Raw genomic sequence first — 55,932 nt, 5'->3', positions numbered from 1 at the left:
CGGTGGCAAGGTGGCCACAGGCTACGCAGCCAACAGCTCAATCACCGAAACCACCAGCGGCCGCCTGATGTGGACGGGCCGGGCCAGCGAGTCGCCTTCTGACGACCTGAGCGCGCAGGTGGCGGCGCTGGCGAAATCGGTGGTGGCGGGGGCGGGCAGGGCCGGCTTGTTTTAGCGGCACCTGGCGGAAGCGGTGACCGCCATTCCACGGTTTCATGAGATCTCGTAAAAGCTCGCAGGGTGCTAGTAAGCCCAGTATTCATGCGGCTTTGCGAACCATCGTTGATTCTTGACGTCTCGCGCCGAACGACTTGCCCTTCGATACCTGCGCGGAACAGTAGGTCCTCGCCAAGGCCCACGAGTGGAAGAACCCCAAGAGCCAGGCTCAATGGCGAAGCTCGCTCAAAGAGTACGCGACGCCGCGCATCGGAGATCTGCACGTGCGCCTCATAGACACCACCCACGTGCTCAAGATTCTGGAACCCATTTGGCTGAAGAAGGCGGAAACGGCTTCGCGGCCGGATCGAGTCAGTTCTTGATTGGGCCACCACGCGTGGACACCGGGATGCTGCGAACCCTGCCCACTGGGCCGGGCACCTGCAAATGCTGTTACCCACCACCAGCAAGATCAAGAAGGTCAAGCATCATGAATCGGTGCCCTAACGCGAGATAGGCGCGTTCATGACGCGGCTGCGTCATGCCGAGGGCATGCTCGCGCGCTTGTGCGCGTATTGAGTTCGAGCTTGCGCATGCGCATGTCCTCGGTCATGCGTTGGCGCAGCGGTGAGACCTGGGAGACGATGGCTTCATGATCCTGCTCCTGTTGAAGAGCGAGGCGGATGCCTTGCAGCTCAACGTTGGCAGGAACGATGCAGCGAACGTCAACTGATGCCACCGCAGCGGCTACCTCGCGAGCGGTTTAGTCCAAAGACTGGGTGCGGACGGCCAGCGGACGTAGCGCACCTCGATAGCGAGGTGGCCCGCATGTCGCGGATGTTGTCGCGCTTAGCCTCGTCGTTCGATTCCAGTCAAATCAACGAAGAGCCAAAACTATTTGCATAGGGCGATGTCCAGCATTGGATGGGCAACGCGTTAACACCTCTAAGCCCCCTCTGTTTGGAGTTGAACATGCGCCCACGTTTCGCCCCCTTTGCCTCGCGTTTCCTGACGTGTCTTGCATTGGTTCTGCTGGTTTCCTGTGGAGGAGGCGGCAGTTCCGACGCGCCTGGGACCGGCACGCCACCCACTATCCCACCGCCTCCTACAGCGCCGACGGCAAGCTTCACTGCGGCCGCAACAGCACCCACCAACGCACCGATCGCCTTCGATGCGTCGACCTCGAGCTCGTCCGCCGGCGCCTTGCAATACGTCTGGGACTTTGGCGACGGCACGCGAGGCGGTGGCGCCAAGATCGCGCATGCATATGCGGCGGCTGGCACGCGCAGCGTGACGCTGACCGTGGTCGACACAGCAGGCGTGACCGGAACCGCCACGCGCAGCATCACGGTCAGTGCCGCAGCTGCCGCCACCGGCACCGTGGTCGTGCACACCGCCGTGGTCGACCTGAGTGGTGCCGCGCTGTCGGGCGTCACGATTGCGCGCCAGGGCAGCGCCTCGGTGCTCGGCACGACCGATGCCAGCGGCGTTGCCGCCGTCACGCTGGAGCGCGGGATCCCTTTCGCGCTGCGCCTGGCGAAGTCCGGTTACGCCGAACAGGTCATGACGGTGCAACTGCCGGCGGCGGCAAGCATCGACTCGCGCATCAACGCCGTCATGCGGCCGCGCGACGCCGCGCAAATGCTCACCGACGCCCATGTGGGCGGCACCCTGGCGGGTCGCGGTGGCGCGACCATCACGCTGCCGGCCGACGCACTCGTCGATTCGACCGGCGCCCTGGTGACGGGCGCTGTGTCCATCGCCATGACGCCGGTCGACCCAACACTCAAAGGCGGCGGTGGCTTTCCCGGAAGCTTCGACGGCGTCAAGGCCGACGCCTCGATCACGCCGCTCGTGAGCTTCGGCACGGTCGAGTTCGTGCTCGGCAGCGACGAGGCGCGCCTGCAACTCGCGCCGGGCAAGACGGCGACGATCGAGCTGCCGATGTACGCGACACGTAGGCTCGATGGAACGGTGGCCGTGGCAGGCGACTCGATTGCCCTCTGGTCTCTCGACGAAACCACCGGGCTCTGGACCCAGGAAGGCACCGGCACCGTGGTCGACAACGCGACGTCGCCGACCGGGCTCGGCATGCGCGCCGTCGTTTCGCACTTCTCCTGGTGGAACACCGACCTGGGCTTCGACCCGTACGGACCGAAGCCCAAGTGCGTATACGACGACGACATCGGCCTGCCCGAGGCCCGCGACAGCTTCAACAACGCGACCATGTGCAACATGCTCGCTGAAATGGAGCGCACGCTCGGCGGCAATGCCAGTGTCGGTCGCACGCGAGCGCTGGCAGACACCGACCCTGCTGTGATCGCCGGCTACTCCCGGCAAGCGACCGTGCCTATCGCGGGCGGCACCATCATCCTGGTCCCGGCCAACCGCAACGTGGTCCTGAGCGCCACTGCGCTGAACGGAACATGGACGGGCAGCGTGGTGGTCAATGGTCCCATCGGACGCGATGAGGACGTGTTGATCAGGATGCGGCCATTGGCTGTTTCCGGGCCCGTTGCCGAAGCCATCACTTTCCCGGTCGATATCACGCGGAGCATCCAGCCGGCAAGTGCTGCGCAGTTCTCGTTCACGGGTTCTGCCACCCAGACGGCGAGATTCACCATTGGTGCTCCGGGCTCGCAGGTGCTCGTGTCCGGCACCGCCCGCATCCTGCAAGGTTCGACCGTCATCGCCAGCAGGCCGTTCAGCACCGCCAGCAGCGCGATGCTCGTGCTGGCGCCGCCTGCGCCGGGCAACTACATCCTTGAGGTTCAGACGCAGCAATTCGCGGGTGTACGCATCCAGGGTGCCCTGATCGGTGGCGCGCAGGACGAGACGCTGGCCCTTCCATCCGACGTGACACGGCTGCTGCCGGCCTACACCCTTTATCGCGCGAGCTTCGATGTCGCGTCGCCGGCCGGCGCTCATTTCGCTGCGCAAGCAGGCAGCATGGACCTGCGCCTGCTGGCCCCTGACGGCAGCGTCATCTGGTCGAAGGGCCGGGCGACGGGCATCAATCTGATCGACGTCAGCCTGCCGGTGGCGGGCCGGTACACCTTCACGGCGTACGACAGCACCGGTAACGAAAATTCGCTGCGCCTCACCGCCGAGCTGAGCGACTGGGGGCCCGTCTCCGAGGGCGTCATTGCTAACAGCCTGTCGTCCCCGGTGCTGGACCTGGTCGCGGACCGCAACGGCAAGCCGGTGCTCGGGCATGTGACCAACCCCCTCGTTGGCAGCCGGCGCACGCAGGTCCTGCAGCTGCGGCGCTTCACCGGCTCCACCTGGGAAGACCTCGGCGGGCCAATCACGTCGGAGCTTTCATGCGAGCCCCACTCCGCCAGCATTGCATTCGACAGCCACAACACACCGACGATCGTCTACCAGAGCCGCACGGTAGCCGATGACTACCGGGTCACGGCCAGTCGCCTGGTGAACGGCGTCTGGACGGCGATCGGGCCGAATGCCGGGGTGCTTCCCCACGCGTCCATCAGCGGGGCGGGCGGCCTGTGCGTCGACAGGAATCAACCTCGCGTGACCCTCGATACGGCGGATCAGCCTGTCGTTGCCTATCGCGACAACAGCGGCAACCTCTGGGTCCAGCGTTTCAACGGCGTGGCCTGGGGCAGGCTCGCCGCGGCCGCGACCGAGTCGTTCCCGGCCTCCTACAACGTGGCGGATCTGGGCGTCGATCCCAGTGGCACGCTCTGGCTGGCTTACCCAGCCGCCAACGGCGGCACCACGCCCCCGTTGCGCGCAGCCCGCTTTGACGTGGCCAGCGGCACCTGGCAAGCCGCAGGTCCCAACGGGGGTGTCCTGCCCGAGAGCAACACCAATGGCTGGGGCAGCGCGCGCCTCTTGTTCGACGCGGCCGGGCGGCCTGTCATCGCGGGCTCGATCGGCGTGCTGGACAGCACCCGCACCAGCAGCAGCACAGGCACGGCGGTGTATCGATTCGACGGCACCAACTGGGTGTCCACGGGGGGCTACAACCTGCCGAACAGCCTCGTCCAGGGCGGTCCCGTTGTCGGCTTCGCCATGCTCGGCAATGACGCCCTGATGTCGTGGCAGAACCAGACCCGTAACGTGGGTGTGGAGACCATCGTCCAGCGCAACACGGCGGGCGGGTGGTCCGGCTTGGGCAGCACCCCCAAGGGGGCCCTCGCGACGTATGCAGCCCACGGCCTGACGCCGGAACGCGCAGTCTACGATTCGCGATTGCTGGTGGTGAATACCGACGTGTACCTGGCTGCGGCGATCGCAAGCCCGCAAGGCCCGCAGCTCGTGTTGCTGAAGAAGCTGCGGTAAGACAGGTGCCCCAACCCACTGCGAGCGGATGTCCATCTTCGCGCCCTCATCTCGTTCATCCCTTCAGGACAAGCGCGCAGCGTCATGCGCCGTCCCGGCGAGGGAGCGTGATGGACAGTCTTTTCAAGGCCCTGTTGACGGCGATCATGGTATTGCTCGTGATGGAAGTGGCCCGTCTCAGTGGTCGTCGTTGGGCCGGGGTGGCGGCCGCTCTGCCCACGATCACGGCACCGACATTGGCCTGGCTCGTGCACGAACGTGGAGTTGCGTTTGCCGTCAACGCATCGATCGCGAGCGTGAGCGCCTGCGCGATGCTCGCGATGTTCTCGATGGGCTATGCATGCGCCGCGCGACGCATGGGCAAGGCTGGCGCGCTGCTGTGCGGACTGGCGGGTGCGCTGGCACTGGCCTGGCCTGCGTTCGCAGCGAGCAGCCACCTGGCGGACGCGCTGATGCTCGGCCTCGGCTGCAGCGCGCTTGCGCTCATCTGCATTCCCATCGGCACACCGTTGGCAGCCGCGCGGGCACGCCCTCGTCACTCATTGGCCTGGATGGCCCTCGCCGCGGGCAGCCTCACCGCTTTGGCGGCGACGGCCGGCCCGGCACTCGGCCCTTTTGCGACGGGGCTGCTGTCGTCCCTGCCGGTGATCAGCGCGGCCGTCGCAGTGTTCGAGCACGCCCATGGAGGGCACCGTGCGGTGGCAAACTTTCTGCAAGGCTATGCCTGGGGCCTGTTCGGAAAAGTTGCCTTCGGCGCGGTGTTCGTGCTGCTGGCGCCGCGCATCGGGGCAGCCGTGGCGTTGCTGCTGGCCTGTGCATGCGCGGGTTTCATGTCGCTGCTGCCGGTCGGGGGGCTGCTCTTGCGCAAGCTGTCGCACAGCGGTTACCCGCAACGTGGGCTGGAGTGACTGGGTGATGCTGCCTTCGACGGGTCTTCGCTCCCGCCGTATCGGGGGTCGCGCAATTCTCCCGATACCATCTGCCCTCCGCACTGGAAGTTGGATGGGAAGTCGGCATGGGGGAAGTCACACTCTTGATCGAACGCGCACGCGAAGGAGACCGAGCGGCCTTCGACCGCATCTTCGAATTGCTCTATCCAGAACTTCGACAGATCGCGCGCCGGCGCCTGTCGCGCAACGCGCGCGACGGTCTGATCGAGACGACCGCGCTTGTCAACGAGTGCTATCTGAAGTTCGTGCAGCGAGAGAGCCTGACGCCGAACGACCGCTCGCACTTCCTTGCCTACTCGGCGACCGTGATGCGTTCGATCATCGTCGACGCGGCCCGCGTCGCCCAGACCGCCCAACGTGGCGGCGATGCGGAGCAGGTCCCGCTGACGACCGATGTGATCGCGTCGGTACCAGACCCAGCCCACGAAATCCTCGATGTGCACGCCGCGCTAGAAGATCTCGGCCGCATCGATGCGAGGCTGGCCCGCGTAGTGGAGATGCGCTACTTCGGCGGCATGGACGATGCCGAGATCGCCGAGGTGATGGGCATATCCACGCGAACGGTGCGCCGCGACTGGGACAAGGCACGCCTGTTGCTCGCCCAGGCGCTCAGAACCTGATGATGCCGGGCCTGGCCGGAGTCACGGCATGACGCCGCTGTCACCGTTCGCTGCGGAGTGGCCAGCGATCAGCGCGCTGCTTGACGAGGCGCTCAGTCTGCCCGCGTCGGAGCATGCGACCTGGCTCGATGGCCTGATGGGCGCGCGCGCCGCACACCGCGAGGCGCTGCGCTCGTTGCTCGCGCACCAAGCCGGCGTCGAAACCGACGACTTCCTGGGCGAGATGCCCCAACTGGACATCGATGCGGATGACCAGCCACACCAAGGCCTGGCCGAAGGCAGCCTCGTCGGCGCCTACCGGCTGATCGCCGAGATCGGGCGCGGCGGCATGGGCACAGTGTGGCGCGCCGAGCGCTCGGATGGAACGATGAAGCGGCAGATCGCGCTGAAACTGCCGCGCATCGTCTGGGGCGACACGTTCTCGGAGCGGCTGGCGCGCGAGCGCGAGATTCTCGCCACGCTTGAGCACGAGCACATCGCGCGGCTTTACGACGCCGGCGTCGACGCCCACGGCCGGCCCTTCCTTGCGATGGAATACATCGAGGGCGAGCCCATTGACACCTACTGCCGCACGCACGCGCTGTCTCTGCGCGAGCGCCTCGCGCTGCTGCTGCAGGTGATGGCCGCGGTCGCGCATGCCCATGGGCGACTGGTCGTGCACCGCGATCTCAAGCCCGCCAACATCGTCGTCAGCAAGCACGCACGGGTGCATCTGCTCGATTTCGGCATTGCCAAGCTGCTGGAAGGCGACCGCACCCGCCAGACCGCGCTGACGGAGCTGGCGGGTCGCGCTCTGACGCTGGACTACGCGAGCCCCGAGCAGATTCGCGGCGAACCGCTGGGTACGGCCAGCGACATCTACAGCATGGCCGTGGTCGCCTACGAAGTGCTGGCGGGCAGCCGCCCCTATCGACTGAAGCGGGCCAGTGCCGCGGAGCTTGAAGAAGCAATCGCCTCGGTCGCACCGCCACCTGCCAGCGCCGGCGCGACCGATCCGAGCATCGCCCGCCAATTGCGTGGCGATCTCGACGCGATTCTCAACAAGGCGTTGAAGAAGGTTCCGGGCGAGCGTTACCCGACGATGGAGGCCTTCGCGCAAGACCTGCGACGCTACTTGATCGGCGAACCGGTCGAGGCGCGGCCCGACGGATTGGCTTACCGCACTGGCAAGTTCGTTCACCGATATCGGCTGCAGGTGGCGGCCGGCGCGGTGGTGTCCGTTGCACTGGTTGCCGGTACGTCGGTTGCCCTGTGGCAGGCGCGCGAGGCGCGGATCGAGGCCGCCAACGCCAAGGCCGTGCAGGACTTCATCGAGTCGGTCTTCAATGCGAATTCAGGCGACCAGGCTGACCCGATGGCCGCGCGCGCCATCACCGCGCGCGAGCTGCTGGATCGCGGCGCCGATCGCATCGACAAAGAGCTGCCCTCGGCTCCCGAGGCGCAACTGCGCCTCTATGACTTGCTTGCAGACATGTACGGTGAAATGTCGCTCAACGAGCGCAGTCTCGCGCTCAGCCGTCGCGGCCTTGTGCTCGCGACACGCCTGCACGGCAAGGACAGCACGGCGGCGCTGAACACGGCGGCTCGGATCGGGCAGCTCCTGGACGATCTGGGCCGAAGTGACGAAGCCCTCGCCATGTTGTTGGAGGCGGACGCGGTCGCGCGCACCAGGCGCGACGACCGCGATCGCACGCGCATGCGGATCGATACCGACCTGGCGCAAGTCTTTTTGAATCGCGATCTGCCCAAGGCGCTGGAACGGGCCCGCGTCGCGGCGGCCATTGCACGTGCTCAAGATTCCTCGTTGCATGGCATCAGCGCGCTGCACTTGCTGGGCGTGGTGGCCCGAAAGGCGGGCCATTTGCAAGAGGCCCGCCAGGCGCTCGTGGATGCCGTAGCAGGGATCGATCAGCAACCGAACCGAGTGGCAGGCGAGTCGGCCGAGATTCTCGCGGCACTCGGTGAAGTCGAGAATGACCTTGGACAACCCGAACTTGCGGGCACATCGTTTGCGCGCGCGCTTGCCGCCGCTGAGCGGGTAGGCGACCCGGTTTCACAGCGCGTTCCTCGCTACAAGCTGGCCCGATATGAGTACGAGAACGGGCTGTGGCGCGAAGCTTTGCATACAGCCGGTCAGGACTACGACTGGGCCCGTGCGCTCGGGCCCCTACATGAATTTGGGCCCTTGCCTGCCCGTGTCACGCTCCACTACGGTCGCACGCTGGTGGCTTATGAAAATGCCGCTCGCGGGCTGGTGGTGCTCGACGAAGGGCGCGCCTTGATGCCACCGCAGGCAAAAAATTGGGAAGCGCCCTATTGGGCTGCGCGCGCCCACGCACTGATCTCGCTGCAACGACTGAAAGAGGCGGGCGCCGATGTTGAACGTGCCATGTCGGCGCTCGCCGTAACCAGCGACAGGAACACCACCGAGATGGTACAGGCGACCCGCCGCCGCTACTGGGTGTCGGTGGGCAAGGCAGAGGAAGCGTTGCAGGATTTTTCTGCCCACCCGCCGATAGCCGGCGAGACGACCACGACCTACACCGCCCTGCGTCGCCAGGCCGAGGAGGCGACGCTACGGCTTGCCGCAGGCCAGAACACTGCTGCGCGCACGACGGCCGCCGCCGCGCTGGCAACGATAGACCGGCTGCCCGAACGCCGCTTTGTCCGCGACGTGGAGGCTCGGATGACGGCAGTGATGGGCCAAGCACTGCTACACGAGGGTCGGGTCGCCGAAGCGCTCCCCGTGCTGCAAAACGCCCTGGCGCTGCACCTCGCCCAATACGACCCAGTACACAGCCCGGCGACTGCGAAGGTTCGCCTCGCGCTGGCCGAGGCCCAGCGCCGAGCCGGCCGTTGACGACACCCGACCCGCTCGCCGAACCATGAAGGCCAAACTTCGATTCGCAAGGGGGCGTGTCACAAACTCGGCTCTGATCTCGTTCTCGATGGGGTAGCCACTGCTTCGAACGGGCGCAGCAGGGTGTCTTGTTCCCTACTCAAGGAGTTCACGAATGCGAGTTTCCCTTCTTCATCTCATGACGGTCGCCGGCATGGTCGCGCTCGTTTCGCCGGCAGCGGCCGCCCCGGCAAACGATATCGAGCGAGGCAAATATCTCATCGTGACCTCCCACTGCAACAACTGCCACACCGCCGGTTTTGCTGCAAGCCAAGGTTCAGTGCCGGAGAGCCGATGGCTCATGGGCAACCCGGTGGGTTGGAAGGGCAAAGACGGGACCGCCTACGCGCCGAACCTTCGACTCATGTTCCGTGACATGTCTGAAGACGGGTGGCTGGTGATGGCGCGTCAAAGCCGCGCTCGGGCGCCGATGCCCTGGTGGTCCGTGCGCGACACGAACGATGATGACCTTCGCATGATCTATCGCTACGTCAGATCACTGTCCCCGCTGGGAACCCCAGCGCCGGAGTTTCTTCCCGCGGATCAACCGCCTCGGCCGCCGTACAACCAACTGCCCGATTTGAGCGTCCCCCACTAGGATTTCAGCTCACCGGACACACCGCGCGCCTCGCTGCAATCGTGGCTTCGTCGCGCCATTCCCAGCGAACCCGATGTGACCGCCCGTGCGCAGTTGAGGGGGCGATTCGCGATCAAGCATGTCCTAAACACAAGGCCGATCTCGTCATGGATAAGGTGACCCCTGCTTCGAGCATGTGGGTGCACGGTGGTTTGTCCAGGCCCAAGGAGTTCGCGAATGCCAATTTCCCATCTTCCTTTGAACGCATTGCGGCGTCTCGCCGTGATGCGAGATCGGCCGAGATCGGGGTCAATTTCCCAGGCAGGTTTCGCAACAGGCACCTCTCGCCGGATAGCCCGCGTCATTTCGTTGTGTGCCTGTCTGGTTGCGCCACTCGCTGCCTGCCATGGCGACAAGGGAATTGACCGCGTGCCGCCAGCGGATCATGTCGAGGCCATGCGACCGATACAACCGTTCGACGAGCAGTTTGTCGTCACCCCAACGCCGTGATCGATCTGTTCACCTCGGTGTTGAGCGCATGCAAGCGGTGGCACATTCATTCGCCTCATCGAATTCGCCGGATCACCTGATTGCTGGTGTCGGCGATGAACAACTGATTGTTGAAGAACGCGACGCTTGCAGGCGCATTGAAGGTCGCAACATTGAGGCTGCCGTTGGCTGAGCCGGTGGTCTTTTCGATGCCGGCCACGGTGGTGACTTGGCCGGCTTTAGTGATCTTTCGAATGGTCTGGTTGTTGAGTTCACTGACATACACATCGCCCGTGGCAGGATCGACGGCCAGACCGGCGGCGCCGTCAAAACGCGCAGCATCGCCGGTGGCGTTCACATAGCCCGCCATGCCGCACTTGCCAGCCAGGGTGGTGACCTGGTTCGCCGGTGCCGGGGTGATCTTGCGCACGCAGTAGTAGTCGGCCACGTAAAGGTTGTCTTGCGCGTCCAGCCCGATGCCGCGCGGGTAGAAGAACCGGGCCGTTGCACCGGCGCCATCGGCCGTGCCGTTCTGGAGCGCCAGTCCGGCGATGGTGCTGACGGTGCTGGTCGAGCCGCTGAACACGAGGCGCCGTATCGTGTAGTTCCCGCTGTCGGCAACGAAGAGTTCACCGGTGCGGGGGTTGTAGACCGTGCCCTTGGGTCGGTTGAATCGGGCAGTGGGTCCGTAGCCATCGGCAGAGCCGGCAGGCCCCAGCGCGCCGGCCACGGTGACACCATTCACGGTGGCCCCGCTGTTCCCGTTCACCTTGCGCACGAGGCTGGTCGAGCTGCCGTCGGCTTCGGTCCAATAGGCCGACGGTGAAGGATCATTTCCGGGGTTGCCGATCGTGATGGCGCTGGGGGTGCGCACCTGCGCCGTCGACGGGCCGCCATCCACGCTGCCGCTGGTGCCGAGGCCGAGAAGCGTGTAGACGGGGTTGCCATGGCCGTCGATGACCTGGAGGCGAATTCTTTCGTTGAGTCCACCGATGTACAGGAGCACGTCGGTGTCCGTCGGGTAGGACGGCCGTGTCACCGCCAGACCTTCGGGGTAGTTGAAGGTCGCCAGAACGCCGGTACCGTCATCGCCGCCTCTGACCCCGGCCTGCCCGGCGATGGTTTCGACGACGGTGAACGTGGGGCCGCTCGCCGTGGCAGTGGGTGAGCCGCTGTCGCCTCCACCGCCACAGGCGCCGAGCCCCAGCAGCAGGGCAGAGGCGATGGCATCGCGAATGACAGGAGAGTTGTTCATGACATGGACCTTTCAGGTAGTGGCTGTGGGACGGGATGGCAGCCCGCGGTTCGCCGGGTAGGCGCCGCTTGGGCGGGTTTCCGGTGGGTGCGCAGGGCTTGCGCATTCATGGCAGCGTCGCGACGAGCATCTGGCCCGTGTTGAGCACCACCCATGCGTTTCGCCTCGATGACGAGCTCCCTGTCTATAGGTACGCGGTACGCCGGCGATTGCTGTCACCGCCGCGAAAATTATTTCGCCGCGCCGCGCCGCGTCGGGCGATGCCAGGGCCCAAGGCGACGATGCCAATGCCGTGGCCAGCTGGGAGTTCATGGAAGGTCAGCCGTTCGACATTTGCCACGGCCGTGTCCGTTTGAAACTTGCAATCTCGTACAGATTGCATGGACGCCATGCATCGGGCATGGCAGTCGATTCGCAATGGGAGGTTCGAGTGCGCCGAATTCTTGTTTTGATCCTGGCGGTGGGCGGCCCGATCGGCATCGCCTGGTATGGCGTGACAGGCGACACGGGACTGGTCGGCTGGCTCAACAGCTGGCAGGCCACCAACACCGGGTCCTACTCGCGCCTCTTGAGCACCGGCATCCTGTTCGCGGGCGTCTTCCTGGTTGTCATCCCCTGCCTCTTCCTGTGGGCGTTCATCGCGGAGAAGCAGCGGGCACGGGCTGGCTTCGTCCAGGCGCCAAGCGCGCCAATACCCATCGCTCCGGCCCCGGTCGCCAGCCGCGAGTGGGGCTGGCGCGACAGCCTGACTCTCTGGCTGTCGGGCCTGCTGCTGATCCTCGCCTGCGAGTACGCATTTTTCACCTGGGACTGGCGCCACCGTCTCGCCGACACCGTCAGCGACTACATCGCATTGCCGCTCGGCCGCGATGCCGCTGTGGCGCACTGGGGCGATGGCAGCCGCCTGTCGCTGCAGGGCCGCCTGCTGTGGGACCACGGCGTCTCACAGAAGAGGAAGGTCGGCGTCTCCGAAACCATGATGGTGTTCGTGCCCGTGGCGGGCGCCGACTGGCGCCCGGGCGATACCGTAGCGTTCGTGGCCCAGCTCGGTCGGAGCCGGGCACACACACTGCAGCATCTGGTGGGTGGCCCGAAGCCGTATTTGCGTGTACGAGTTGCCGGCACGGTTCCCACGGTCGTGCGGTCCTTCCTCGAACGTGACGGCGCGCAGCTGGCTGAAGGCGCCATGCTGGTCGACGTGGCCGACTCGCAGGAGACTTCGGCGGGTGCGGCACCGCCGACGTTCGACTGGGAAGACGCCAACCTGGCTGCCCTCGTGATTTCAGCGTGCTGGACGATCCCGGGTTTCGCCCTGATTTTCAATCTTTGGCGTGCGGCCCGGCAACGGCGACTGCGTGGTGCGAACCCTCCGGGCCCTCGCGAAGGAGTGCCTCCCGCTGCCACTCGGACCAGGAGCAAGGAATGACCGAGATCACCCTGAGTGGGCACACGCGCGTCGGGTTCAGCTCCCAGCAGGGGGGCAAGGCGGGCATCACCATCTCGAAGGACATGCTGGTGATTCGTTGCCTGGGAACGTACGAGTTCCGACCGGATCAGGTGGTGGCTTTCGAACCCGACGGGCCGGCCTGGATGAGCCGGGGCTTTCGCATCCAGCACAACCGGGCCGACACGCCCGGCGGCGTTTACTTCTCGTGCAGCGGTGGCAGAGAGGCCATCGTCGCGGCGCTGACCCAGGTCGGCTTCGTGCGCTGCGGTGAACCGTTCACAGGCATGCGCCGCCCCGGCCCCATGCGGCTGGTGTTCATCGCCATGGCCATCGCGTCTGCGGTGATGTTGTTGCTCGGACACCCGAGGTGATCGGCCCGCCTTGCGAAGCACCTTCGCGAGGCGGTGCCGGCCATCGTGCTCGGCTGGGAGGCGATCGAGGCGCCGGTGACCCCGCACGCATCACCTGCATGAAGGCTGATCTGTCGCAAGCCAGTGTGAATTCGGAGGAAGGTTCAAACGCAGGTGGAAATTGAAAACGGGCCGCAAGGGCCCGTATTTCCTACTTGTCTGGCGGAAGCGGTGAGATTCGAACTCACGGATGGGTTCCCCCATCGCTGGTTTTCAAGACCAGTGCCTTAAACCGCTCGGCCACGCTTCCTGAAGAAGCCGCGATTGTAGTCAATCGGGTCGCTGGGCTTGCTCGCAGGGCACCTGAATCACTTCGCGCTGTGCGCCATCGACGCGCGCGGCGGTCAATTGGCCGCCCCACACGCAGCCGGTGTCCAACGACAACAGATTTGGCCTGTCGACCAAGCCCAGCGTGGACCAGTGCCCGAAGGCCGTGGGCACCCCCGTGGTCTGCCGGCCGGGAGCGTCGAACCAGGGGTAAAGGCCGGGCGGTGCATCGCTGACGCCGTCCTTGGTCTTCATGTCGAGCGTGCCGTCGGCGGTGCAAAAGCGAATGCGCGTGAGCACGTTGACCGCAAAGCGCAAGCGCGCTTCGCCTTGCAGCCCCGGCTCCCAGCGGGCGGGCTCGTTGCCGTACATCACGCGCAGGAAGCTCGCGATGTCGGGGCTGCGCAGGCGCTGCTCCACCTCGCCCGCGAGCGCCAGTGTCGTGGCCAGGTCCCATTGGGGCGCCACGCCCGCGTGCACCATCAGCCAACCCTGCTCGTGTACGGCCATGCGGCGGTGGCGCAGCCACTCGATCAGCGTGTCGCGGTCGGGTGCCTGCAGCAGGTCGACGAGCGTGTCATGGCGGCCCGCCGGGCGCACGCCGTAGGCCACCGCCAGCAGGTGCAGGTCGTGGTTGCCCAGCAGGCAAGTGGTGGCGTTGCCCAAGGCGCTCAGGCGCCGCACCGTGGCCAGTGAAGCAGGCCCCCGGTTCACCAGGTCGCCGAGAAAGTAGGCGTGGTCGCGTGAGGGGGAGAACGCAATGCGTGCCAAGAGCCGCTCCAGCGCGTCGCAGCAGCCTTGCAGGTCGCCAATCAAGTAGTTCATGACGTCATTCTGCGGCCTGTCACTGCACCGCAGAACGACTCTGCTACGCTTGCCCGCTTCTTCGTACAGTGCGTTCCGGGCGGGCCCCGGTTCATGGAAACAGCTCTTCTTGCCTTCCTGATACTGCTCAACGGGTTGTTCGCCATGTCAGAGATGGCGCTCACCGCCAGCCGCCGGGCGCGGCTGCAGGTGATGGTGGAGACCGGAGACTCCAGCGCGCAGGTCGCAATGGATCTGCACGAGAACCCGACCAAGTTTCTCTCCACGGTGCAGATCGGCATCACCTCGATCGGCGTGCTCAATGGCATCGTCGGCGAAGCGGCTTTTTCCGAGCCGTTGGGGGCGTGGCTGGTCAGCAGCTTTGGTGTCACGCCCAAGATGGCTGGCATCTCAGCGACCGCGCTGGTGGTGATGTGCATCACCTTCGTGACCATCATCTTCGGCGAGTTGGTGCCCAAGCGGGTCGGCCAGATGTATCCCGAAACCGTGGCACGCCTGGTGGCGCACCCCATGGAGTGGCTCTCGTTGGCGGTGCGGCCTTTCGTGAAGCTGCTGTCGTGGTGCACTGAGGCCACGCTGCGCCTGATGGGGATTCACGGTGGCCCCAGCCGCTCGGTGACGGAAGAAGAAATTGCTGCCAGCCTCGAAGAGGGCTTGGACGCCGGCGTGATCGAGGCGCAAGAGCACCAGATGGTGCGCAACGTGTTCCGCCTCGATGACCGCTCGGTGGGCTCGATGATGATCCCGCGCACTGACATCGTCTGGCTCGACGCCGTGGCGCCGCTGGAAACCGTGCTCGCAGCCATTGCAGGGCAAGAGCATTCGCGCTACCCGGTGTGCCGCGGCGGGCTCAACGACGTGCTGGGCGTGGTGTCGGCACAGACGCTGCTGCAGCAGCAGCTGCAGGGCCAGCCACTGTCGCTCACCGAAAAGCTGCAACCGCCGGTGTTCGTGCCCGAAACGCTCTCGGGCATGGAGCTGCTGGACCAGTTTCGGGCGTCGAGTGCGCAGCTGGTTTTTGTTGTCGATGAATACGGCGAGGTGCAGGGCGTGATCACCGTGCGCGACGTGATGGAAACGATCACAGGCGAGTTCACTACGCCAGCCGCCGAAGATGCCTGGGCCATCCAACGTGCCGACGGCAGCTGGCTCTTTGATGGGTTGATTCCGGTGCCGGAGCTGAAAGACCGCCTGAGCCTGAAAGACCTGCCCGAAGAAGACCGCGGCCGCTACAACACACTGGCCGGCATGGTGATGCTGCTGCTGGGCCGCCTGCCCCAGACCACCGATTCGGTGGAGTGGGAAAGCTGGCGCTTTGAGGTGGTCGACCTCGACGGCAAGCGTGTCGACAAGGTACTCGCCACAGCCTTGCAACCCAGCGACTTGCCCGCTTGATCTCAAGCCCCGCAGTGCGACCTTGATGAACCCGCCCGGCACGCAAGCATCCCACGCGCCACATGTGGCGGCAGCCCCTGCCTCGCTGATCGCCCTGCTGCAGCAGGCCCAGCAGGCATCCGAGCGGGACGAGCATGCCCGCGGCATCGAGCTCGCCTTGCGAGCCGAGGCTCTGGCGCGAGACGCCCAAGACAGCGCGAGCCTTTCGAAAGCGCTGCGCCTGCTGGTGACGCTCAATTGCCGCGAAGGCCTGGCTGAGCAGGCCATTGCTGCCGGGCAGGCCGTGCTGCCCACCCTGCGTGAGACGGGTGACGACGCGGCGCGTGCCGAAGTGCTGTGCAACATGGCGATGGCGCTGCTCGACCTCGGTCTGAATGCCGAGGCGCTAGACCACGTCAGCGAAAGCGTGGAAGCTGCACGCGCCTGCGGTGATGCAGGCCTGCTGTGCCTGGCCTACAACCGCGTGGGCCTGACCAAGGGGCATTTGGGGCGCTTCGAAGAGGGCGAGCGATTTCTAGCCGAGTCGCTTGCCATGGCGCGCGAGCTGCAAAGCGAAGAAGAGATCTACCGCGCGCTCACCAACCTGGGAGTGGTGGCCTCCGATGCCTTCGACGCCCTTGAATCGCGTGGTGACCTCGTGGGCGCCCAGGCCGCCATGGAGCGCGCGCGCCGCCATGGTGAAGAAGCGCTCAACGTGGCGCGCCGGTCGGGCAACGCCTATCGCGAGGCGCTGACGCTGTCGAATCTGGGCCGCTACCTTGGCGTGAGCGGGCAAGAGAAGGCGGCCTACACGCTGCTCGACCATTCGCGCGCGCTCGCCGTGCAGCATGGCCACCGCGCGCTGGTGCTGGCCTCTGATGGCAGCCGCGCCGAGCTGCTGGTGCGAGGCAAGCGCTATGACGAAGCCGTGCCCTTGCTGAATGAAGCGCTGGCCGGCGCCCAAGAGCTCTATGCCAACGCCATGGTGCGTGACATGCACCTGCAGCTCTACCTGGCGCACAAGGCGCGTGGCGACCTGGGCGAGGCGCTCGCACACCACGAGGCGTACCACGCCCTCACCAAAGAGCAGCTGGAACAGCGCTGTGATGCTCAATCGCGCCTGATGATGAACCGGCTGGAGCTCGACCAAGCCCTCTTCGGCGCCGAGCGCTCACGCATGCAGGCTGAGCTGCAGCGGGTGCGCGCCGAGCAGATGGCTGCCGAAGCCGAGCGCCTGCAGGCGCAGGCTCGCGAGCTGGGCCGCTATGTGCTGGCCGACCCGCTCACCGGCCTGGGCAACCGCCGCCAGGTGGAGCGCGAGCTGCCGCGCCTCATGTCACACAGCACGCGCACCGGTGTCCCTTTGGCTGTGGCGGTGCTCGACCTCGATCACTTCAAACAGGTGAACGACCGCTTCGGGCATGCCGTGGGTGATGCAGTGCTGATGGCCACGGCCGACCTGTTCCGTGCGCGTGTGCGCGGCGGCGATCTGATCGCACGCACGGGCGGCGAAGAGTTTCTGATCGTCTTTGCTTCGTCAACGCTCGAGTGGGCCGGTGAGGCCTGCGAGCGGCTGCGCGCGGCCATCGAAGGCCACGGCTGGGACGAGGTGGCCGCAGGCTTGAGCGTCACCATCAGCATCGGGCTGTGCCTGGGTCACGCGCGGCTCGATGCCGCTCAGCTGCTGGAGCAGGCCGACAACGCGCTTTACCGGGCCAAAAAAGAAGGGCGCAACCGCGTCGCGGTCGCGCCCTTGGCGTGAAGCTGAACTGCCGAGCGTCGCTCAGGGCATCAGGCCGCCCATGAGGCGGGCCACCACGGCCTCGACGGCGCCACGTGACGGCGCCGGGCCGTAACCAGCGGCAGTGGCCGTGCCCAGCGCTTCGGCCAGCACGGCGTCAAAGGTCGAGTAGCCCATGCCGATGAGTTCGGCTTCAGCCAGAGACGGGTAGGCGGCTGCCGATTCGTTGGTGGCGGCCGCTGGTGCCATGGAGTGCACGAACGGCATGGTGGTGTCGGCCTTGGCGAGGACGAGCGGAGCTGCAATCGATTCGCCGGCCATGGTCGCGGTGCAGGCGCTCAGCGCGACAAGAGAGAAGGCGATGGCCCGGAGGGCTTTTGAAGACGTGTGGCTGTGCATGTCGGTTCCTTCTGAGGTTGAGGTCTTTTACTGGCGAATCGGCGAATAAGAAAGGCTGTTCGCGGCATCGGTAACAAAGAGTAGGCTGCGCGCGGCTTGGAATGAAGGAACAAGTGCACGCCTAACGCCTGGTTGCGAGTTAGGTTCCGCTGTTGAAGCGTGCCTTTGCCAACAAATGCGCGACTTGGGCGAACGCGCGCAAGGTGTAGCGCTGCCATGAGGTGCAAACCCGTAGCGGGCAAGACAAGCAATTGGCTTGGCCAGTCAGTGCGCAGATGCGGGCTCGCTCATATCGTGCGCTGCCGCGCGATGCGCGGAGCGCCGGCACACGCCCCTGTCGAGACAAGAGGCCTGGTTCCAGCCTACCGGCTCGACTGCGTGTGCCTTGACAACCACAAGAGGAGATTGAGATGAAGCGTTTCATTGCTGCGGTGACCCTGGCTCTTGGCGCGTGTGCCGCCTGGGCGCAAGCCAGCCCCGTTGGCGTGTGGAAGACGATCGACGACGACGGCAAGACTGAGAAGTCGATCGTGCGTGTGACAGAGACCGGCGGGCGTTTGACCGGGCGCATCGAGTCCTTGTTCGACGCGTCGAAGAGGGAATCGGTCTGCGACCAGTGCGGTGACGACCGCAAGAACCAGCGCTTGGTGGGCCTGATCATCCTGAGCAACGTCAGCAAGCAGCCTGACGAAGAGGTGTGGTCGGGTGGCGAAATCCTCGACCCCAACAACGGCAAGACCTACCGGGTTCGCCTGAAGCCCCTGGACGGCGGCCGCAAGCTCGAGGTGCGCGGCTACATCGGCACGCCGCTCTTGGGTCGCACCCAGACGTGGGTGCGCGCGGAATAAGCCTTCCGCATGCCTTGTGGTAACGGCGGGGCGCGCAGCTCCCGCCGTTGAACGCTTTGAGGAAATGAGACATGACAACCGGATTGAACCGCCGCCAGGTGCTGAGCACTGCCGTGGCCGCCCTCGGCGTTGGCGCCGCGCACACAACGCAGGCCAAGGAAGGGCCCATCCTCATCGGGCAGAGTGCACCGCTCACCGGCCCCTTGGCGGCTGCCTTTGCCGGTGTGCTGGCCGGCGAAAAGTTGGCGATTGAGCAGGTCAACCGCAAGGGTGGGGTCAACGGCCGCAAGGTCGAGCTGATTCTGCTGGACGACGCCTATGACACGCGCCGCACGGTGGAGAACGTGGGCTTGCTGATCGAGCGCGACAAGGTGGTTGCACTCACCGGCCTGGGCAGCACTGCGGGCGTGGGTGCCAGCCTGCCAATGCTGTTGGAGAAAAAGGTACCGCTGGTGGGCGTGTACACCGGCGCACCCAACCTGCGCATGAAGCACCACCCTTACTTCTTCACCACGCAGGCGAGCTTCAAAGACGAGATCGCCTACTCGGTGCGCAACCTGGTGACACTGGCGCGCACGCGCATCGCCGTGGTCTACCAGAACAACGACTTCGGCAAATTCATGCTGCCAGTGGCCGAGCAGGCCATCAAGGAGCAGGGCGCAACCCTGGTCGGCTCGGCCGCCCTGGGTCTGGATGGCGCAGATGCCGCGGCGGCGGCGCAAACCATTGCCACCGTGCGGCCGCAGGCGGTGCTGATGATCGCCGTGGGCCCGTCGGTGGTGGGCTACGTCAAGGCCAACCGCGCCTTCGTCAACGCGCCGCTGTACACCATCTCCACCGCGGTGGGCGCGCTGCCGGTGCTGGGGGAAGACGCCCGTGGCCTGGCCATGACGCAGGTCTGCCCCTACCCGTGGCGCCAAACCACTGCAACAGCGCGCGAGTTCGGGCAGGAGTGCAGCCGCACCGGCCAGAAAGTGGCGTACGACACCTATGGCGGCTACTTGCTGGCGCATTTCCTGATGGAGGCCCTGGACCGTTGCGGCAGGAACGTCACTTCCGAGAACCTGGTGCGCACCATCGAGAGCCGCCAGGGCTGGGACTACGGCGGCGTGAACCTCGCCTTCAGCCCCAGCAACCACCACGGCACCAACTTCGTCGAGACGACGATCATCGGCCCGCGCCTGAGCTTCATGCGCTGAAACATCGCGGGTGGTGCAAGACGCCGTGAACAAGCGCGCATCGGCGCGCTCAAGTCGCCGTCGCACCGGTCGATACATCCGGCAAGAGGCCGACGCCTGGCGCGAAATGCGTTCTGGTGTTGATCGGCCTCGCGCTGGAGAGACCGATGAAAAACACCCGCGTTCTTGTGCGGAGCCTGGCCGCGCCCTTGCTCGCCTTGATCACCGTGGCCAGCCAGGCGATGGAAAGCCCCGGGCGCCTGCTGGCTGACAGCGAACTGTCGGCCGTGCACGCCGCCGGCCTGAGCGACCCGCTGCTGCGCAACATTCTGCTGGGCAGTGCCGACACCGCGCCCGCTGCTTCACCTTGGATGGACTGGGCTCACTTCGATCGCCAGCAAGCCCTGGCGCAATACAAGTTCGCCGCCGTGACCACGCTCGGTTCGGTGGGCCTGGTGCAAAGCGCATCGGCGGCCACCGTCTCCCTGCCGCTGGACACGCTCTTTCTGCCTATGCTGGCCTTGCCGTTTCCATTTTTGATGGTGCCGCCGCCCAAAAAGGCCGAACCCGGGCATTGAGCCCCATGCTTCCTCGGCCTATGGCAGCGTGATGGCCACGCTGGCCGAGCTGGTGTTGCGCAGGTCAAGCGGCGCTGGCACGCGCACCCACTGCAGGCTCTGCGCGGGTGTGGCGCGTTGCCAGGCGCGCACTTCCACGGTGTAGACCGCCGTGCCGCCGAGCGCGGCGGCAATCGCGCCTGCGGGCAACGGCAGCGAGACCTGCGCACCGCTCTGGCCGATGAGCGCCGAGATGTCTTGCGTGCTCACGATGCCTGCCACGTCGGTCACCAGCACTTGCGCTGCGTCGAAACGCTGCGTTGAGCCGCCGCTCACGCTGAGCGTTAGCGTTGCGAGACCCAGGGTGTTTTTGCGTTGTGGGCTGGCCGCAGCCACGCTGAAATTGCTGCCACCCGTAGCCAACACGCTGCTGGGCGCACCTGGGTCGTCGTAGCGCGTCCCGTGGGCGCGCAGCGTGTAGCGGTCTGGTCCTTCTTGCGGTGTCACGTCGCTGAAGCTGAGCACCGCGTCGGCCGAATAGGTCGCCACGCGCAGCGGGCCGCTGGGCAATGCCACGGGCTGCGCGAGCAAGCCAGTGAAGGGGTCGGTGTTGGCAATCACCACTTCGTAGGGCAGCTCACCCGTCCCCGCTAGCGTCTGGCCGAACACCAGCTGAGCGCTGTGCGGCGACAGCGCGCTTGAGAGGCTGGCCTGAGCATCGCCTTGCGCACTCAGCACGGGGAGCATCGGAATGGGATGGGCGGGGTCGCCCGGGTTGGCGCCGAGCTGCGTGGGCGCCGTGGCCAGCAGGTCGGCGGTGCTTGCCGGCACATGGCGCACCACCATGGTCTGCATGTTGCGCCCGCGGATCACCACGTCGAACTGGCCGGTGGGCGACGCCGGCAGTGGGTACAGCGCAAAGAGGGCATAGCTCGCGCCCACGGTCACGGGTGTGGAACGCACGCTCACGTTGGCGCTGCCATCGCTGGCTGGCAGCTGGGCGGTGATCACGATGTTGTCTATGCAGCCGTTGCGTGTGCCGGCGCTGCACAGCAGCGATTTGTCGATCAAGCCGACGATGGCGCCCGTGCGGGCCAGGTCAAAGGCCCGCAGGTCGGGGCGCAGGGTGTAGCGGTCCACCCCATCGTCGGCGGTGAAATGAACCAGGCTGTGTTCCAGATCCCACTGCAGCGTGATGCTGCTGAGCGTGCTGGCGATCGCCGTGATCGGGTCGCCCACACCTGCGTCCACGCCCAAACCCACGCGCAGGCCCAGGCTGGTGCCGGGCATTTCTAGCGGCAGCTGGTGCACGGTGCCTGCGCTGTCGGTGCTGCTGACTTGCGCGTTGTAGAGCAGGCTCAGGTTTTTGGCCGACGCGGCCAGTGTGTCGTCGTGTGCCAGCACGAACAGCCGCAGCTGCGTGTAGGTGGCAGGCGCCAGGGCTTTGCCGCTGAAGAGCGAGGCGATGACGCCGTTGGTCAGCGAGGCGATGTCGATCGTGAGCGGCTGCGCCAGCGGCATCACCTGCCAGCTGGTGTCGGTGGGCGACCAGGCGCGGTCAGCGTCGGTGTGCAGGGCAACCGCGCTGACCGTTACCCACACATGGTCGACCCCAGGGTGCGCGCTGCCGGCTAGGCTGAGCGACAAGGCCGCCGCGCCCGAGGGCGTGGCCGAGACGCCGCCCGTGGTGGCGCCGCCGCAGGCCGTGAGCAGGGCTGCCAGCAGCAGTGCCAGCAGGCGCTGGGTCAGCAAGGGGTGCATCGTTGTCATAGGGTCAGGTCACAAGGCTGGTCGTCTAAGCCCAACAGCCCCCCATCTCCGTTCGGGCTGAGGTATCGAAGCCCGGCGCTGGCCTTCGATACCTCAGGCCGAACGGAGCTGAACGAACCGTATGGGGTCACGTCATGGGTTACGTCAAGGAGTCATAGAAGCCGCGCGAAGCTTCAAGCCCACCGCTTTGGTCATCTCTTGCAGCTTGGGGTCGATCGCGGCGTGGGCATCGGCTGCGACCTTCTCGCCGAAGGCACGCTCAAATTGCGGCACCAACTGCTCGAACTTCTTCTTCACCGGTGATTCGAGCAAAGCGATCAGCTGGCGCAGCTCTTCTTCATTGAAGTTCTGCATCAGCAGCGGGGTGAGCGTGGGAGCCTTCACGCGCTTGGCGTTTTCTTTCACGATGGGCGTCGCTTCGTCGATGTATTTCTGCAGGTCGGTGGCGATGTCTTTCAGCGTGGCCTCTTGCTTGGCCGCGCCCACGCGCCCTTGCAAAGCGATGCGTGCCTGCTGCATGGCGTCAAGCGCGGGCCGCTGCACCATGACCACAGCGGTGTCTTCGATGTGCCACAGCGTGAGCACGCGCTGCACCAGCTTTTGCTTTTCGTCGGTGGCGGCCTGTTGCGCCAAGGCCGCGTTGCCCCAGGCGAGCAGCGTGAAGGCCAGGGTGGCGTGAACCATGGTGCGTGTGATCAGAGTTTTCATGGCAGATCAGAATGGCTTGGACAGGGTGATGCCGTAGTAGCGGATGCGGATGCCACCGCTCACGTCGAGGCCGGCATAGGGGTTGTAAACGGCGTTGAAGAAGTTGCTGCAATTCAAGTTGCAGCTGCCCTCGGCAGGGATGTTGAACTTGCCGCTGGCGTAGCTTGCGCCCAGGTCGATTTGCAGGCCGTCGTGGGTTCGAATGCCGACCCCGAGGCTCTTGATGGTGACGTCGGGTAGCGGGGCGATGAGGTCCAGCACCGAGTTTGTCACCGAGGCCTTGCGCGGCTCGTAGCCGGCGCGCAGCATGAGCGAATCGGTCACGCGCACTTGCAGGCCCACACCGTAGTGGATGGTGCTCTTGTAGCCGCGCGGAATGACGAGTCGGGATGAATCGGTCTGGCCGAAAATGCGCGCCATCTCCAGCAGGGCCACCGGCTGGTCGAACTGGAAGGTGAGCTTGTCCCAGTCTTTCCAGTGCGTCCAGTTGGCGTCGAAGTTGATCTGCACGCGCTCGAAGGGCTTGAACTTGATGCCCACCTGAATGTGCTCGGGCAGCGGCATGATCAGCGTGGCGTTGCCGCTTTGAATGGGCGGGATTGAGGTCGGGAAGCCGAAGGTCGAGGCCACCACTGGCCCGAGCAGGCTGCTGTACATGCCATGCACGAAGCTGCGGAACATCTCTTCCGACTGAAAGCTGTAGCGCCCGGTGAGTACGGTCTTGGAGCCCGACTGGTACACGGCACCCATGCCAAACCAACTCTTGGGCTCCCACAGCACACCGAGGTTGAGCGTCGGGTCGGCGGGCGAGGTCATCTCGAATTCCATGCTGCCGGCTTTTTCGAACGGGCGCAGGTGGCCGGCCTTGTTGCCACCGTCGCACAGGCCGAAGGCGAACGCGTCGAGTGGGTTGCTGTTGTCGCCGCACCAGGCGTCTTGCAGCTTGCCGATGACGCCCAGCAGCTTGTTGGGGAAGCGCATGTCGGTGTTGAGCGCAAAGCCTTGGTGCGCGATGGGCACTGCAATGCCCAGGCTCAAGGTGTCCGAAGCCTTGTAGCCGATCGAGGGCGAAAGGTAGACCAGGCGCTGGATCACGACACGGCGCCCGTCGTAGCGGCCGGGGTCGTTCGGGTCGCGGCTGCGGTCAAAGCCCACGGCTTGCGGCAGATAGGTGGCGGTGGCGAAGGTCCAGGGCGAGCCTTCTTCGTGGTAAGCAAAGCCCAAGCCGGCGGCAAGCCCGAAGGGCAGGCGCGCCTTGGGCGGGCCGACGATGGGCAGGTAGATGGCCTGGCGCACCGGGCCGGTCGAGGTGTTGGCCAGCGGGTCGTCTTTAAAGCCTCCGATGTCGAAGCCAGCGGGCTGCGTGAAGTGGGCGTAAGGCTTGGTCGACGCGCCGAAGATGGTGTCTTGCCGCGTGTTGCCCTTGATGTGCGTCAGGCCGGCCGGGTTGAAGTGGATGGCGTCGAGGCCGGGCGGGTCGGCCGTCACAGCGTTGCCGAGCGACATGGCGACCGGGCTCGTGCCGATGGTTTCGATGAAGGCGGCGCGTGCCGGCAGTGCCGCCACGACCGAGGCGGCCGCGGCGCAGGCCGCCAGGGCCCTGCGGCCCGCGCGCGGGCTAGGCGCTTTCGAGATCACGGCGCTGCGCTCAGAAATGCAGCGGCATGTTCATGCCGAGGGTGAAGTCGGGGCTGTCGTTGCTCAGGCCTATGCCCACGGTGAAGTTGATCGTGGTGAGAGGCGAGACCCGCACGCCCAGACCCAGGTTGAGCATGGCCGAGGTCTGCGGGGCGGTCTTGACGTCAGAGTCCACGCCATTGCTGTCGCGCAGGAAGAGCCGGCTGCGTGCGGAGACCGACTCCTGGAACGCCACCGTGGTCGAGATGTTGTACGACATGGCGTAGGCCATGCCGAAGCCGAAGCCGATGCTGTCACCGGGGTGCACTTCGGTCAGGGTTTTGCCGGCACGCGTTTGGCTCAGGCCTTTGGCGCTCTTGCCGAGCGTGAGGTTGAGCGAGCCGAACAGCGCGACGGGGTCGACCACCTGCGACACGTTCATGCCCACCGTGGCCGAGGTGTAGCCGGCGCCGGTGGCCAGGCCCTGGCCGTCGATGGTCTTGAAGGGGCTGCGGCCGGTGGGCAGGCGCAGCCCGCCGGTGACGGTGAACGTGGGCAGATCGCGCCTGAGCGAGAAGGGCTGGAAGCGCGCGCCGATTGAGATGTCGCCAAACGCGCTGGACAAGCCGGTGAAGGCCTCGGACTGCGAATACTTGCTCACGAAGGGCAGCGTCACGTTCGCAGTGAAGTTGTCTTTCACACCGTAGTCGGTCGACACGGTGTTGGTGACGGTGTGCGAGCGCGTGTTCTGGATGTCGAACAGCGTGAGCAGCGAGTCGGTAAACGCGGCCTGGATCTGCTGCTGGCCGATGTACGAGTAGGTGAGGTCGTAGGTGACGGCGTATTTGCCCGTCTTGAGCAGTGAGTACTGCTTGTCGGAGGCGGTGAGCGTTTCTTTCAGCAGCTTGGCCTGGTCGAAGTCGCCTTCTTTCTTGGCGAGGGCGCCGCGTGCGGCGTCGGCTGTGGCGGGGGCCGAGGCAGGCGTGGCCGGCGCGGCTGGCGTGTCTGGTGCGGGAGCGGTGGTCTGGGCGGTGACCGCGCTGCAGAGCAGCAGGAGGGGGATGAAGAGGGCTGCTTTCATTTTCGCAAGTTGAAGGTGCCGAGCCCCGATTGCACTGCGCTGCGCAGGGCTTCGGTCCGGTCGAGTTGGGGGAAGATGGCTTCAGTGCGAACCAGGTCGCCGTCGATCACACCCAGCTCGCGGTCGGTCAGCGCAAGCTTGCTGAGGGTGACGGGGTTGTTCTTGGCCGGGTACAGCACGAACAGGGTGTTGCGGTCCCACAGCTTGGCGAACTCTTCCGCCGGGAAGGTGATGTGGCCCATGGACGGATCGGCCAGGTACACGCGCCCGTCGCGCAGGCCGCGGAACACGACGAAGTGCTTGAAGCCGGCGTACTCGATCGGCACGATGCCGGGCTCCTTCAGCGTGGCCAGGTCGGACATCTCGGCGCGAAAGCCCGCTGAGCTGATCTCCAGCGTGGCGAGGTAGCGCTTCATGTCGAGCAGCGAGAAGCCGCGCCGCGTCACGATGTTCTCGCGCTCACCGTGGGCCAGCATGCCTTCCATGGCCTGCTCCTCGGAGACTTGAACGCCGAGGTAGCTTTTCATCACGGTCACCAGCGCGGCCGAGCCGCAGCTGTAGTCGTAGGCTTGGCGAACGATGTTCTGGTACTTGAATTCCGAGTACGGAACGATGGCCACGGTGTCGGGCGCGGGGCCGCCGCCCACGCGTGCCATCGGCAGCTCGAACTTGTCTTTGGGTTGCGGTTGAGGCGGTGTTTGCGAGCTGATGCCCGCACCGCTGATCAACACGGCGGCCACGCCGAGCAGGATCATCCACATGCTGTGCCTTAGTCGGCGCTATTGCGCCCAGATCAAGAGGTGGCCGGTCATCGTGCCCGTGCCGTTGAGAAGCACCTGGCCGTAGCTGCCGCTCGGTGCAATCGCGGCGCTGGGGTCGGTCTGCGCGCCCAGGGCGCGAAACCCGAACTGCTTGAAGCCAACGAAGCTGGGCAGCCCCAGGTCGATGTAATCGCCGCCGCCGTCGCTGCGGGTGTGGATGTTGAGCGTGAGGCCGATCAGGTCGAGCACACCGCCGAGGTTTTGCACCACGGCATAGGTGGTCGTTCCGTTGACCTTGAAGCCGGCGGTGAGGCTGCTGTTCAAGACGCCGCTTGCGATCAGCGCCGAATTCAGTTCCAGGTGTATGGCCAGGCCGATGCCGTCTTGACCGCAGACGCCAGACAGTTCTTCGTCGCTCAAGGCCACCGGGTTGGCGCAGGCCAGCATCGGTACCAGCAGCAACAGGGGGAAAAAGGCACGCACGTTAGAACCCCGCCCTGAGCTTCACGTCTAGGTACTGGATCTGCATCGTGCCAACGCGGCTCGAGCCCAGATCGAGCATGCCGCCGGGCAGGGTGCTGCTCTTGAACGTGATGTTGTCGATCAGCAGGCCGCCGATGGCTGCGCTGTTGCCGTTGGTGGGCCAGTCGATGCCGATGTGCAGGTTCGAGTTGCCACTGGCATCGGTCACGGCGTTGACGATGCCCGGCTGGGTGGTGGCATCGGCAATCGCCCACGGCGAGCCCAGCAGCACGCCGCTGCTGGAGGCCGCGCCGAGGTGTATGCCCGACAAGCGCCATTGCTCGCTCACAGTGGCCGGGTCGGGGTTGCTGGTGTCGTCACGGCCGCGCGGGCGCAGCATCAGGTTGGCAATGTCGATGCGCAGGGCGGCGCCGAAGGCAATGCCTTCCACGTCAGCGGCCGCGGGGGTGGTCAGCGTCAGGCTGCCGCCGCGGGTGACCAGGTCTTGCACCACCAGCGCACCGCCATGAAAGCTCATGCCATCGGCGTTGACGCCCCAGTCGGCAGCGAACTGCCACTTGAGCAAGCCGTTGGCGTTCTCTGGTTCGCTCAGGCGGATCACATCGGCGAGGCCGTTGCCGCGCGCCAGCACTTGCAGGCGGTAGGGGTCGCTGAAGGTGGTGGCCAGGTCGTCGCTGCGCGACAGCGCGAAGTCTGAGAGCCACAGCGAATTGCCTGCCGGGCCGGGCATGGTGTAGGTCAACGTGATCGGGCCCGAGAGCGAGAAGCCGCGCAGGTTGAAGGCCAGGCCGTCGGCACCGCTCACGGCCGACAGCTCGGCGTCGTTCAGCGGCTGCAGGCCGCCGGCGTGGCAGGCGGCGCTGGCCAGCAAGGTGAGCGCGCACAGGGCATGCGCTGACAAGGAGCGGGTACTGCGCATCATGTTCAGCCGCCGCCGATGGCCAGCTTGGGCAGGTTGGGTGGCACCGGCTGGTTGAGTCCGGTCGCGGAGAGACGATCGCGCCAGTTGAGCCAGAAGCCGGCCAGCGCCGGGTCTGATGCGCCGACAGCGGCGCTGGTGCCGGGGAACTGCACGGCCTGCTTGAGCACCGAGATGAAGAAGTCGCGGCTGGGGCCGCTGGCGTCTCCGGCGGTAAGCGTGCTGATTTGTGCCAGCGTGAAGGGGCAGGCGCTGGCGCCGCAGCTCCCGCCGTCCCAGCGCTTGCCGCCCAGCGTGTCGCTGCGCGAATCGAGCGTGCCAAGCGCGCCACCGTTGATCAGCAAGGAGCCGCTCACGGCGTTGAGCTGCACGCCGAGATCGCCCTTGATGCTGCCGAAGCCCAGGCGCATGCCCACCACTTCGCGTGTGGCTGCGTCGCTGTTGTTCTTGTAGACGAATTCGAAGTAGGGGTCGGTGATGCTCACCGTGCGCTGTGCGTCGGTGCCATCGCTGCGCCCGAAGCGAAACAGGCCGAGGTCAATGTCGGCGCCGGTCGCGTTCCGCGCGGCGTAGCTGTATTCGCCCAGCCGCACGTTGCTCAAGTTGGCGCTGAGCTGGATGTCGGCGCCAAGCGTGATTCGAGAGAAGTCGTAGCCGTTGAGGCTGGTGTTGGTGAGGTCCAGCAGCGCCTGGCCCCACACGTTGGAGAGTTCGCTGTCGGCCAGTGCCACACCCTGGGCGTGCACAGCCGTGCCCGCGCCACACAGAGCGGCGACGAGGCAAACAGCGAATGTGAAACGGACTGGCATGGTGGTGGCCCATAGGGCGGTTCGAAGTTGGGTAAGTGAGTGGCAAGCGATGCAACACACGAGCGCGACACACAAATGCCCCGTGGCGGGAGGGCCACGGGGCCTAACGATGCATCGAGCTAGCGCCCAAAGAGAGAGGGCGCCGTCAACTCATGGCTCAGTGAGCCCACAGCCAGATCTTGGTGCCTTGCAGGTCGATGTTGTTCAAGGCGACGCTGCCGAACGACCGCGTGCTGTGGCCCATGGTGATCGAGGCCACCGAGATGCTCGGGGTCAGGCGGGTGTCGAGGTTGGCAGCGGGGAAAGCGAACTGAACCACGTCGCTGGCGTTGTCGTACACGCCGTTGGTCACCAGTGCGGTGAGGTTCGTGGCGGCTTCAGCAGCCGTCAGGCCGTGGCTGACCATGGCCGCACCCACGCCGCCCGAGAAGGCTGCGGCATTGAGGATGTCCACGGTCATCACGAACATGCCGTTGATGCCGATGTTGTTGAACGACACGGAGCCGCCGGTGGCGTCGGTGTCGGTGTAGCGGAACGAGCCGATGTTGATTTTCAGGTCACCTGCGATCGTCACGCCGTCTTGGCCCGTGACCTCGCTGAGGGCGGAGTCGCTGATGGGGGTCATGGCGGCGGAAGCAGAGAAGCTCAGCACCAGGGCTGCGGCGAGGACGGACAGTTTGATCAGTTTCATGTTTGGATCTCCAGATAGTTGTTGCTGTAAGTTGAAGTAGGACTCGCGCACTTCTTGTACCCCGACCCTCATGGGTTGTGCCCGACCCGGACTGGCGGTGCGGTAGCGTTGCTGGCCCGGTGAAGCGTTCGTCAGAGGCGCAGCGCGATGATCGTTAGTTGGTTCACGAATGGCACTGACCGATCGGGCCAAGCTCATGGCCCGCGGAACCACTCAAACGCGGAGAGGGTTTTCGCCTAGTACCATTCCGCCCCAATTTTTGGAGCGTGGCTCATCACGCGTGGGTGACGCGCGTCTATGCGGCCCGTGGAGAGGCGCAGTCGCCTTCAGTGCAGCAGGTCTGCGAGGCTGACGGAGTCGAGATACGACGCGGGCAAGTTGTTGCCACTGATGCCGTGGGTGAGGCGCGCTTGCGCGTGCATGCGCACGACGGGACAGGCGTCGCTGGCGAGCGAAGCCAGCACCTCGCGGGTGGCCAGCGCATTGAACGCCACACGCAGGCGCACGGCTTCGTCTTTGTCGTGCGCCAGGATCAAGAGCAGTTGCTCAGGGAGTTGGGCCTTGGAGGCCACGACCGTGCGTGCCTGTGTGTTGCCATGGGATGCGAGATGCGCCAGCACTTCCTCAGGCACGGTGCGGTTTGCAGCCACCCAGGCCGACAGATGCGGATAGCGATCCACGAGCTCCCACCACACCGCCGTTGGCGCTTCGGCCCAGGCCAGACGAAACGGGTCGGGAGGCGTGCTGTTGACCATCTCGGCAAACGCTTCGGCGCTTTCGATCATCTCGGTGACTACGCGGTAAGGCTGTTAGCGCATGGTGCTGGGTGAGCGACCAAACCAGCGCTTGCATGCACGATAGAAATTGCTGGGGTCGGCAAAGCCCAGCGCAAAGGTGATTTCGGTGGAGCTGATGGTGCTGTGCTTGAAGTAGCGCTGCGCCAGTTCGCGCCGCACTTCGTCGACCAGCTCGGCGAAGCTCGTGCCTTCTTCGGTAAGCCGACGCTGCAAGGTGCGCTCGCTGATGCACAGCATGGTGGCCACTGTCTGACGGCGCGGCTCGCCCTTGGCGATGATCTTTTGCAGTGCCTGGCGCACGCGGATGCTGACCGAGCCGCCTTGCTGCTCAGCCACTTGCGTGGCGAGGCGGTCGCACAGGTCGGCCACGCGCGGGTCGGCGGTGGGAATCGGCAGCGAGAGGTCGGCGCTCGACAACTCGAGCATGCATTTGCTGCTGCCGAAGTGCACCGGGCAGCCGTAGGCCTCATGCCACGGCGTGGGGTCGGCGGGCGTGGGCGCCGGGTGATAGAAGGCCCGCGGCGTCAGGTGGCGCCCGGTGATCCAGCGCGCGGCTTGCAAGAGCACGGTGGAGTAGAAGTCGTAGCGCTGGCTCGGCACCGGGTTGCGGCCAGGCGCGATTTCAAGGATCAGAAAGCAGCTGCCGCCATCGAGCTTGGCATCGAAGGTGGCGGTCGGCGAGATCAGGTGCGTGAAGCGCACGATGGCTTGCATGGCGCCGCGCAAGTCGGGTGCCGACAGCACCATGTGCGACAGCACGCCCAGTGATTTCAGCGGGTGCGACGGTGCGGTGAGGCCGATCGCCGGGTTGCCCGTTTGCGCGACAGCCAATTCCCACGCGCGGCTGAACGCGTCGGTCAGTTCGGTGACGTCGACCTGGTCGGTACCGCTGAAGTTGAAACCGGCTTTCGCGAGCAAGGCCTCAGCATCCAGGCCGCATGCGGTAAAGACATCCTTCATCGCGATGCACCAACCGACGTCTGACACAAGCATTGGCTTCATGGGTTCTCTCCACTGTCTTGATTTTCGGAACGGCGTGCAAAAAAGAACGCTCGTTCGTATTTCCGTCTGCGAAGATATCGGGCCTCACGGAGGTGCCCAAGTGGTGCGAACCCGTAGGAAGGGCCTCTCCACCCTGAGCAAGGGGCTTGCGCGAGGACTTGGCGTTCAAACGGTGCAGCCGGGTTTTCGCTGCCGAATTCGTCAGCGGTTTTGACACCTTAGCCACAGGGTGACGTGCCGCAATGCAATGGTTGGCGCTCACCTTCTCCAGAACGAGAAGTACGCACGCCCGTCGCATTGCGATGCATTCTGAATGGAGGCTTGCAGGCGAGATTTTCGGCGTGCTTGCACTTGGAAACGGTTTGTTGGATACGCACTACGCAGCGTGTGGGGCCGGGCTGGCAGCCAAGCCATAAGCGTGAAATGAGGCGCAGGTGGGCCGTTGTTGCTGCTCAAGGTGCGGTCGATTGAGACGAAGAATAGCGGACCGACTGCTCACGGAGCCTTGCATGCCCTCTGCCTCTTCCGCCATGGATTCTTCGACTCTGCGCGAGCACTTGATGGCGCCCGAACCGATGCCGCGCTTCACCGCGCTGCATGCGCTGGAAGGAATTGAGCTGGAGCACGGCGCCAGCCCCTCGCGGGTGGCGTTGGCGCAGGCCGCGGCTCGCTTCGTTGAGCGCGGCATTCCGTTTTATTCGGCGCAAGACCCGCACTACCGTGCCTGGGTCAGTAAGGCCGTCTCGTTCTGGGAGCGCTTGCAGCGCCGCGACCAGTGAGTTTCAGGCGGGCGCTGCTTGCGCCCGCCGCGCCAGTTTTGTCGTCAGCAGCGCCACAGTGGCGCCAACCGCCATGCCAACGGCATCGGCCACTACATCGAGCAGGTCGCAGCTGCGGCCGGGCACGAAGTACTGCACCACCTCGATCAGCCCGCCCAGGGCCAGCAGCCCGAGCAGCACTGCCAGCACGGTGCGCCAAGATCCAGGAAAGGCGAAGCAGCCCGCCACAGTCAACGCGGCGAACGCGGTGGCGTGGTTCAGCTTGTCCCAGCCCAGGTCGACGCCTTTGGGCGGGCTGGGCGTGAGGGTGAGGTAACACACCACGCAGACCAGCACGAACAAGATCAGCTGCCAGGGCCGCCGGGCTTGAATGATGTTGACCAGCATGCGAGCGAGAGGGCTTGTTGTCGACAAAGTTGAGCTCATTGAAATACCTTCGTGCTTCGCACTTCGGTATTCGCCCTTGGGGCGGCCCAGCGTGCTCATGCAATCTCGTTCAGATACCAAAAAGCCAACGAGCCGCAGAGCGGCGTCGCTGGCTTCGGGGTGTCGATTTGTGTGGTGCCGGTGAAAGGAGTCGAACCCTCGACCTTCGCATTACGAATGCGCTGCTCTACCAACTGAGCTACACCGGCAGGTGAAGCGCGAGATTATAGCGGGGCCGTTTGCCTCAAGCGTAGGTGACCCACGCCGCGTGATCAGGGTGATCGAGGTGCGGCAGGGTGTTGTAGGTCATGAGCATGTGCCGCTTGGGCGTGAAAGCGAGCTCTGTGACCGAGCTGTTGCGTATGCGCATGTTGAGGTCAATGGTCGCTTCGGGTGACATGCCCAGCACATGGCCCACGATGGTCGAAATAGGCCCGCCGCTTGAGACGATGAGCACGTTCTTCTCGTGGTGGTTGCCACGCACGTGGTCTAGCGCCCCGGTGATGCCTGCGACGAAGTCGGCATAGCTTGGCATGCCTTCGGGCTGGCTGGTGCCGGCCATCCAGGCGGCAAGGCCTGCACGCAACAGGCGGAAGTGGTGGCGCACGAGTTCGGGCGTGGTGGGCTTTTCAAGCGGGCCGGTGTGAATGGCGCTCACCACCGCCTTGCTGTCGTATTCATTAAGCCCTGGCCATGAAAGCGGCTCTGCCTGCCACTGCATGCCCTTGGCAATGCCGGCCAGCGACTCGATCTGGCGTTGCAGCGTGCCCACCAGCGCGGCATCAAAGCGCAAGCCTTTGCCGCGAAAGTACTCGCCGAGCCGCTCGCATTGGCGGTGGCCCAGATCGCTCAGCTTGTCGTAGTTGTCGGCGCCAAACGAGGCCTGGCCGTGGCGCACCAGGTAGACGGTGCCCATCAGCTCTGCGCCTGGTGATAGGCGGTGACGCGCTCCACCTCGTTCTTGGAGCCCAGCACCACGCTCACGCGCTGATGCAGCTTGCTCGGCTCGATGTCGAGAATGCGCTGCTGCGTATTCGTTGCCGCGCCGCCCGCCTGCTCGACCAGAAAGCCCATCGGGTTGGCCTCATACATCAGGCGCAGCTTGCCGGCCTTGTCGGGCTCGCGTTTGTCCCAGGGGTACATGAACACGCCACCGCGGGTCAAGATGCGGTGCACGTCGGCCACCATGCTCGCGATCCAGCGCATGTTGAAGTCTTTGCCGCGCGGGCCGCTCTTGCCGGCCAGGCACTCGTCGATGTAGCGCTTCATGGGCGGCGCCCAGTGGCGCATGTTGCTCATGTTGACGGCAAACTCTTTGGTGTCTTCCGGGATCTGCACGCCGTCTTGCGTGAGCACCCACGAGCCTTGCTCGCGGTCGAGGGTGAACATGGTCACGCCATCGCCCACCGTGAGCACCAGCGTGGTTTGCGGGCCATACACGCAGTAGCCGGCGGCCACTTGCTTGCTGCCGGCTTGCAGGAAATCGGCCTCGCTTACGCCTTCGTGGCCCTCGGGCTTCTTCAGCACCGAGAAGATGGTGCCTATGCTCACGTTGACGTCGATGTTCGAAGAGCCATCGAGAGGGTCGAACAGCAGCAGGTATTCGCCTTGCGGGTAGCGGTTGGGCACCACGTAGATGCCTTCCATTTCTTCGCTGGCCATGGCCGCGAGCGCGCCGCCCCATTCGTTGGCTTCGATCAGCACCTCGTTGGCAATGATGTCCAGCTTCTTCTGGATCTCGCCCTGCACGTTTTCGCTTGTGGCCGTGCCGAGCACGTCGCCCAGGGCGCCCTTGTTCACGCTGATGCTGATGCGCTTGCAAGCACGTGCCACCACCTCGATCAACAAGCGCAGCTGGCCGGGAATGTGGCCGTGCTGGCGCTGTTGCTCGACCAGGTACTGGGTGAGGCTGATTCTTCGGGTCATGCTGTTTCCTGTTGCAGCGCGCGGTTGATGACTTCGGCCACGTCGCTTGAAAGATCGGGTTTGGCGGCCACGCGTTTGATGGCTTCACCCGCTGCCGCGCGGTAGGGCTCGGCCAGCTGGCTCCAGCGGTCCATCACGCGCGCCAAGCGGGCCGCAAGCTGCGGGTTGACGCCGTCGAGCTCGATGATGCGGTCGGCCCAGAACACATAGCCCGCTGCATCGCTGCGATGAAAGGCCGCCGGGTTGCCCATGCACAGCGCGGCGATGAGGCTGCGTGCGCGGTTGGGGTTCTTGAGCGAGAAGTCGGGGTGCTTGAGCAGGTGCTTCGCGCGGGTGAACACCTGGCCATCTTTTTCGGGCGTGGTGGCTTGCAGCGTGAACCACTTGTCGATGACGAGCGCTTCGCCCTTGAACAAGGTGTGGAAGCGCTGCAGCGCCAGCTCGGCCAGCTCGGCATGCGAGTGCGTGAGCGCGGTGAGCGCACCCAGGCGGTCGGTCATGTTGCCAGCGTCTTTGAAGCGCTCATAGGCGCGGCCCGGCCACACGGCGTCACCGCGGGCGTGGGCGTCGCGGCACAGCATGGTGAGCGCAAGGTTGGCCAGCGCACGGCGGCCCGATGAGATCGGGTCGGGCGAGTAGCCGCCCTTCACCTGGTGCGCCTCGAAGGCCCAGCCCCAGTCGTCGCGCAGGGCTTGGGCCAACTGCAGCAGCATGGCTTCGCGCACGGCGTGTATGCGCTGCGGGTCGACCGGGTTGAGCTGCTCGGCGAGGTAGATTTCGCTCGGCAGCGTGAGCGCCAGCTCTTTGAAGGCCGCGTCTAGCTGCGGGTCGCGCAACAGGCTGCGCATGGCGTCGATGAAGGCGTTGTCGAGCTGCAGCACGCCGCCGTCTTTGATGCACGCGAGCAGGCGATTCAGCGCCAGGCGCTGGCCGGCTTCCCAGCGGTTGAAGGGATCGGTGTCATGCTTCAACAGAGTGAGCAGGTCGGCATCGGCCAGTTGATCGGCCAGCACCACCGGCGCCGAGAAACCGCGCAGAAGCGAGGGCACGGGCTCCACGTCGACGTTGACGAAGGTGAAGAAGGTGCGCGCTTCGTTGAGCACCAGTACGCGCTCGGTGCCCACTGGCTGTGCTTCGCCTTCCAGCTGCAAGGGCAGTGCTTGGCCGTCGCGCCCCACCAGACCCATGGCCAGCGGGATCACATAGGCTTGCTTGGCGGGCTGGCCGGGTGAGGGCAGAGCGGTCTGCTCGATGCCCAAGGTGTAGGTGCGCGAAGGCGCGTCGTAGCGCCCGCGTGCGCTCACGCGCGGTGTGCCGGCCTGGCTGTACCAGCGCTTGAACTGCAGCAACTGCTTGGCGAGTGCACTCTCGGGGTTGGCATCGGCGATGGCCTGGGCGAAGTCATCGCAGGTCACGGCCTGGCCATCGAAGCGGCTGAAATAGAGGGTGATGCCACGGGCGAAGCCCGCGCGCCCCAAGGGATCGGACTGGTTGCTCACCAAGGTCTGCATCATGCGCACGACTTCTGCGCCCTTTTCGTAGACGGTGGCGGTGTAGAAATTGTTGATCTCGACATAGCTGTCGGGCCGCACCGGGTGGGCCATGCCACCGGCGTCTTCGGGGAACTGCACCTGGCGCAGCGTGCGCACGTCTTCAATGCGCTTCACGGCGCGGGCAGTGGCAGTGCCCGCCATGTCCATGCTGAACTCTTGGTCGCGGAAGACGGTGAGGCCTTCTTTCAGGCTCAGCTGAAACCAGTCGCGGCAGGTGATGCGGTTGCCCGTCCAGTTGTGGAAGTACTCGTGGCCCACCACGCTCTCGATGCCGGCGTAATCGACATCGGTGGCGGTGGCCGGGTTGGCCAGAACGAACTTCGTGTTGAAGATGTTCAGGCCCTTATTTTCCATCGCGCCCATGTTGAAGTCGCCCACGGCAACGATCATGAAGCGCTCCAGATCGAGCGGCAGCTTGAAGCGGGCTTCGTCCCACACCACGCTTGCGATCAGCGAGTTCATCGCGTGCTCGGTCTTCTCAAGGTCACCGCGGCGCACGTACACCTGCAGCAAGTGGTCTTTGCCCGAGCGGGTGCGTATGTGCTGCTCGCGCGCCACCAGGTCGGCGGCCACCAGCGCAAAGAGGTAGCTGGGCTTGGGGAAGGGGTCGTGCCACTTGGCAAAGTGCCGCGGGCCGTACACGCCGGCCATCATGTCGCCTTGGTCGACCAGGTTGCCGTTGGACAGCAGCACCGGGTACTGCAGCTTGGCCGCACGCAGCGTGACGGTGTAGACCGCCATCACGTCGGGCCGGTCCATGAAGTAGGTGATGCGGCGAAAACCCTCTGCCTCGCACTGCGTGAAGAAGCCACCACCCGAGGTGTACAGGCCCGACAGCTGCGTGTTCTTCTCAGGCGCGCAGGTGTTGCGTATTTCGAGCGTGAACGCCCCTTCGGGCAGGCTGTCGATCACCAGCATGCCGTCTTCATGGCGAAACGAGACCGACTCGTTGTTGACCAGCACGCGCGTGAGCGTGATGTCTTCACCGTGCAGCTTGAGCGGCTGCACAGGCACGGCCGTGTTGCGCTCGACCTGCATGCGGTTGATGACCATCGTCTTGACGGGGTCGAGGTCGAAGGTCAGGTCGACGGTCTTGATCCAAAAGGCGGGGGCGGTGTAGTCCTCGCGGCGGATCAGGGTGGCAGTGCCTTCACGCATTCAGTGGTCTCCTCGGGTTCGTCTCTTGGCTCCGTTCGCCCTGAGCTTGCCGAAGGGTGCGCACTGCACCGTGCTGGCTTCGACAGGCTCAGCCCGAACGGAGGAGGTCGTGGCGCCGCGCATCTAGACGCCCTGCTTCAAGCTCGCTTCGATGAACACGTCCAAGTCACCATCGAGCACCTTTTGGGTGTTCGACATTTCGACGTTGGTACGCAAGTCTTTGATGCGGCTCTGATCCAGCACGTAGCTTCGAATCTGGTGGCCCCAGCCCACATCGGTCTTGGTGTCTTCGAGTTTTTGCTGCTCTTCCATGCGCTTGCGCATCTCGTGGTCGTACAGGCGCGAGCGCAGGCGCTTCCAGGCCACGTCGCGGTTGCTGTGCTGGCTGCGGCCATCTTGGCACTGCACCACGATGCCGGTCGGGATGTGCGTGAGCCGCACCGCCGAGTCGGTCTTGTTGATGTGCTGGCCACCGGCGCCGCTTGCGCGGAAGGTGTCGGTGCGCACATCAGACGGGTTGATGTCGATCTCGATCGAGTCGTCGACCTCGGGGTACACGAAGAGGCTGGCAAAGCTCGTGTGGCGCCCACCGGCCGAATCGAACGGGCTCTTGCGCACCAGGCGGTGCACGCCGGTCTCGGTGCGCAGCAGGCCGAAGGCGTACTCGCCCTCCACCTTGATGGTGGCGCTCTTGATGCCCGCGATGTCGCCTGCGGTCTCGTCTTCCAGCGTCGCCTTGAAGCCCTTGCGCTCGGCGTACTTGAGGTATTGGCGCAGCAGCATGCTGGCCCAGTCGCAGGCCTCGGTACCGCCGGCGCCGGCCTGGATGTCGACGAAGCAGTTGAGCGGGTCGGCCGGGTTGTTGAACATCCGGCGGAATTCGAGGTCTTTGACCGTGGTGTCGAGCTTCTGGGCTTCAGCCTCGATGGCCAGCAGCGAATCGAAGTCGCCTTCTTCCTTGGCCATGTCGTACAGCTCGGTGTTGTCGGCCAGGTTGCTCGTGAGGTGGTTGATGGTCTCCACCACGGTTTCGAGCGTGCGCTTTTCGCGCCCCAGCTCCTGCGCGCGTTTGGGCTCGTCCCAGACCTTGGGGTTTTCGAGCGCGGCGTTGACTTCGTTGAGTCTTAGAGCTTTGCGATCGTAGTCAAAGATACCCCCGGAGGTCGACCGTGCGCTTCGTCAGGTCGGCCAGGGAGTTGCCTATGGCATTGATGTGTTCGACGTCCATGATGTGGGTTCCGTTTGGGTGGCGTGCCAGCAGTAAGGGTGAAGCCGTTCGGGCCGAGGTATCGAAGACTAGCGCAGGGCTTCGATACCTCAGCCTGAACGGACGAGGGTGTTCAAGCCGGCTTGCAAGCCGGCGATTTTCACATGCCGGGCCGACTCAGGCTGCGAGAAAGGCCTCAAGCCGCCGGGCCAACGCCTCGGGTTGGTCGTGGTGCAGCATGTGGCCGGCCGGCGAGAGCGTGTGGGTCTCGTGCCGGGCCACCGTCTTCAGCCGCTCATGGAACTCGGCCTTGCTGTAGCGCCCGTCCCACCACTTGCCCACGTCGGTCTGGTCGCCTTCGACCCACAGCACCGGGGCGGTGATCTGCTTCCAGCAGGCCAGCACCTCGTCGCGCTGGTAGAGCAAGGGGCTGCTGCGCTTGTGCGCCGGGTCACCCAAAATCTGCCACAGCCCTTGCGCGTCTTGCCGCGACCAGCGCCCCGCCAGCCAGGCTGCGCGGTCGGCCGGCAGCAGCGGGTTGGTCTTGCGCAGGCGTGCCGCGACAGCATCGACGCTCTTGTAGGGACGAATCTCGACCGGCTCTTTCAGCTCATCAAGCCACATCGCGTAGCGCTTGGGCGCAAGCGTTGGGGTGGTCGCCGGCATGCCAAAGCCTTCGAGGTTGACCAGCCGGCGTATGCGCGCGGGCCGCACGCCGCCATAAAGCATGACCACGTTGCCGCCCATGCTGTGGCCCACCAGATCGATTTGCGTCACGCCTGAGTAGGGCTTGAGCACGGCGTCGACGATGCCGTCGAGGTCGCCCAGGTAGTCGGCGAACCAGTAGCTGTCTTCTTGTGGTGTTTCGGTGAGGCCGAAGCCGCGCCAGTCGGGGGCCACCACGTAGCGCTCATCTGCCAATGCGTCGACGACAAACTGGAACGAGGCGCCCACGTCCATCCACCCATGAACCATCACCAATGGGGGGCGCTCGGGGGTCACAAGACCGGGGTCCCCCCAGTGGCGCAGGTGGTAGTCAAGACCGCGGACTGGGATGAATTCGCTGCGGCTCTGGCGCCGTACGACGTAAGGGTTGTCACTCATGTTTCGATCATAGGGTGCGGTGCAGCAAAGCGCTGTCGGCGCGGCGACAGGTGCCGCGCGCTTGTCTTTCAGGAAGATTCAGCCCGTCTTCAGGACACCAGAGCGCTGCCGCGGGACAGTGCAGGCAGCGTTACCCACGGAGCCACATCATCATCAACAACCTCACCGAGCGCCCGGTCGTCATCTTGCTGTCGGCCGTGTGGACGCTTGCCGTGCTGCTGGCCGTGGCGGCCTTTGCGACCACAGCGGCGATGGTGGAGCCGCGCGCCCAATCGGTGGCCAAGGTTGATGCACGCAGCATTGAAAAAAGTCGCGCCTCGTCCCCTATGCTTAGCAAGTCGGGTTACGCCATTGCCAAAGACAAGCTGGACTGACCCAGCTCGACGTGCCAGGGAGGCGAACTTGTTGCCGCAACGAGCAACCCGGGGTCTGAACATCGGTGTGACGGGGCATCGCTTGAATCGCATATCGCAGCGCCAGTTGGATCGGCTCACGCCGCAGGTACAGCCGTTTCTGGCCCAGATTGCGGCTGCCGCGCGCACGCCCGTGCTGACCCTGGTCTCTGGTCTTGCCGAAGGCGCCGATCGCCATGTGGCACGGCTCGCGCTCGAATCAGGCTATGCCCTGCATGCCTTGTTGCCCTTTGCGCGAGACACCTATGCGCGCGACTTCCCGGCCTCACGTGCGCAGTTCGACGAGCTGCTGGCGCAGGCCGAGCGCGTCACCGAGTTGCCCGGCCAGCCGGGGTTTGCCGCACAAGCTTACCGGCGCGCCGGCCACGCCTTGCTCGACGAAGCCGATGTGCTGCTGGCGGTGTGGGACGGCCAGCCCGCCCAAGGCGCCGGCGGCACCGCCGAAGTGGTGAACGAAGCGTGCCGCCGCCACATGCCGGTGATCCATGTGTCGACCCAGCCGCGCACTGGGCCCGTGCTGATCTGGCAGCGGCAAGGCTGCGCCGCACGTGGCCGCAGCGCATATGAAGCAGCGCCGTCGCGCCCATGCGGGCCGGCGCAGGTGGCGGCGATGGTGTCGCACGTGATGAGGGCTGGGTGATGAGCAAGGTCACGCCGATTCGCCCGTCAAGTGCCGGCAGCAGTGAGCCCAGCTCCGCTGGCTCTGGGGCTGCGCCCGTTGGCGCTGAACGCACCTCCGCTGGCACTGAACGCACCTCCGCTGGCGCTGAACGCACCTCCGTTGGCACTGAGCCAACCTCCGCTGGCGCTAAGCCAACCTCCGCTGGCGCTGAGCCAACCTCCGCTGGCGCTAAGCGCACCTCGGCTGACACTGAGCCCACCTCCGTTCGCCCTGAGCCTGTCGAAGGGCCCACGCACAACACCGACACCCCCAGCCCCCGCTACTGGGCCTTCCTCAGCTACAGCCACCACGACAAGGCCGTGGCCAAGCGCCTGCAACGCCAGCTCGAAACCTACCGCGTGCCGCGCCGCCTGATCGGACGCGAAACCTCAGTGGGCACGGTGCCAACCCGCGTGACCCCCGTGTTCCGCGACCGCGACGAGCTGCACGCCGGCGCCGACCTCAAGGCCAGCGTGCAAGACGCCCTGTCGCGCAGCCGCTGGTTGATCGTGGTGTGCACACCCGATGCCGCGCGCTCGCCCTGGGTCAACCGCGAAATCATCGAGTTCAAGAAGCTGCGCGGCGAGCGCCATGTGCTCGCACTGATCGCAAGAGGCGAGCCCTTTGCGAGCGACATGCCGGGGCGTGAGGCCGAGGAGTGTTTCCCGCCCGCGCTGCGGCGCGCGCTGAACGATCAAGGCCTGCCCGAAGGCGAGCCGCTGGAGCCGATTGCCGCCGACATGCGCAGCGAAGGCGACGGCCCGCACCGCGCCATGCTGAAGCTGGCGGCCGGCATGCTCGGCGTGAGCTTCGACGACTTGGTGCGGCGTGATCTGCAGCGGCGGGTGCGCTGGTTGTCGGCGCTGGCCGGCGCGTCGGTGCTCGGTGTGGTGGTGTTTGCCTACATGGCCGTGATGGCGCTGCAAGCGCGCAACGAGGCGCAGCACCAGCGCGTTCAGGCCGAGGGCTTGATCGAATTCATGCTTGGGGATTTGCGTAAGAAGCTGGAGCCTGTTGGCCGCCTGGAGGTGTTGGACTCGGTGGGCGAGAAGGCTCTGGCGTATTACGCGGCGCAGGAGTCGGGACAGTTGGATGCGACGGCGCTGGGGCATCGGTCTCGGGCGATGCATTTGATTGGGGAGATACGAGATTTGCGGGGGAACCCGGCGGAGGCGCAGAAGGCGTTCGAGCAGGCGGCGGCTACGACGGCGCAGTTGTTGGCGCAGGCACCGAATGACGGGCAGCGAGTTTTTGATCACGCGCAGAGTGTGTTTTGGGTTGGCTATGCGGCGTGGAAGCGAGGGGACGGGGCCGTGGCCGAGCGTTGGTTCCAACGGTACTTGGCGCTTGCGCAGCAACTGGTGACCATCGACCCCGCTAATGCTGATTGGCAAGCGGAGGTTGCGTTTGCTCACGGAAACATGGGAATGGTTCAAGTCGGTACCGGTAGACCCACCGAAGCTCTTACGTCTTTGCAGGCATCTGGGTCTCTGCTTGAGCGTCTGTCACTCCACCAACCTGCTCTGCAGTTCGAACTGGCTCACAACTATGGGTGGCTATCAGTTGCATATGAGTCGCAGGGCGACTATGTGAGCGCCTTGTCTGAGCAAGGGCGCAAGCTGCAGATGTTCCAAGGGATGCCCGGCGGCGAAAAGAACAAGGGCGCCCAACGCGGAATCCTTAGCTCTCTTAATTTGGCCAGCAAATACGAACTGGCGTTGGGCAACGCGTCTGCGGCAGAGGAGCGTGGGCGCGAAGCCTTGCGGGTGGCAGATGTACTGCTGGCAAATGATCCTCAAAACCTGTTGTGGTTGGTCGATGCTTGTTATACGAGGTTGCTGCTCGTCGAGGCGGTGCTTGCACGCGGTCATCGTGAGGAGGCCGAAAGGGAGCATCAGCAGGCCAAGACGTGTGTGATGCGCTACAACGCGAGCGGCAACCGAGGAGTTCGTGACTCGCTGCTCCTCCGGGCTCGATCGCTCTATTTGGCCGCACCATTGACTCCTGTCCTGCAGCGTCCAGCGGTGGCGCGTGAGATGGAGCAGTTTCTCGATCAGTCAGCATTCCATCTCAAAGCGGGAACGCCGGATGTTGCCAAACTGGCTTTGGAACTCGCAAACGTGGCCCTGGTACTTGGTGATCTCGAGTCCGCTGCGGGCGATGCACAGGGCGCAGCGACTTCCTGGAGACGAGCTGAGGAGATGCTGGAGCCAATGGTGAAAATGGCGGATGGTGCCGTCCTCACGCCCTTGGCTCGGGCGCGTTTCAATCTTGGGGATTCCCGAGCTGCCCAAGTTCTCGTCCATCGCATTCAAGAGTCGTCCTACCGGCACCCCGCATACGCCGATCTGAAGAACAAATTGCAGGCCGCGCGGGGCGGTGGCAAAACGCCTGAAACCTTAGGAGCAAGATAATGATTCGAGGAAAACGAAATCCAGTGGTACATGTTGTCGCATATCGCAAGAACCCGGACTCTCCTATTCAACTCGCTGTCTCACCCGAGTTGCTGGACATGACGGAGTACGCCAAAGGCCGACAGTTGATTACTTGGCAAATTGATACTAAAGGCTTTCACTTCCCAGCAGATGGGCCCACCATCGAGTTCACATCGCCGGGATGGGAGAAATCTTTTGCCCATATCCAGGTTGAATGCGGTGGTCGGCGCGTGACGGCTGTCAACCTGAATCGCGATGGCCTCGCATTTGCGTACAACGTGAACGTGATGGAGAAGGAAACTGGCTTGAAGGCGTTTCTCGATCCACTTGTGCAAAACAATGGCTACTAGCGGGTCGGGTTCCTGATCTCAGGGGCTTGCGTGAACTCGAGCGGAGCGAGCTGCGCGCCGCCGCTTTCCAGGGCTTTTCAGCCCAGCTGCCGCGCCGCTCTGCCCTCACGCGGTCACGGTCACGGGGTCAGGTCTCAATACTGTTCGTTTAATATTCATGAGCTGTCCATGACGGCAAATTGTTGACCTCGCGACAACGTCAAGGGTATCCGGACAACGGAGGGCATCGGGGTCAAAGGAGGGCGTCGGGGTCAGGTCTTGCTCTTTGCCTCCCTCACCGCAACGGAGGCATCGAGGTCAAGCCTTGCCTCTTGCCTCCACCCGAGCAATCAACCGGCTGATCCGTGAAACCGAGAGATCCAACGCCGAGGCGATGGCTGTCATCGACAGTCCGCCCTCGGTGGGGGCTTTATGGATGCCTTCTTCCCGAGAGCCTGAAGCCGTCAACCAATCCTGCACCGACTTGTGTGGCAGGCGCTGCGGGCGTGGGACGCTCAGGTTTTTTCAGTCCTAGCAGTGTCCGGGCAAGCTTGACCCCGGGTTGACAAGGCGTGCGGCCGCACCGAGCTGGGCCAAACGCGCGTCTGGCTCTGCTGAGACCATCCACCGCGCTCACCCCGCGAGCCGTGTGAACTGTGCTTTGGGTAGCAGGCGCTTGAAGTCGGAATCGAAACTGACCAAGTGCTCGCCTTGGTGAATGACCGCGGCGGCCAGCCACGCGTCGGGCACCTCGTTGGAGGCGAGTGCTTTGTCAGCGCACAGTTTGCGAAACACCGGCCACTCGGCGCCGAGCGCGGGCTGTTCAACGTCGGGGGCTGACAACATGGCATCGATGAAGCGCAGGGCTTCGGTAATGGGTGTGGGTTGGATGAATATCTTCGAGTGGGTCACCAGCCGCAGAAAGCTCGCAATCACCATGGGTTGCAGCTTCAGCGGGGCTCCCAGGCTTGCTCTTGCCATGGCTTGCTCGAGCCAGAGTCGGGCCGTTGCATGGTGAGGGTGATCGCTGCGCGAGGCAGCCACCAGCACGTTGACGTCAGGCGTCACGATCGGTGGCGTCCAGCATCGCCTTGTTGCTCAGGCCGTTGAGCCCGGGGGCCAGCCCGCCTTTGCCGCGGTAGACCGGCAGACGCATAGGTTTGCCGGGCTCCTTGCGTAGCCGCAGGCGCAGTTGCAGGCCTTCCTCGATCAAGCGCGTCAGGCTGGTGTGTTGTTGGACGGCCAGTGCCTTGGCCTCGGTCAACAAGGTGTCGTTCAGGTTAAGGGTGGTCTTCATGGCGTCCCTGCGGGCGGGCTTGCGTACAGATTTCTGTATTCTATTCGCAGGCCAGTTCAACGCTTGAGCGCTGGCACATCAAAGCTTTGCCTGTTTGACGACGAATCTCAGCCGTTCAATTGACTCTGATCGCCCTGACTGACTCTTCGGCCCCTCTGGGACAGGGTAAGTCGAAGGCCAGCGCTGGGCTTCGATACCTCAGCCCGAACGAAGGTTGGGGCGGTTGGTTTTCAGGAACAGCATCGGGGCTAGCGAGGCGCAGACGTGCACCACGGCACCGCCGACTGCGGCCAAGCCCTGTCCCTCACCCTAAGCAAATACGGCTGCAAGTTCTGAAGCGCTTGCAGCTCGAAGAACGCCTTCTGCATGGGCCATGAGGGCAGGGGAACCCAGGCGATGGACGCCAGAATTGCAAAGACGCTCGCGTCTACATCGCTGGGCGCATCTCCGTTCATGAAGGGCTTGGTGCCTAGGTGGTTGGCGATGGCCGTCATGTCGTCGATACCCATTTGGTAAATCTCGGCGGGCGAGTGGGCGCCCAGGCCGCGCGCTTTTAGCTTTGCGAATGTGCCCTTGCGGATTCGCTTGGCGATGAGGCGCAGGCCGAGGGGGAGTGCCTCCAAACCGGTGTAGGCCTTCAGTGTCTCCTCCACGCATTGCACGTTTCGGGCGTAGCCCATGCAGGCGGCGGTGTGCTCTGACACCAAACGCGTGAACGCATGGGATGCGGCCTGCTGCTCCGGGCTCAAGCTGCTGGGGATGGCGCGCTTGTGCTTCAAAAATTGGATGATGAGCTCGCTGTCGCCCATGCGCACGCCGTCGAGTTCGATCCACGGAATTTTTCCCTTGGGCGCGCTCTTCAAGTCGAAGCCACGCACCACGGTGTAGGCGATGTCGTTGAGCCGCAACCAGGTTTCTAGCTTGAGCGAATAGGGGCTGGCGTTGGGGTGGCCCCATGGCCGAAGGTCGGGCACATGCACATACAACACGCCGGGCTGCCGCGCATCGTCGGGCTGGGCGGTGGGCTGGGTTTCGTGCGCCTTCCATCGGCCCACCAAGTGGCGGCGCATCGACTTCATGTAGCCGATGAAAACCGCGATGGCACACAGCGCCAACAGGGCAAGCGCCATCAGGATGCCGACCCATACATTCATGGTGTTGTTTTCATTGGTGCTCTCGAATGGCTCCTACGCTAGGGTTGCGGGGAGTCAGCGTCTGTCACTGGCGCGACGCTGCGGTGTGGTTCGCGCCACACCCCGACCGGCCAGCCAGCAGATCAATCAGCCCGAGATGCGAACCGGGAGCTTGGTGAACCCGCGCACGAACGTTGAGCGAACCCGCTGGGGCTCACCCACCACTTCGATGACGGGGAAGCGTGGCAGAAGTTCTTCCCACAAGATGCGCAGCTGCATCTCGGCCAGGCGGTTGCCCACGCAGCGGTGAATGCCAAAGCCGAAGGAGAGGTGCTGGCGCGGGCGCGCGCGGTCGATGATGAACTGGTTGGGGTTTTCGATGGCGTCTTCGTCACGGTTGCCCGAGAGGTACCACATCGCCACCTTGTCACCCTTCTTGATCTTCTTGCCACCCAGCTCGGTGTCGACAACCGCGGTGCGGCGCATATGGGCCAGCGGCGTCTGCCAGCGAATGATCTCTGGCACCAGGCTGTCGATCAGGGCCGGGTTGGCGCGCAGCTTGGCGAATTGCTCAGGGTTGTGGTGCAAGGCCAGCAGGCCGCCGGTCATGGAGTTGCGCGTGGTGTCGTTGCCGCCGACGATCAACAGCACCAGATTGCCCATGAATTCCGAGGGGCCCATGTCGCGGGTGGCCGCTCCGTGTGCCAGCATCGAAATGAGATCGTTGGTGGGTGGTGCGTTGACGCGCTCGTTCCACAGCCGTGTGAAGTAGGCGAGCATCTTGCCCAGCTCGATCATGCGCTCCTGTGGGTCGATGGCGTTCACATCGACAGCCTTGTTGGCCGTGGCCACGTCCGACCACCAGGTCAGCAGCCGGCGGTCTTCGAGCGGAAAGTCGAACAGCGTGGCCAGCATCAAGGTGGTCAGCTCGATCGAGACCCGATCCACCCAGTCGAAGGTCTTGTTGCGTGGCAAGCCGTCGAGCACCTTGCGGGTGCGCTCGCGGATCATGCCTTCCATGTTGGCCAGGTTGCCCGGCGCGACGATGGGGCTGACGGCCTTGCGCTGCTCGTCGTGCTTGGGCGGGTCCATCGCGATGAACATCGGGAGCGCTGCCCCCGGTGGCGGGTCGGTGATCGTGATGCCGCCATGCGACCAGTCAGACGAATAGATCGCCGGGTGGGTGTCGACATGCATGATGTCTTGGTACTTCGTCACCGACCAGTAGTCACCGAATATCGGGCTGTGCGTCAGGTGGACGGGGTCTTCGCGGCGCAAGCGCTCGAAGTAAAAACCGACGGTGTCGTCGGCGAACAATTGCGGGTCGCTGGGGTCGATCTGCTCCAGCGGCATGGCCTGGGCCGCGGCTCGGGCGGCGCTGGCGACTTCTAAGAGAGCGGAAGTTGTGGTCATGGCGGGCCTCGGGCTGTGGCTGTGGCGGAACGAAGATCAGTGCTGGCCTGCGGGCATTGACACGACCAGGCCGTCGAGCTCGTCGGTCAATTCGATTTGGCAAGCCAGGCGCGAGCTGTCGCGCAACTCTGAGGTGAAATTGAGCATCTCGTCTTCGTGTGGCGTTCTTGCACCCACACGCTCTGCCCACCCAGGCTCCACGAAGACGTGACAGGTGGCGCAGGCGCACTGACCGCCACAGTCGCCGTCGATGCCGGGAACATTGTTGTCGGTCGCCGCGCGCATCAGCGTGGTTCCGGCGGGTACGTCCACCTCGTGGTGCTTACCGTTGAATGCGATGAAGGTCACTTTGGGCATGGCAAGGTACTTGGTCTTTAGGTTGAGCGTTGTCAAAGAGGCGCGAGCAAAGCCGGGGTCGGTCGTGGCGCAAGTTTCAGAACGATCAAAGGCCATCAACCGTGCCGGCAATTCTGACTCTCTTCAATGAAGTAAAACCCTTGGTGATCGGTCAGTGCGGGGGCCATAGCCCCGGATTGTCTTAGGGTTGCCGGTGGCGCGATTTGTCAGCGCCGCATGGCTGGAATCCCGAAGTCTTGCGCCAACTGAGTAGCCTCTGGCTCCAGCGCCTGCGCCGCAGAGACGTCCCCTCTCGCCTGCAACGCTCGAATCAGGTTCCACAAGGCGGCGCACAGGGTCGCAGGTGAACGCTGCGCACGCAACAGGGCCACCAAGGCCTCACCACGCTGCACGGCCTCGTCAATCTCGCCCATCGCCAGCGCCAGATCAGCCAAATGCGACATCGCCCGCAGCCGGCCACGCTCATCTCCGGCCTCTACGCGAAGCAACAACTCGGCTTCGCGTGCCGAGCGGCTGTCAGCCAAACGACCTTCGGCGCGTGCCACGTCGGCGCGTGCTCGGTAGCCCCAGGCGCGCTCACGCGCGTGCCAGGCGGGGCGCTCCAGTGACAAGGCTTCTTGCAAGGCGGCTGTGGCCTGTGCATTGGGCTCGGCCCACATCCCGGCCAACCCCGTCAGTTCAGCATACAAACCATGCACGTCGCCAAGCTCGCGATACAGCCGGTGCGCGTGCTCAGCCGCGGCGCGCGCACGCTCGGGTGAGGTCTCTGACCAGGCCCATTGCGCTGCACGCCACCACTGCGCCGCCAGTGGCTTGGGCATGGCCGCATCCAGCAGCGGTTCGCTCAAGTCATGCCACTGGCGCGCCTCGCCATGCAGAGACAAGTGATGCCAAAGCGGTGCCGCGGAGCCCACGAGAGATACCACGGTCTGCGCATCGCCCTGGGTATGCGCCCAGCTCAGCGCCGCGCGCAGGTTGTCGAGTTCGGGCTCGTACCGGGCCAGCCAGTCTGCATCGCTCATCTGCAGCCAGTCGGACGGCGACGCTTCGAAGAAGTGGCGCAGCGCGGCAGCATGGCGGTCGCGCAGCCTGTCTTGATCGGCACCGCTGTGCATGTGCGCCAGCGCATACGCGCGAGCCGTTTCGCTGAGGGTGTAGCGCGGCAAGTCGGTCGTGCTGACGCTGAGCAACGAGTGTTCGGCGAGTGTCGCCAGCGCGTCGATCAATGTCCATTCGTCCACGTCGGTGGAAACGAGCGTGGCGCTGGCGAGCGTAAGCGTGAAGCCACCGGCAAACACGCCCAGCCGTTGAAAGATGCTGCGCTCGGCCTTGGGCAGCAGGGCAAGGCTCCAGTCGAGCGCGGCTTGCAGGGTCTGGTGCCGCGTGGGGGCCGATCGGCTGCCGCCGGCCAACAGCTTGAAGCGGTCGTCCAGGCGCTCTGCCACGCCGCGTGTGCCGAGCAAGGGCACGCGTGCCGCGGCCAACTCAAGGGCCAGGGGCACGCCGTCCAGGCGCCGGCAGATCTCGATCACGTCGCGCACGTTGGTGTCGCTCAGAGCGAAGCGCCGGTCGGCGGCGCGCGCGCGCTCGGTGAAGAGGGCGACAGCGCCGTGCTGGCTCGCGGCCTCTGCGGCGCTCCCCAGTTCGGGCACGGCCAGCGCTTCGAGTCGCAGCACCTGCTCACCTTGCAGCCGCAGCGGCACCTGGCTCGTCACCAACAGGCGCACACCGGGTGTGCCTTTGAGCAAGGCCTGGATCATCACGGCGAGGTCGTCGAGCAGGTGCTCGGCGTTGTCGATCACGAGCAGCAGTTGCAGAGGCTTGAGCGCTGTCACCAGCGCCGACAATGCGTCGCCGCCGGGCGCCAGCTGCAGCTCAAGCGCCTGTGCCACCGTGCCTGCAATCAGGCGGGCGTCGGTGAGAGACGCCAGCTCCACCCAGGCGGCGCCGTCGGGCAGGGTGCGCTGCCGGGCTTGCGCCGCGCTGCGCGCCAAGGTGGTCTTGCCTATGCCCCCGGCCCCGACCAGGCTGACCAACGGGTATTGATCCAGCAGCGCCAGCAGGGCCGACAACTCTTGGTCGCGGCCTACCAGGGGCACAGCGCGCTCGGGCGGGCTGGCTCTCGGCGCAGCGGGTGGTGGTGCGGCAGGCGCCTCATCGCCCACCAGGGTGAAGCGATAGCCCCGCCCCGGAATCGTGGCAATCGCCTGCGGCCCCAGCAGCTTGCGCAGCGCCGACACATGCACCTGCAGGTTGTTTTCTTCCACCACCAGGCCCGGCCACACGAAATCGAGCAGCTCGTTCTTCGACACCAGCCGGTCGCGGTTTTCTACCAGGGCAAGCAGCACGTCGAAGGCGCGCGCACCCAGCACGGCGGGCTGGCCGGCGATGAGCAGTTGGCGCTGGGCCGGTCGCAACTCGACCTGGCCGAATAGATAGTGGTCTGGCACGAAGCCCTCCTTGGGGGGAATTTAAGCGATAGCCCGGTTTTCAGAACGCTTCAGGTCGCTCAAGGACGCTGACCCTGCCCGCGCCGAACACTGCAAGCACACGACACGCCATGCGTACCCGGCTTGGGGCGCGTGGCGGCACTGCCTAGGAGCGAACATGAACATTTCACTGCGTCTGCCTTCTTCCACGCCCGGTACTACGGCCACCCACTGGCTGTCGAGCCGCTTGGCCGCCCCCGCCCGGCAAAAGCCGCCGGTGCTCGACAGCTCACTGCAAACTGCGCACCCCGATGAGGTGAGTTTCCCGTCGCGAGACGGGCGCGCGCGCGTTCACGCCAGCCTGCTGCGGGCTGAAAAGGCCCGTGCGGCCGTGGTGCTGGTGGTGGGCCAAGTGGGCTGCTGGGGCAGCGACGCCCGCGTTGAAGGCCGCAGCCTGCATGTGCGCACGATCGCGCAGGCGCTTAGGGCACGTGGCATCACGGTGCTGGTGACGCGCTTGCGCGGCCACGGCGAATCAGAGCGGCACGATGTGCTGGGCGCCATCGACTTTCTGCTCGCCCGGGGCTTTCGCTCGGGTTGCGTGGGCGTGCTCGGCGCGTCTCTGGGGGCCTCGGCCGCCTTGCTGGCGGCTGCCGAAGAGCCCGCCGTGCGCGCCGTGGTGGCCGACAGCCCGCGTGGCAGCGTGCACGCGGCCCTGCCGCACCCCGCCGGCACGCTGATGGGGCCGGCGGTGCGCTGGTTGGGCCGGCTGCTGTCGGGTGTGGACGTGGGCCAGCGGCCCTTGCTGGGCGGCATGGCGGCGCTGCGCGACCGCTCGGTGCTGATCATTCATGGGTGTGGCGACCGCGTGGTGCCCCCTGCCGCGGCGCAAGAGCTGGCAAAGGCCTGTGGTGCGCGCCTGTGGCTGACCGCTAGCCACTCGCACGCCGGCACCCTGCACGAGGCCTTGCCGCTGTACATCACGCGCGTGGTCGACTTCTTTTGCCAGCACCTGCAGCAGCGCAGCGAGCCCGCCCTGGTGCCCGGCCTCGCCCCTGCCCGGCAACCGGCCCTGGCGTGATGTGAATGACGTGATTGATGTCGCCAATGTGACGATGCGAGAGCTGCCTTTGGAAGCCTTGGGCTGCGAGAATGTGGGCATGCCCTCACACCCCCCACCTGAACCGTCCGCTCCCGAACCGCTGCTGTTGCGCCCCGCCGAGTTGCGCGACGTGGTGCGCATCGTCGGCTTGATCCGCGAGCTGGCCGAATACGAGAAGCTCACCCACCTGTTGCAGGTCACCCCCGAGAAGCTGCGCCCGCAGCTGTTCGGTGAAAAGCCCGCGGCCGAGGCCATGGTGGCCGAAGTTGACGGCGAGGTGGTGGCCTTCGCGCTGTACTACACCAACTTCTCCACCTTCCTGGCCCAGCCTGGGCTGTTCCTCGAAGACCTGTACGTGCAGCCCGCGCAGCGCGGCAAGGGCGTGGGGCAGGCGCTGCTCACGCGGCTGGGCAAGCTGGCGGCCGAGCGCGGCTATGGCCGCTTCGAGTGGAGCGTGCTCGACTGGAACGAGAGCGCCATCGGCTTCTACAAGCGCATGGGCGCCACGGTGATGACCGAGTGGCACCTGTGCCGCATCACCGGCGACACGCTGGCGGCCTTCGCCACGGCGTCATAAGGCTGCGTGCTCTTTTGCGAGCGCCTCTTCGCGCTCGCGCAGCAGCTTGCGCTGCACCTTGCCGGTGGTCGTCATGGGCAGCGCGTCGATGAACTCGATCTCTTTCGGGTACTCGTAAGGCGCGAGCTTGCCGCGCACGTGCTGCTGCAATGCTTGCACCAGCTCAGGCGTGCCGCTGTGGCCAGCGGCCAGCACCACATAGGCCTTCACCACCGCGCCGCGCTCGGCGTCGGGCTTGGGCACCACGGCGGCATTGGCCACGGCGGCATGCTTCACCAGGCAGTTCTCGATCTCGCTCGGGCCGATGCGGTAGCCCGCGGCCTTGAAAACGTCGTCGCTACGGCCTTGGTACCAGAGGTAGCCATCAGCATCCATCACCGCGGTGTCGCCGGTGCGGCACCACGAGTCATCGGGGTCGCTGGTGAATTTGGCGCGGGTGGCTTCGTCGTTGCGCCAGTAGCCCAGAAAGAAGATGGGGTCGGGACGGCCGTGCACATCGCGGCGGTGCACCGCCACGTCGCCGGGCGTACCGCGCGGGCACTCGCTGCCGTTGTCGTCGAGCACCGCGATGCGGTGGCCGGGGTAAGGCCGGCCCATGCTGCCGGGGCGCGCCGGCCAGGCCGGGTGCGCGGTGCCGGTGGTGTCGACGTACTGGCCGCAGTTGCCCACCACGTAGTTGATCTCGGTCTGGCCAAACATCTCGTTGACCGTGACGCCCAACTGGTCGCGGCAGTAGCCGAACACGGCGTCGCCCACGGCCTCGCCGGCGCTCATGATGGCGCGCAGCTTCAGTGCGTGCTGCGCGCGCGGTGCAGGCACGGTCTTCATCATGGCCTTGAGCGCGGTGGGGAAGAGGAAGGTGTTGGTCACGCCGTAGCGCGCCATCAGCTCGAAGGCCTTGTCGGGTACGAAGCGGCCCTGGTAGGCCACGATGGGGTGGCCGAAGTAGAGCGTGGGCAAGAGCGCGTCCATCAGGCCGCCCGTCCAGGCCCAGTCGGCGGGTGACCAAAACACATCACCACGCTGCGGAAACCAGTTCTGGCTGCAGACGAAGCCACTCAGGTTGCCGATGAGCGCGCGGTGCGGCAGCAGCGCGCCCTTGGGTGGGCCGGTGGTGCCACTGGTGTAGATGAGCACGGCGGCGTCGTCGGCATGGGTGACCAGTGCTGTGAAGGTGGCCGGCTCTCGTGCCAGCAGCTGCGACCAGTCGGCATCGCCCTGGCCCTGCGCGGCCCCTACGGCGACTACGGTTTGCAAGCCCGGGCACTCGGCCCGCGCAGCCAGCAGGTTGGCGATGGCGCTTTCATCCACAAGCGCGAGCCGCGCTTCGCTGTGCTGCAGCCGGTAAGCCAGCGCATCGGGGCCGAACAACATCGACAAGGGCATGGCCACCGCGCCCAGCTGGTAGATCGCGATGTGGGCCACGGCGGTTTCCACGCGCTGCGGCATGACGATGGCCACGCGGTCACCGCGGGCCACGCCCAGGCGCTGCAATGCGTGGCTCAGGCGGTTGGCCTGGGCCTGCAGGCTGGCGTAGTCGCAGCGCAGCGTCTGCCCGTTTTCGTGCTCGTACAGCACGGCCATGGCCTCGGGGGTTTCGCGCGCCCAGCGGCCACAGCACACATCGGCGATGTTGAAGCGCACCGGCACTTTCCAGTGGAAGCTGCGGTGGAGCTGCTCGTAGGCAGAAAGGGGCTGTTGGGGCATGCCGCAAGCATAGGGCGCGGTGAGGGGGTTTCTGGTTTCAAGTTGCCCATACCGCGGCCGATATATGAAACAGGAGAGAGGGCCAGGCGCTCGGCCGTCTTTCGCCTGATAAAGGAATGCCGCCATGTCATATTCGCCTCTCGCCGCCGTCAGGCACCGGGTCAAGCTCGGGGCGCCGGTGGCGTTCAACATCCGTGGCCCAGACCACACCTTGCTGCTGGCGCGCGGCCAGGTGATCCGTGACGACGCGCAGCTGAATGCCCTGTTCGACCGGCACGCTGTCGTGGATGCCGATGAGCTCAAAACGCCTCGCAGCGAGGTGCAGGAAGCGCCGCTCGAGCACCTGCCGGCGCTGTGGAGCGGCAGCATCCACCGTGTGGGGCGCGCCCTGCTTGCACCCGCGCTGCCCGAGTTTGCGCGCTTGCTCCAAGAGGCGGCAGAGCCGGTGCTGGCGCTGGTCGAGCGCGACCCCGATCTCGCCATTTTTCAGGTGGTGCGGCAAGAGGCCGTCGGCCGCGGCGCCTACGGCGTCTCGCACGCAGTGCACACCTCCATCGCGAGCTACCTGGTTGCGCAGCGCCTGGGCTGGGACATCAACAGCATTGAGCGTGTGTTCAAGGCCGCGCTCACGATGAACATCGCCGTGCTCGATCTGCAAAGCCGTCTGGCCACGCAGGTCACGCCGCTCACGGCCGTGCAGCGTGAAGCCATCCACGACCACCCATTGCACAGCGTCGAGGTGTTGCAGGCCTCGGGCATCACCGACGCCGACTGGCTGGACGCCATCGGCAGTCATCACGAGATTGCCGGCGGCCTGGGCTACCCCAGTCGCTGCCAAGACGTGAGCGAGATGGCCAGCCTGCTGCGCCGCGTGGACATCTACACCGCCAAGCTCAGCCCGCGCAACTCGCGCCAGGCGCTGCCCGCCAACCAGGCCGGCCGTGACCTGTTCGTGCAGGACGGCCATCACCCGATGGCCGCAGCGATCGTGAAAGAGTTCGGTGTCTACCCCCCGGGTTGCTTCGTGCAGCTGCAGTGTGGCGAGGTGGGCATCGTGATCAAGCGCGGGCCCAATGCCAACACGCCCGTGGTGGCAGCTCTCACCAGCCGCACCGGCGATGCCTTGATGGAGCCCGTGCGCCGCAACACCGACCAACGGGGCTTCGGTATCGTGGGCGTTGTGCCCGAAAGCGCCTTGCGCGTGCGTGTCTCGCCCGAGAAGCTGGTGGTCCTCGGCGCACGCTGAGCCGCCCCCCGGTCTGCGAACTGGCCGCGATTGCGGCACACTTGCGCGCTTCGATCAACGCCAACCTTCGGACCACCATGCAGCACATCACCCTCGGCCGCAGCGAGCTGCGCGTCACTTCCATTTGCCTCGGCACCATGACCTTCGGCGAGCAAGTCGGCGAAGACCTGGCCCACACGCTGCTCGACCACGCCGTGGCGCAGGGCGTCAACTTCATCGACACCGCCGAGATGTATTCGGTGCCCGCGCGGCGCGAAACCTACGGCGCCACCGAGCGCATCATCGGCAACTGGTTTGCGGCCCGGCCCGGCATGCGCACCAAGGTGATCTTGGCGAGCAAGGTGGCAGGCCCTTCGCGCAACATGGACTGGGTGCGCAATGGCGCGGCCAACCTGACCCCGGCCGACATCGTGCAGGCCTGCGACGACAGCCTGCAGCGCTTGCGCACCGACTGCATCGACCTCTACCAGATTCACTGGCCCAACCGCAATGCGCCTGTCTTCGGTGCGATCTACTTCGACCCCAAGCACGACAAGGAATACACATCGATTCGCGAGCAGCTTGACGCCTTTGCGGCTCTTGTGAAAGCGGGCAAGGTGCGCTACATCGGCTTGTCCAACGAGACACCTTGGGGCGTGAGCGAGTTCGTGCACCTGGCCGAGCAGCACGGCCTGCCGCGCGTGGTGTCGGTGCAAAACCCCTACGCGCTGACCAGCCGTGCGCTCGACAACGGGCTTGATGAAACCTTGCACCGCCTGGGCGTGTCGCTGTTGGCGTATTCGCCGCTGGCCTTCGGTGCGCTCACCGGCAAGTACGACGAGACCGGTTTCCAGGCCCCCAAAGAACTGGGGCGGTTGGCCGCTTTCGAGTCGACGCGCAAGCAACGCTGGGGCCGGGCCGACGCGCTCGATGCGGCGCGCTTGTACAACGCGCTGGCGCGCCGCCACGGCCTTACGCCCACGCAGCTGGCGCTGGCCTTTTGCTACACGTCTTGGCGCGTGGCCAGCACCATCATTGGTGTGACCAACAAGCAGCAACTTGATGAGAACCTGGCGGCCGCGAGCGTGAAGCTTTCGCCTGAGTTGCTCGCTGAAATCGACGCGATACGCTGGAAGCACCGCGACCCGGCACTGTGAGTGCGCCAAATTGCATGGCCAAGAAAGACCACGTTTCCGAAACCCCTGCCACACAGCTGCTGAAGGCGCAGGGCGTTCAGTACACCGAACACGTGTATGACTACATCGACCATGGGGGCACCACCGAATCGGCCAAGCAGCTCGGCGTGGACGAGCACCACGTCGTCAAGACCCTGGTGATGGAAGACGAAGCCGCCAAGCCGCTCATCGTGCTGATGCACGGCGACCGGCAGGTGAGCACCAAGAACCTCGCGCGCCAGATTGGCACCAAGAAGGTCGCGCCCTGCAAGCCCGAAGTGGCGCAACGCCACAGCGGCTACATGGTGGGCGGCACCTCGCCCTTCGGCACCAAGAAGGCGATGCCGGTCTATGTGGAGCAGACCGTGCTGGCGCTCCCGCGCATCTACATCAACGGTGGGCGGCGCGGCTACCTCGTGGGCATGGCGCCAAGGGTACTCACCGAGCTGCTGAATGCCCAGCCGGTGCAATGTGCCGGTGCAGAATAGCCATCCGACCACGAACGACTGAGTCATGGAGACCTTCTACCCTGCTGTGGCCACCCTGGCCGCCTACCTGATCGGCTCGCTGTCGTTTGCCGTGATCGTG

The 55,932-nt window shown here is 65.3% G+C and carries 51 protein-coding genes, 2 tRNA genes and 1 pseudogene (2 of these 54 cut by a window edge); 25 read left to right on the top strand and 29 right to left on the bottom strand.

Going from position 1 to position 55,932, the window contains the following annotated elements; all coding sequences use genetic code 11:
- The 7 genes and pseudogenes from AC30QB_RS11130 to AC30QB_RS11100 form a co-directional block, all read left to right on the top strand.
- Window positions 1–175, top strand: partial view of a hypothetical protein gene (locus AC30QB_RS11130; RefSeq protein WP_489546280.1) — the 3' portion only. Its footprint begins 464 nt before the window's first position; only the last 175 of its 639 coding nucleotides appear in the window; its start codon lies beyond the left edge, outside the window; it ends in the stop codon at window positions 173–175.
- Between the two features lie 184 nt (window positions 176–359).
- Window positions 360–663, top strand: a pseudogene (locus AC30QB_RS11125) (phage integrase central domain-containing protein); the annotation flags it as partial.
- Between the two features lie 417 nt (window positions 664–1,080).
- Window positions 1,081–4,464, top strand: a complete 3,384-nt coding sequence (locus AC30QB_RS11120) for a PKD domain-containing protein (protein ID WP_489546279.1) — start codon at window positions 1,081–1,083, stop codon at window positions 4,462–4,464.
- A 110-nt stretch (window positions 4,465–4,574) separates the two neighbouring features.
- Window positions 4,575–5,372, top strand: a complete 798-nt coding sequence (locus AC30QB_RS11115) for a hypothetical protein (protein ID WP_489546278.1) — start codon at window positions 4,575–4,577, stop codon at window positions 5,370–5,372.
- Between the two features lie 107 nt (window positions 5,373–5,479).
- Window positions 5,480–6,034, top strand: a complete 555-nt coding sequence (locus tag AC30QB_RS11110) for an ECF-type sigma factor (RefSeq protein ID WP_489546277.1) — start codon at window positions 5,480–5,482, stop codon at window positions 6,032–6,034.
- Window positions 6,035–6,062: 28 nt separating this feature from the next.
- Window positions 6,063–8,894 carry a serine/threonine-protein kinase gene (locus AC30QB_RS11105; RefSeq protein WP_489546276.1) on the top strand — a complete coding sequence of 944 codons (2,832 nt, stop codon included), beginning with the start codon at window positions 6,063–6,065 and terminating at the stop codon, window positions 8,892–8,894.
- Between the two features lie 154 nt (window positions 8,895–9,048).
- On the top strand, window positions 9,049–9,531 hold the full coding sequence (locus AC30QB_RS11100) for a c-type cytochrome (RefSeq protein ID WP_489546275.1): 483 nt from the start codon (window positions 9,049–9,051) through the stop codon (window positions 9,529–9,531).
- A gap of 544 nt (window positions 9,532–10,075) precedes the next feature.
- Here the strand turns inward: AC30QB_RS11100 and AC30QB_RS11095 are convergent.
- The gene (locus tag AC30QB_RS11095) at window positions 10,076–11,254 is read right to left on the bottom strand and encodes an NHL repeat-containing protein (protein WP_489546274.1); all 1,179 of its coding nucleotides are present in this window, start codon (window positions 11,252–11,254) and stop codon (window positions 10,076–10,078) included.
- A 400-nt stretch (window positions 11,255–11,654) separates the two neighbouring features.
- Between AC30QB_RS11095 and AC30QB_RS11090 the strand changes: the two genes are divergently transcribed.
- Window positions 11,655–12,680: a hypothetical protein gene (locus AC30QB_RS11090; protein ID WP_489546273.1), complete on the top strand. Its 1,026-nt coding sequence runs from the start codon at window positions 11,655–11,657 to the stop codon at window positions 12,678–12,680.
- Complete coding sequence (locus tag AC30QB_RS11085; protein WP_489546272.1) at window positions 12,677–13,072, top strand: hypothetical protein; 396 nt, start codon at window positions 12,677–12,679, stop codon at window positions 13,070–13,072. Before AC30QB_RS11090 ends, AC30QB_RS11085 begins: the two co-directional genes overlap by 4 nt.
- Window positions 13,073–13,271: 199 nt before the next feature.
- On the opposite strand, the gene AC30QB_RS11080 is transcribed toward AC30QB_RS11085, so the two are convergent.
- A tRNA-Ser gene (locus AC30QB_RS11080) sits at window positions 13,272–13,361 on the bottom strand.
- A gap of 20 nt (window positions 13,362–13,381) precedes the next feature.
- A complete protein-coding gene (locus AC30QB_RS11075; protein WP_489546271.1) occupies window positions 13,382–14,203 on the bottom strand; it encodes a symmetrical bis(5'-nucleosyl)-tetraphosphatase in 822 nt (273 codons plus the stop codon).
- A gap of 93 nt (window positions 14,204–14,296) precedes the next feature.
- Here AC30QB_RS11075 and AC30QB_RS11070 point away from each other — a divergent pair, with 93 nt between their 5' ends.
- Both AC30QB_RS11070 and AC30QB_RS11065 read left to right on the top strand, forming a co-directional pair.
- Window positions 14,297–15,598, top strand: coding sequence for a hemolysin family protein (locus tag AC30QB_RS11070; protein WP_489546270.1), 1,302 nt, complete (start codon window positions 14,297–14,299; stop codon window positions 15,596–15,598).
- A gap of 64 nt (window positions 15,599–15,662) precedes the next feature.
- Window positions 15,663–17,339: a GGDEF domain-containing protein gene (locus tag AC30QB_RS11065; RefSeq protein ID WP_489546269.1), complete on the top strand. Its 1,677-nt coding sequence runs from the start codon at window positions 15,663–15,665 to the stop codon at window positions 17,337–17,339.
- A 21-nt stretch (window positions 17,340–17,360) separates the two neighbouring features.
- Here AC30QB_RS11065 and AC30QB_RS11060 read toward each other — a convergent pair whose 3' ends face one another.
- Window positions 17,361–17,717: a hypothetical protein gene (locus AC30QB_RS11060; RefSeq protein ID WP_489546268.1), complete on the bottom strand. Its 357-nt coding sequence runs from the start codon at window positions 17,715–17,717 to the stop codon at window positions 17,361–17,363.
- Window positions 17,718–18,127: 410 nt separating this feature from the next.
- Between AC30QB_RS11060 and AC30QB_RS11055 the strand changes: the two genes are divergently transcribed.
- The 3 genes from AC30QB_RS11055 to AC30QB_RS11045 all read left to right on the top strand — a co-directional run bounded on the left by AC30QB_RS11055 (window position 18,128) and on the right by AC30QB_RS11045 (window position 20,321).
- Window positions 18,128–18,565 (top strand): DUF2147 domain-containing protein, encoded by a 438-nt coding sequence (locus AC30QB_RS11055; RefSeq protein ID WP_489546267.1) that lies wholly within the window; start codon window positions 18,128–18,130, stop codon window positions 18,563–18,565.
- A 71-nt stretch (window positions 18,566–18,636) separates the two neighbouring features.
- Window positions 18,637–19,764, top strand: coding sequence for an ABC transporter substrate-binding protein (locus AC30QB_RS11050; RefSeq protein ID WP_489546266.1), 1,128 nt, complete (start codon window positions 18,637–18,639; stop codon window positions 19,762–19,764).
- A gap of 146 nt (window positions 19,765–19,910) precedes the next feature.
- Window positions 19,911–20,321: a hypothetical protein gene (locus AC30QB_RS11045; RefSeq protein WP_489546265.1), complete on the top strand. Its 411-nt coding sequence runs from the start codon at window positions 19,911–19,913 to the stop codon at window positions 20,319–20,321.
- A gap of 18 nt (window positions 20,322–20,339) precedes the next feature.
- Here the strand turns inward: AC30QB_RS11045 and AC30QB_RS11040 are convergent, their stop codons facing one another.
- From AC30QB_RS11040 to AC30QB_RS10990, 11 genes are all read right to left on the bottom strand, one after another.
- Window positions 20,340–22,061, bottom strand: coding sequence for a DUF4382 domain-containing protein (locus tag AC30QB_RS11040; protein WP_489546264.1), 1,722 nt, complete (start codon window positions 22,059–22,061; stop codon window positions 20,340–20,342).
- A gap of 153 nt (window positions 22,062–22,214) precedes the next feature.
- The gene (locus AC30QB_RS11035) at window positions 22,215–22,778 is read right to left on the bottom strand and encodes a DUF2059 domain-containing protein (RefSeq protein WP_489546263.1); all 564 of its coding nucleotides are present in this window, start codon (window positions 22,776–22,778) and stop codon (window positions 22,215–22,217) included.
- Window positions 22,779–22,784: 6 nt separating this feature from the next.
- Window positions 22,785–24,416 carry an OmpP1/FadL family transporter gene (locus tag AC30QB_RS11030; RefSeq protein ID WP_489546262.1) on the bottom strand — a complete coding sequence of 544 codons (1,632 nt, stop codon included), beginning with the start codon at window positions 24,414–24,416 and terminating at the stop codon, window positions 22,785–22,787.
- A gap of 10 nt (window positions 24,417–24,426) precedes the next feature.
- Entirely contained in the window at window positions 24,427–25,476 is a 1,050-nt protein-coding gene (locus AC30QB_RS11025) for a transporter (RefSeq protein ID WP_489546261.1), read from the bottom strand.
- A complete protein-coding gene (locus tag AC30QB_RS11020) occupies window positions 25,473–26,237 on the bottom strand; it encodes a C39 family peptidase (RefSeq protein WP_489546260.1) in 765 nt (254 codons plus the stop codon). Before AC30QB_RS11020 ends, AC30QB_RS11025 begins: the two co-directional genes overlap by 4 nt.
- An 18-nt stretch (window positions 26,238–26,255) precedes the next feature.
- On the bottom strand, window positions 26,256–26,720 hold the full coding sequence (locus AC30QB_RS11015) for a hypothetical protein (protein ID WP_489546259.1): 465 nt from the start codon (window positions 26,718–26,720) through the stop codon (window positions 26,256–26,258).
- A gap of 1 nt (window position 26,721) precedes the next feature.
- The gene (locus AC30QB_RS11010) at window positions 26,722–27,642 is read right to left on the bottom strand and encodes a hypothetical protein (protein WP_489546258.1); all 921 of its coding nucleotides are present in this window, start codon (window positions 27,640–27,642) and stop codon (window positions 26,722–26,724) included.
- A gap of 2 nt (window positions 27,643–27,644) precedes the next feature.
- Window positions 27,645–28,448, bottom strand: a complete 804-nt coding sequence (locus AC30QB_RS11005) for a hypothetical protein (protein WP_489546257.1) — start codon at window positions 28,446–28,448, stop codon at window positions 27,645–27,647.
- Between the two features lie 157 nt (window positions 28,449–28,605).
- Window positions 28,606–29,139 carry a DUF6160 family protein gene (locus AC30QB_RS11000; protein WP_489546256.1) on the bottom strand — a complete coding sequence of 178 codons (534 nt, stop codon included), beginning with the start codon at window positions 29,137–29,139 and terminating at the stop codon, window positions 28,606–28,608.
- Between the two features lie 326 nt (window positions 29,140–29,465).
- On the bottom strand, window positions 29,466–29,924 hold the full coding sequence (locus AC30QB_RS10995; RefSeq protein ID WP_489546255.1) for a hypothetical protein: 459 nt from the start codon (window positions 29,922–29,924) through the stop codon (window positions 29,466–29,468).
- 24 nt (window positions 29,925–29,948) lie between these two features.
- A complete protein-coding gene (locus AC30QB_RS10990) occupies window positions 29,949–30,938 on the bottom strand; it encodes an AraC family transcriptional regulator (protein WP_489546254.1) in 990 nt (329 codons plus the stop codon).
- Window positions 30,939–31,468: 530 nt separating this feature from the next.
- Here AC30QB_RS10990 and AC30QB_RS10985 point away from each other — a divergent pair.
- Window positions 31,469–31,717, top strand: a complete 249-nt coding sequence (locus AC30QB_RS10985) for a hypothetical protein (protein ID WP_489546253.1) — start codon at window positions 31,469–31,471, stop codon at window positions 31,715–31,717.
- Between the two features lie 3 nt (window positions 31,718–31,720).
- Here the strand turns inward: AC30QB_RS10985 and AC30QB_RS10980 are convergent, their stop codons facing one another.
- The 7 genes from AC30QB_RS10980 to AC30QB_RS10950 all read right to left on the bottom strand — a co-directional run bounded on the left by AC30QB_RS10980 (window position 31,721) and on the right by AC30QB_RS10950 (window position 39,091).
- Complete coding sequence (locus tag AC30QB_RS10980; RefSeq protein ID WP_489546252.1) at window positions 31,721–32,104, bottom strand: VanZ family protein; 384 nt, start codon at window positions 32,102–32,104, stop codon at window positions 31,721–31,723.
- Window positions 32,105–32,276: 172 nt separating this feature from the next.
- Window positions 32,277–32,352 (bottom strand) — tRNA-Thr (locus AC30QB_RS10975).
- 35 nt (window positions 32,353–32,387) lie between these two features.
- The gene (locus tag AC30QB_RS10970) at window positions 32,388–33,059 is read right to left on the bottom strand and encodes a histidine phosphatase family protein (protein WP_489546251.1); all 672 of its coding nucleotides are present in this window, start codon (window positions 33,057–33,059) and stop codon (window positions 32,388–32,390) included.
- The gene (locus tag AC30QB_RS10965; RefSeq protein WP_489546250.1) at window positions 33,059–34,069 is read right to left on the bottom strand and encodes a class 1 fructose-bisphosphatase; all 1,011 of its coding nucleotides are present in this window, start codon (window positions 34,067–34,069) and stop codon (window positions 33,059–33,061) included. Before AC30QB_RS10965 ends, AC30QB_RS10970 begins: the two co-directional genes overlap by 1 nt.
- On the bottom strand, window positions 34,066–36,780 hold the full coding sequence (pepN, locus tag AC30QB_RS10960; protein ID WP_489546249.1) for an aminopeptidase N: 2,715 nt from the start codon (window positions 36,778–36,780) through the stop codon (window positions 34,066–34,068). Before pepN ends, AC30QB_RS10965 begins: the two co-directional genes overlap by 4 nt.
- A gap of 123 nt (window positions 36,781–36,903) precedes the next feature.
- A protein-coding gene (prfB, locus tag AC30QB_RS10955) for a peptide chain release factor 2 (RefSeq protein ID WP_489546248.1) occupies window positions 36,904–38,008 on the bottom strand; the annotation gives its coding sequence in 2 pieces (ribosomal slippage) (window positions 36,904–37,926 and window positions 37,928–38,008; 1,104 coding nt in all).
- 156 nt (window positions 38,009–38,164) lie between these two features.
- On the bottom strand, window positions 38,165–39,091 hold the full coding sequence (locus tag AC30QB_RS10950) for an alpha/beta fold hydrolase (protein WP_489546247.1): 927 nt from the start codon (window positions 39,089–39,091) through the stop codon (window positions 38,165–38,167).
- Window positions 39,092–39,288: 197 nt separating this feature from the next.
- On the opposite strand from AC30QB_RS10950, the gene AC30QB_RS10945 reads away from it, so the two are divergent.
- The 4 genes from AC30QB_RS10945 (at window position 39,289) to AC30QB_RS10930 (ending at window position 42,950) form a co-directional block, all read left to right on the top strand.
- Window positions 39,289–39,465, top strand: a complete 177-nt coding sequence (locus AC30QB_RS10945; RefSeq protein WP_489546246.1) for a hypothetical protein — start codon at window positions 39,289–39,291, stop codon at window positions 39,463–39,465.
- Between the two features lie 82 nt (window positions 39,466–39,547).
- Window positions 39,548–40,144: a hypothetical protein gene (locus AC30QB_RS10940; protein ID WP_489546245.1), complete on the top strand. Its 597-nt coding sequence runs from the start codon at window positions 39,548–39,550 to the stop codon at window positions 40,142–40,144.
- Entirely contained in the window at window positions 40,090–42,579 is a 2,490-nt protein-coding gene (locus AC30QB_RS10935) for a TIR domain-containing protein (protein WP_489546244.1), read from the top strand. Before AC30QB_RS10940 ends, AC30QB_RS10935 begins: the two co-directional genes overlap by 55 nt.
- Complete coding sequence (locus AC30QB_RS10930; protein WP_489546243.1) at window positions 42,579–42,950, top strand: hypothetical protein; 372 nt, start codon at window positions 42,579–42,581, stop codon at window positions 42,948–42,950. Before AC30QB_RS10935 ends, AC30QB_RS10930 begins: the two co-directional genes overlap by 1 nt.
- 612 nt (window positions 42,951–43,562) lie before the next feature.
- On the opposite strand, the gene AC30QB_RS10925 is transcribed toward AC30QB_RS10930, so the two are convergent.
- From AC30QB_RS10925 to AC30QB_RS10900, 6 genes are all read right to left on the bottom strand, one after another.
- A complete protein-coding gene (locus tag AC30QB_RS10925) occupies window positions 43,563–43,973 on the bottom strand; it encodes a TA system VapC family ribonuclease toxin (RefSeq protein WP_489546288.1) in 411 nt (136 codons plus the stop codon).
- A 13-nt stretch (window positions 43,974–43,986) separates the two neighbouring features.
- The gene (locus AC30QB_RS10920; protein ID WP_489546242.1) at window positions 43,987–44,226 is read right to left on the bottom strand and encodes a DUF6364 family protein; all 240 of its coding nucleotides are present in this window, start codon (window positions 44,224–44,226) and stop codon (window positions 43,987–43,989) included.
- A 248-nt stretch (window positions 44,227–44,474) separates the two neighbouring features.
- Entirely contained in the window at window positions 44,475–45,380 is a 906-nt protein-coding gene (locus tag AC30QB_RS10915) for a glutathione S-transferase C-terminal domain-containing protein (RefSeq protein ID WP_489546241.1), read from the bottom strand.
- A 126-nt stretch (window positions 45,381–45,506) separates the two neighbouring features.
- Window positions 45,507–46,772, bottom strand: a complete 1,266-nt coding sequence (locus AC30QB_RS10910) for a cytochrome P450 (RefSeq protein ID WP_489546240.1) — start codon at window positions 46,770–46,772, stop codon at window positions 45,507–45,509.
- 36 nt (window positions 46,773–46,808) lie between these two features.
- A complete protein-coding gene (locus tag AC30QB_RS10905; RefSeq protein ID WP_489546239.1) occupies window positions 46,809–47,129 on the bottom strand; it encodes a 2Fe-2S iron-sulfur cluster-binding protein in 321 nt (106 codons plus the stop codon).
- A gap of 206 nt (window positions 47,130–47,335) precedes the next feature.
- The gene (locus AC30QB_RS10900; protein WP_489546238.1) at window positions 47,336–49,579 is read right to left on the bottom strand and encodes an ATP-binding protein; all 2,244 of its coding nucleotides are present in this window, start codon (window positions 49,577–49,579) and stop codon (window positions 47,336–47,338) included.
- A gap of 157 nt (window positions 49,580–49,736) precedes the next feature.
- On the opposite strand from AC30QB_RS10900, the gene AC30QB_RS10895 reads away from it, so the two are divergent.
- Both AC30QB_RS10895 and AC30QB_RS10890 read left to right on the top strand, forming a co-directional pair.
- On the top strand, window positions 49,737–50,639 hold the full coding sequence (locus tag AC30QB_RS10895; protein ID WP_489546237.1) for an alpha/beta hydrolase: 903 nt from the start codon (window positions 49,737–49,739) through the stop codon (window positions 50,637–50,639).
- A 79-nt stretch (window positions 50,640–50,718) separates the two neighbouring features.
- Window positions 50,719–51,237, top strand: a complete 519-nt coding sequence (locus AC30QB_RS10890) for a GNAT family N-acetyltransferase (protein WP_489546236.1) — start codon at window positions 50,719–50,721, stop codon at window positions 51,235–51,237.
- Here AC30QB_RS10890 and AC30QB_RS10885 read toward each other — a convergent pair.
- Complete coding sequence (locus AC30QB_RS10885) at window positions 51,232–52,944, bottom strand: acetate--CoA ligase (protein WP_489546235.1); 1,713 nt, start codon at window positions 52,942–52,944, stop codon at window positions 51,232–51,234. The genes AC30QB_RS10890 and AC30QB_RS10885 overlap by 6 nt on opposite strands.
- A gap of 124 nt (window positions 52,945–53,068) precedes the next feature.
- On the opposite strand from AC30QB_RS10885, the gene AC30QB_RS10880 reads away from it, so the two are divergent.
- From AC30QB_RS10880 to plsY, 4 genes are all read left to right on the top strand, one after another.
- Entirely contained in the window at window positions 53,069–54,190 is a 1,122-nt protein-coding gene (locus tag AC30QB_RS10880; protein ID WP_489546234.1) for an HD-GYP domain-containing protein, read from the top strand.
- A gap of 77 nt (window positions 54,191–54,267) precedes the next feature.
- Window positions 54,268–55,326 (top strand): aldo/keto reductase, encoded by a 1,059-nt coding sequence (locus tag AC30QB_RS10875; protein WP_489546233.1) that lies wholly within the window; start codon window positions 54,268–54,270, stop codon window positions 55,324–55,326.
- A gap of 14 nt (window positions 55,327–55,340) precedes the next feature.
- Window positions 55,341–55,832, top strand: a complete 492-nt coding sequence (gene ybaK / locus AC30QB_RS10870; RefSeq protein WP_489546232.1) for a Cys-tRNA(Pro) deacylase — start codon at window positions 55,341–55,343, stop codon at window positions 55,830–55,832.
- A 25-nt stretch (window positions 55,833–55,857) separates the two neighbouring features.
- Window positions 55,858–55,932, top strand: partial view of a glycerol-3-phosphate 1-O-acyltransferase PlsY gene (gene plsY / locus AC30QB_RS10865; RefSeq protein ID WP_489546231.1) — the beginning only. Its footprint extends 591 nt past the window's final position; 75 of the gene's 666 nt are visible here — the first part of the coding sequence; it begins with the start codon at window positions 55,858–55,860; the stop codon falls past the right edge of the window.

The organism is Rhizobacter sp. (genome assembly GCF_046595475.1).
Classification (GTDB): Bacteria; Pseudomonadota; Gammaproteobacteria; order Burkholderiales; family Burkholderiaceae_C; genus Rhizobacter.
This window is presented reverse-complemented; position numbering and strand designations above follow the sequence as displayed.

What these genes read in the sequence shown, in the direction of transcription:
- AC30QB_RS11035 (WP_489546263.1), bottom strand. Translation starts at nt 22,778, where the DNA reads ATGAAAACTCTGATCACACGCACCATGGTTCACGCCACCCTGGCCTTC.
- AC30QB_RS10930 (WP_489546243.1), top strand. Translation starts at nt 42,579, where the DNA reads ATGATTCGAGGAAAACGAAATCCAGTGGTACATGTTGTCGCATATCGC.
- AC30QB_RS11025 (WP_489546261.1), bottom strand. Translation starts at nt 25,476, where the DNA reads ATGAAAGCAGCCCTCTTCATCCCCCTCCTGCTGCTCTGCAGCGCGGTC.
- AC30QB_RS11075 (WP_489546271.1), bottom strand. Translation starts at nt 14,203, where the DNA reads ATGAACTACTTGATTGGCGACCTGCAAGGCTGCTGCGACGCGCTGGAG.
- AC30QB_RS11100 (WP_489546275.1), top strand. Translation starts at nt 9,049, where the DNA reads ATGCGAGTTTCCCTTCTTCATCTCATGACGGTCGCCGGCATGGTCGCG.
- AC30QB_RS10990 (WP_489546254.1), bottom strand. Translation starts at nt 30,938, where the DNA reads ATGAAGCCAATGCTTGTGTCAGACGTCGGTTGGTGCATCGCGATGAAG.
- AC30QB_RS11045 (WP_489546265.1), top strand. Translation starts at nt 19,911, where the DNA reads ATGAAAAACACCCGCGTTCTTGTGCGGAGCCTGGCCGCGCCCTTGCTC.
- AC30QB_RS10915 (WP_489546241.1), bottom strand. Translation starts at nt 45,380, where the DNA reads ATGAATGTATGGGTCGGCATCCTGATGGCGCTTGCCCTGTTGGCGCTG.
- AC30QB_RS11040 (WP_489546264.1), bottom strand. Translation starts at nt 22,061, where the DNA reads ATGCACCCCTTGCTGACCCAGCGCCTGCTGGCACTGCTGCTGGCAGCC.
- AC30QB_RS11060 (WP_489546268.1), bottom strand. Translation starts at nt 17,717, where the DNA reads ATGCACAGCCACACGTCTTCAAAAGCCCTCCGGGCCATCGCCTTCTCT.
- AC30QB_RS11085 (WP_489546272.1), top strand. Translation starts at nt 12,677, where the DNA reads ATGACCGAGATCACCCTGAGTGGGCACACGCGCGTCGGGTTCAGCTCC.
- AC30QB_RS11110 (WP_489546277.1), top strand. Translation starts at nt 5,480, where the DNA reads ATGGGGGAAGTCACACTCTTGATCGAACGCGCACGCGAAGGAGACCGA.
- AC30QB_RS10905 (WP_489546239.1), bottom strand. Translation starts at nt 47,129, where the DNA reads ATGCCCAAAGTGACCTTCATCGCATTCAACGGTAAGCACCACGAGGTG.
- AC30QB_RS11095 (WP_489546274.1), bottom strand. Translation starts at nt 11,254, where the DNA reads ATGAACAACTCTCCTGTCATTCGCGATGCCATCGCCTCTGCCCTGCTG.
- AC30QB_RS11020 (WP_489546260.1), bottom strand. Translation starts at nt 26,237, where the DNA reads ATGTGGATGATCCTGCTCGGCGTGGCCGCCGTGTTGATCAGCGGTGCG.
- AC30QB_RS10980 (WP_489546252.1), bottom strand. Translation starts at nt 32,104, where the DNA reads ATGCTGGTCAACATCATTCAAGCCCGGCGGCCCTGGCAGCTGATCTTG.
- AC30QB_RS11070 (WP_489546270.1), top strand. Translation starts at nt 14,297, where the DNA reads ATGGAAACAGCTCTTCTTGCCTTCCTGATACTGCTCAACGGGTTGTTC.
- pepN (WP_489546249.1), bottom strand. Translation starts at nt 36,780, where the DNA reads ATGCGTGAAGGCACTGCCACCCTGATCCGCCGCGAGGACTACACCGCC.
- AC30QB_RS10935 (WP_489546244.1), top strand. Translation starts at nt 40,090, where the DNA reads ATGCGGGCCGGCGCAGGTGGCGGCGATGGTGTCGCACGTGATGAGGGC.
- AC30QB_RS11010 (WP_489546258.1), bottom strand. Translation starts at nt 27,642, where the DNA reads ATGATGCGCAGTACCCGCTCCTTGTCAGCGCATGCCCTGTGCGCGCTC.
- AC30QB_RS10895 (WP_489546237.1), top strand. Translation starts at nt 49,737, where the DNA reads ATGAACATTTCACTGCGTCTGCCTTCTTCCACGCCCGGTACTACGGCC.
- AC30QB_RS10920 (WP_489546242.1), bottom strand. Translation starts at nt 44,226, where the DNA reads ATGAAGACCACCCTTAACCTGAACGACACCTTGTTGACCGAGGCCAAG.
- AC30QB_RS10950 (WP_489546247.1), bottom strand. Translation starts at nt 39,091, where the DNA reads ATGAGTGACAACCCTTACGTCGTACGGCGCCAGAGCCGCAGCGAATTC.
- AC30QB_RS11005 (WP_489546257.1), bottom strand. Translation starts at nt 28,448, where the DNA reads ATGCCAGTCCGTTTCACATTCGCTGTTTGCCTCGTCGCCGCTCTGTGT.
- AC30QB_RS11105 (WP_489546276.1), top strand. Translation starts at nt 6,063, where the DNA reads ATGACGCCGCTGTCACCGTTCGCTGCGGAGTGGCCAGCGATCAGCGCG.
- AC30QB_RS11115 (WP_489546278.1), top strand. Translation starts at nt 4,575, where the DNA reads ATGGACAGTCTTTTCAAGGCCCTGTTGACGGCGATCATGGTATTGCTC.
- AC30QB_RS10970 (WP_489546251.1), bottom strand. Translation starts at nt 33,059, where the DNA reads ATGGGCACCGTCTACCTGGTGCGCCACGGCCAGGCCTCGTTTGGCGCC.
- ybaK (WP_489546232.1), top strand. Translation starts at nt 55,341, where the DNA reads ATGGCCAAGAAAGACCACGTTTCCGAAACCCCTGCCACACAGCTGCTG.
- AC30QB_RS10985 (WP_489546253.1), top strand. Translation starts at nt 31,469, where the DNA reads ATGGATTCTTCGACTCTGCGCGAGCACTTGATGGCGCCCGAACCGATG.
- AC30QB_RS11120 (WP_489546279.1), top strand. Translation starts at nt 1,081, where the DNA reads ATGGGCAACGCGTTAACACCTCTAAGCCCCCTCTGTTTGGAGTTGAAC.
- AC30QB_RS10910 (WP_489546240.1), bottom strand. Translation starts at nt 46,772, where the DNA reads ATGACCACAACTTCCGCTCTCTTAGAAGTCGCCAGCGCCGCCCGAGCC.
- AC30QB_RS10965 (WP_489546250.1), bottom strand. Translation starts at nt 34,069, where the DNA reads ATGACCCGAAGAATCAGCCTCACCCAGTACCTGGTCGAGCAACAGCGC.
- AC30QB_RS10885 (WP_489546235.1), bottom strand. Translation starts at nt 52,944, where the DNA reads ATGCCCCAACAGCCCCTTTCTGCCTACGAGCAGCTCCACCGCAGCTTC.
- AC30QB_RS11000 (WP_489546256.1), bottom strand. Translation starts at nt 29,139, where the DNA reads ATGAAACTGATCAAACTGTCCGTCCTCGCCGCAGCCCTGGTGCTGAGC.
- AC30QB_RS10890 (WP_489546236.1), top strand. Translation starts at nt 50,719, where the DNA reads ATGCCCTCACACCCCCCACCTGAACCGTCCGCTCCCGAACCGCTGCTG.
- AC30QB_RS10875 (WP_489546233.1), top strand. Translation starts at nt 54,268, where the DNA reads ATGCAGCACATCACCCTCGGCCGCAGCGAGCTGCGCGTCACTTCCATT.
- AC30QB_RS10995 (WP_489546255.1), bottom strand. Translation starts at nt 29,924, where the DNA reads ATGATCGAAAGCGCCGAAGCGTTTGCCGAGATGGTCAACAGCACGCCT.
- AC30QB_RS11055 (WP_489546267.1), top strand. Translation starts at nt 18,128, where the DNA reads ATGAAGCGTTTCATTGCTGCGGTGACCCTGGCTCTTGGCGCGTGTGCC.
- AC30QB_RS11090 (WP_489546273.1), top strand. Translation starts at nt 11,655, where the DNA reads ATGGCAGTCGATTCGCAATGGGAGGTTCGAGTGCGCCGAATTCTTGTT.
- AC30QB_RS11050 (WP_489546266.1), top strand. Translation starts at nt 18,637, where the DNA reads ATGACAACCGGATTGAACCGCCGCCAGGTGCTGAGCACTGCCGTGGCC.
- AC30QB_RS10880 (WP_489546234.1), top strand. Translation starts at nt 53,069, where the DNA reads ATGTCATATTCGCCTCTCGCCGCCGTCAGGCACCGGGTCAAGCTCGGG.